Here is a 57359-nt window from a genome sequence, read left to right on the forward strand (position 1 = left end):
CAGCCACGGGGTGACGGCGATGGCGAGGGCCAAGCCGGCCACAGCCGCCACCGCGAAGGCGAGAACCGCGGCCCGCTTCACTGCCGCTGGAGCGGCGAGGCCCGAACCGACCAGGCGCACCGGTCCGACCCGATCGGGGCTGTCCGTGCCCCGCACCCCATCGGCGTAGTCGTTCGCGTAGTTGGTGCCCACCTGTATGGCGACCGCGACCACCATGGCCGTGACGAACCGCCAGGCAACGATGCCCCGACCTGGACCGAGGTCCCCCTGGGCGGCGGCCGCGGTGCCCACCAGCACCGGCACGACGGCCGCCGGCAGTGTCCGCGGGCGCGCACCCGCCACCCAGATGCTCACACCGTCAGCTTGACCGCCACCGGCGGGCCGGGCCAGTTGCGGTCGCTATCCTCGGCGCCGTGCCCGAGCTGGTCGCCGCCGTCCTCGCCGGCCGACCCGGCGTCGACCTGCTCCTCGCCTGCTGGGATCGCGGTGATGCGGTGATGCCCGTCGATCCGAGGATGCCCCCTCCCGCCGTCGAGCGTCTGCTCGGCGCGATGCGCCCGCACCGCTTCATCGACGGCTCGGGAGCCGTGCAGACCTTGCCCGATCCCCTGCCGATCGAAGACGGTGACGCGCTGGTGATGGTGACCAGCGGGAGCACCGGCGACCCGAAAGGGGTGGTCCACACCCACCGCTCGGTCGAAGCCTCCGCCCAGGCGACCACCGAAGCCCTGGGCGTGGACCGCCACCGCGATCGCTGGTTGTGCTGCCTGCCGCTGGCCCACGTGGCCGGGCTCTCGGTGGTGCTGCGGGCCCGCTGGGCTTCGGTGCCCTGCGAGGTGATCCGCACCTTCGACGCTGCGGAGGTCATGGCCGCGGCCCGCGAGCGGGGAGCCACCTTGACCACACTCGTGCCCACCGCACTCGCCCGGATCGACCCGTCCGCCTTCCGCCGCATCGTGGTCGGCGGCGCGGCACCGCCGGCCACCCTGCCCCCGAACGTGGTGGTCAGCTACGGCATGACCGAGACCGGCTCCGCGGTGGCCTACGACGGGTGGCCGCTGCCAGGCGTCGAGATCCGCATCGTCGATGGCGAGATCCAGCTGCGGGGGCCGATGCTGTTGCGCACCTACCGGGACGGTCACAATCCCTGCACCCCCGACGGCTGGTTCCCGACCGACGATGCCGGCGCGTGGGACGACGAAGGCCGGCTCGTGGTGCACGGCAGGCGCGGAGACCTCATCATCTCCGGTGGTGAGAACGTCTGGCCGGCGGAGGTCGAGCGGGTGCTGGGCGAGCACCCCGGGGTGAGGGAGGTGGCGGTCCACGGCCGGCCCGACCCCGAGTGGGGCCAGCGGGTGGTAGCGATCGTGGTGCCTGCCGATCCGTCCGAGCCGCCCCGGCTCGAGCAGCTGCGCGCCGCAGTGAAGGAGCAGCTCCCCGCGTACGCCGCACCACGGGAGCTCCAACTGGTCCCCGCGCTCCCCCGCTCCCCGCTCGGTAAGGTGATTCGCTCCCAGCTCCCCGCCGGGTCGGGGCCGAGCTCGAACTAGCCTGTGCCACCTGTGGAGATGCGGCGGGCAGGCCCGACGAGCGCTGCGTTGGAGCTCTTGGAGCTCCTCGGCCACCTCCCGGGACACCTGCTCACGGTGATCAGCGGGGACGGTCAACCCACCTACGTGACCCCCTCGGTCACCGACAGCCTCGGCTACAGCCCTGAGGAGTTCCTGGAACAGCTCCCGACGCTGGTACACCCCGAGGATCTCGACCAAGCCCGTGTTGCCTGGATGGGCGTGATGGCCGCCCCCGACGCCCGAGTCGCCGTCACCGTCCGCCTCCGGCACGCGGACGGTTCGTGGCGGTGGGTCGAAGCCGTCGGGGTCAACGCCGTCGACCATCCGGCGATCGGCGGGGTGCTGTGGAACTACCGCGACATCTCCGACAACGTCCGCGCCGCGGCCACCCTTGCCGCCAGCGAACGCCGCTTCCGCACCATGCTCGAGCAGAGCTACGACCTGTTCCTCATCGTCGGGGGCGACCTGACGATCCAGTGGGCGAACCCGGGGACCACGACGACCATGGGGTACGAGCCCGACGAGGTCACGGGCCTCAACGTGTTGGACTTCGTGCACCCTGACGACCACGAGCTCGCCGCCCGCAACCTCCTCGCGGCGCTGGCGGGGACACCTCCGGCGGAGCCCACCGTCGTGCGGGCCCGTCGTCGCGACGGGTCGTGGATCTGGGTCGACGTGGTGGGCGCCGATCTGCGCGACCACGAGCTGGTCGGTGGCTTCGCGCTCTGCCTGCGCGAGGTCACCCACCGCCAGGAGGCCGAGCGACGGGTTCGCCGCAGCGAGGAGCGGTTCCGGGCGCTGGTGCAGAACGCCGCCGACTCCATCGTCGTACTCGGCTCCGACGGCACCATCGAGTACGTGGGAGGTGAGCGGCAGCTCTTCGGGCGGGCCGCCCACGAGGTGGTGGGACACGACAGCGTCGAGTGGGTGCACCCCGACGACCTCCCTCGCCTGGCGCGCGAGCTCGGCGAGGTCGCGAGCGTGCCTGGCGCCAGCCGCCAGAGCACGTTCCGGGTGCTCAGCGGGGAGGGGCGCTGGCGGTGGGCCGAGACGACCGTCACGAACATGACCGACAACCCTGCGGTCGGTGGCATCGTGGCCAACGTCCGAGACGTCACCGATCGGATCGAGGCCGAACAGGACGCGCAGCGTCTCATCCAGCTCTTCGAAGCCACCGAGGACCAGGTCGGTATCACCGACCCGAACGGCCGCCTGCTCATGTTGAACGCCGCGGCCCGCAACCACCTGGGCCTCGATCCCCACGAACCACTCCCCGAGGTCGACCTGCACTCGTTCTTCCCCCCATGGGAACGCCATCGCGTCGACCACGAACTCATCCCCACGCTCATCGAGCGGGGATCGTGGAGCGGCGAGCTCGAGATCGCCCGGCCCGGCAGCGACGAGACGCTCCCGGTGCTGGCCCAGCTCCTGGCGCACCGAGACCCTGCGGGACGCATCGAGTACTTCAGCGCCGTGTTGCGGGACATCAGCGAACGCAAGGCCTTCGAGGCCCAACTCGAGCACGCGGCGACCCACGACCCGCTCACCGGCTTGCCGAACCGGGCCTTGCTTCTCGACCGGCTCACCATGGCCCTGGCCCGGGCGCGACGGCATCGCACGCTGGCGGCGGTGCTGTTCCTCGACCTCGATCACTTCAAGGTGATCAACGACAGTCACGGCCATTCGCTCGGGGACCAGCTGCTCGCCGCCATCGCCCAGCGGCTCACCGCCGCCCTACGACCCGATGACACCGTGGCCCGGTTCGGAGGGGATGAGTTCGTGGTGCTCTGCGAGGAGCTGCGCAACGAGACCCAGGCGCTGGTCGTCGCCCGACGGATCCTGAAAGCTCTGGAAGAGGTCTTCGAGATCGGCGGCACCGAGATCTTCGTCGGGGCGAGCATCGGCATCTCCTATTTCCGGGCCGACGGCGGTAGTGAGGCCACCTCCGAGACGCTGCTGCGGGAGGCCGACGCCGCGATGTACCGAGCCAAGGACCGGGGCCGGGCCCAGATCGCGGTGTTCGACGAGACGCTCCGATCGCGCAACCTCCGCCGGTTGGACACCGAGACCGCGCTGCGACGAGCGCTGGAGCGAGACGAGCTGGCGGTGCACTTCCAGCCCATCGTCGACCTGGCCTCCGGACGGGTCCGGGAGCTGGAGGCGCTGGTGCGCTGGAACCACCCCGATCGTGGCCTGCTGCTACCGACGGAGTTCATCCCCATCGCCGAGGAGACCGGGCTGATCATCCCCATCGGTACCCGGGTCCTCGAGGAATCGTGCGTGCAGCTCTCACGCTGGCAGCAGGCGTTCCCCGACCTGCAACCGGTCAGCATCTCGGTGAACCTGTCCGGTCGCCAGCTCGGAGACCCCGACCTGCCGGACCAGCTCGCGAGGATCATGGCCCGCACCGGTGTGCAGCCGGAACAGATCGTGCTGGAGATCACCGAGAGCGTGCTCATGGACGACGTCGAGTTCTCCCACCAGACGCTGGCCCGGCTGAAGACCTTGCGGGTGCGCCTCGCCGTCGACGACTTCGGCACCGGATACTCCTCGCTCAGCTACCTGCGCACCTTCCCGGTCGATGTCCTGAAGGTCGACCGTTCGTTCGTCGCGGGCCTCGGCACCGAGGGTGGCGACGAGGCGATCGTCGCTGCGATCATCCGCCTGACCCACACGCTTGGTCTGGAAGCGGTGGCGGAGGGGGTGGAGACCGCAGCCCAGCTCGAGCGGCTGCAGGTCCTCGGCTGTGATCTGGCCCAGGGCTATCACCTCTCTCGGCCCATCCCCGCCGGTGAGGTGACCTCGGTACTGGGGCGGATCCTGGTCACCGAGCCGCGCCGCTGAGCGGCGCCGGTCGGTCACCGGGTTGCCCGACGGTCCAGCTTCTCAGGCCCGCAGGAGCATGCCCCCGTCGACGACGAGCGTTGCTCCGGTGATCCAGCTGGCGGCGTCGGAGCAGAGGAACAACGCGGCCTGCGCGACGTCGTCGGGCTCCCCGAGGCGGCGCATCGGCACGTGCCGGGCGATGGCGTCCTCGTCGGGCTCCCACAGGGCGCGGGCCATGTCGGTCTTGACCAGGCCGGGGGCGATCGCGTTCACCCGGACCGTCGGTGCCAGCTCCGAGGCCAGGTTGCGTGTCAGGTGCAGCAGCGCGGCCTTCGTCCCGTTGTAGATCCCGATCGAGTGCTCGACGCTCATCCCGCCGATGGAGGCGATGTTGAGGACCACCCCACCGGTTTCGGACATCGCTGCCCGCCAGGCGTGCTGGGTCCACACCAGGGGACCGCGCCAGTTGACCTCGACCGTCTTGTCGAACCGGGCCAGGTCGATGCCGAGCGTGGGGCCGAAGTACGGATTGGTCGCCGCGTTGTTGACGAGGATGTCAAGGCCGCCGAAGCGCTCGATGGTCGAGGTCACGCAGGCCTCGGCCTGCGCGGGATCTCCCGCGTGGGCGGCGTGCACCGCGACGTTGCCCGCCATCTGCGACGCGGCCTGTTCCAGCGCATCTTGCTTCCGCGAGGACAGCATCACGTTGGCCCCCGAAGCCGCCAGCTCCGCGGCGATTGCCCGCCCGATGCCCTTGGACGCGCCGGTCACGAGCGCGGTCTTGCCGTCCAGCCTGATCTCCATCGGGCCAGGCTAACCACCGGTAGCGTGAGCTCATGGCCAACCGCCTCGCTCGGGAGACGAGCCCGTACCTCCGCCAGCACGCCGGCAACCCGGTCGACTGGTATCCCTGGGGCGAGGAGGCCTTCGCCGAGGCGCGACGGCGCGACGTGCCCGTCCTGCTCTCGGTCGGCTACTCGTCGTGCCACTGGTGCCACGTCATGGCGCACGAATCCTTCGAGGATCCCGACACGGCGGCGGTCATGAACGAGCTGTTCGTCAACGTCAAGGTCGACCGCGAGGAACGCCCCGATGTCGACGCGATCTACATGGAGGCGGTGCAGGCCATGACCGGCCACGGCGGCTGGCCGATGACGGTCTTCCTCACCCCCGACGGTCGGCCCTTCTTCGGCGGCACCTACTTCCCGCGCACCGCTCGCGGGGGCATGATCGCCTTCACCGACCTGCTGGCCCGCATCGCGCAGGTATGGCGGGAGCGGCGCGACGACGTCGTGGGCCAAGCCCATGAGCTCACCGAGGCCATCAGCCGGACCAGCCGGCTGCAACCCGGCGAGGACCTGCCCGGTTCCGAGGCCCTCCGGGCAGCCGGCGCGGAGCTGCGGCGCCAGTTCGATCCCGAGTGGGGCGGCTTCGGCCGCGCCCCCAAGTTCCCGCAAGGCATGAGCCTCGACCTGCTGCTGCGGCTCCACGTTCACGACCGGTCGCCGGAGACGCTTGAGATGGTCACCACCTCGTTGGATGCCATGGCCTCCGGCGGGATCTACGACCACCTCGGCGGAGGGTTCGCCCGGTACTCGACCGACGCCAGCTGGCTGGTCCCCCACTTCGAGAAGATGCTCTACGACCAGGCGCTGCTGGCCCGGGTGTACCTCCACGCCTGGCAGCTGACCGGTGAGCCCCGTTACCGCCAGGTGGTCGAGGAGACGGTCGGCTACGTCCTGCGCGACCTGCGGCACCCGGAAGGCGGCTTCTACTCGGCGGAGGATGCGGACTCCGAAGGCGTGGAGGGCAAGTTCTACGTGTGGACCGACGCGCAGATCCGCTCGGTGCTCGGCGACGACGCCGATGCGGCGATCGAGTGGTGGGGGGTCACGCCCCGCGGCAACTGGGAGGGCACGAACATCCTGTGGCGCCCGGTGCGCGGAGACCTGATCCGGCCCGAGGTCATCGAGGCGGCCCGCCAGCGGCTCTTCGAGGCCCGCCGGGTCCGTGTACGGCCCGGTCTCGACGACAAGGTGCTCACCGAGTGGAACGGGCTCATGCTGGCGACCTTGGCGGAGGCCGCAGCAGCCACCGGGAACGCCTCCTGGCTGTCGGCGGCGGACGCGAACGCCGAGTTCCTCCTCGAGCACCTCCGCGGTGACGGCGGTCGGTGGATGCGGTCATGGCAGGCAGAGGGAGGAGCGCGCCACCTCGCAGTGGCGGCGGACTACGGCGCCCTGCTCGACGCGTTCGTCCGCCTGGCGGAGGCGACCGGTCGTGCCCGGTGGATCGACGAGGCCCGGGCGGTGGCGGACGGGTTGCTGGAGCGATTCTGGGACCGCGAGTGCGGTGGGGTGTTCACCACCGGTGACGACGCCGAGCCGCTCGTGACCCGCCCCAAGGACCTCATGGACAACGCCACCCCCAGCGCCAACAGCCTGGTAGCGAACGGCCTCTTGCGCCTCGCGGCCCTCACCGGCGAGGTGCGGTACCACGAGCGGGCGGAGACGATCCTCCGTCTGCTGGGCGATCTCGTGGCTCGCCACCCGACCGCGTTCGGCCACCTGCTGGCCGCGGTCGACCTGCTCGCCACCGGGCCGACCGAGATCGCCGTGGTGGGTGACCGGCCCGATCTCCTCGGGGAGGTCCGCTCGCGTTTCCTGCCGAACGTGGTCCTGGCGTGGGGCGAGCCGTACGACTCGCCCTTGTGGGAAGGCCGCACCGGCCACGACGGGACCGGCCGGGCCTACGTGTGCCGCCACTACACCTGCCTGGCCCCGGTCACGACCGCCGAAGCCCTGGCCGCCCAGCTCGCCTGACCGGGCCCGCTCACCACCGGCCCCGGTGGACCACCTCATCGAGGGGCCGGCGGCGACGCTGGAGCGACCGGCTCGGCCCGTGCGGAGCCGGGAAGCCGATGGCGATGGTGCCGATCGGGTGCAAGCCGGCGGGCACCCCGAACTCCCGCATGACCGCTCCCTCCCGCTCGAACAGCCCGAAGAAGAGCGCGCCCAACCCCTCGTCCACCGCTGCCAGCAGGATCGACATCGCCAGGAACGAGGTGTCGACGAGCCAGTACGGCACCGGCCAGCGGTCGGCCGACTCGCCGAGACGGCTGCGGGCCTTGTCCGGCTCGGCGTAGCGCCGGAGGTAGGCGGCTGGATCCGCCAGCGGGATCACAAGCACCGGGACGTGCAGCAGGCCCGGCCAGGGGAAGGCCTCCCGCCGCTGCGGTGGCAGGCAGACGTCCCAGTAGCGGCCGGTCTGCTCCGGCCCCTCGAGGAGGAGCAGCTCCCAGCCCTGGGTGTTGCCGGCCGAGGGTGCTCGCAGCCCGGCGAGGAGGATCCGATCCAGCACCGCTGCCGGCACCGGCCGGGGGTCGAAGGCGCGCACCATCCGCCGGCGGCGGATCACCTCGTGCAGTTCCACGGCCGCGACCGGGGCGGGGCCCCGGGACCTCAGGCGAGCTTGGCCAGGAACTCGGCCATCGCCCAGCCGAAGGCGATCAGCGAGTCGCCCCGCTTGGTGTCGAGCTGGCCGAAGAGGGCCTCCACCGACGGATCGACCGCCTCGGGCTTGAGGCTCTCGTGGTCCAGGACCAGCGGGAAGGTGTTGTCGCCGATCGTGATGAAGTCCCGATCGTTGTAGCTGCCGTTCTCGATGCCGAACCGCTTGGCGAGCCGGCGCCCCCAGGCCCGCTCCTCCCCCGTGGCCTTGTGGCCGGGACGGGGGATCACGTCGGTGAGGCTCTTGAAGGCCTCGAACCCCCCGGCGTTCGTGAACCGGGTGCCCACGAGCACGTCCTCGTCGGGGAAGGCGAGCACGGCCCGGCGGTACAGGTCCGTCATCACGGCCCGCAGGACCGCGTCACGCTTGGCGGTGCGCTTGATCGACGCGAGGCCGACGAGCACCGCCGGCGTCCCCCCGATGCGCTCGAGGGTGGCGAAGGCGAAGCCCTTGAGCGGGTTGCCGTCACGCACCAGCGTGACGAGCACCCAGGCCTCCGCCTGCTTGGACAGCAGCCCCACCTCGAACCGGCTCGGCCCCTCGGCGCACAAGTCGGCCATCTCGGACAGCTCGGAATCGCTCAGCGCCGTGCAGTCCTTGGTCGTCGCTTGGATTGCCACGGCCATATAGTCCAGCGGCCTCGGCCGCCAGGTGCAACTCGGTCCGTCAGGCCAGGAGCGCGTCCGGGCCGAGCAGCACTCGCAGCTCCCCGAGCAGCCCGTTCGACGCGTCGACGCAGAACTCGTCGGGGAGGCGCAAGACCTGGCGGTCACCGAGGTGCAGGAACACCTGGGACGAGCCCTGGTGCTCGCTCAGCAGCCCCTTGAGGTTCTGCAGAAGCTGCTCGCTCATGGTGTTCGGTGACAGCAGGATCCGCACCGGGGGGGCCCCGTCGATCACCGGCTCGTACGCCTCGATCTCGGATGCCACCAGCTTGGGCTGGTCGTCGCGAGCGTCGACCCGACCCTTGACGATGACCACCGCATCGTCTTCGAGCACGTGGCCGTACTGCTGCATGGTCTTGGGGAAGACCATGCACTCGATGGAGCTCTGGAGATCCTCGAGGGTGAACACGGCCATGAGATCGCCCCGCTTCGTCCACTTCCGCTGGAGCGCCGTGACCAGGCCGCCGACGGCCCGCACCGATCCGTCGGCGAGGTCTTCGAGCTCGGCGAGGGTGCACTCCGTCCGCCGCCGCAGCGATGCCTCCGCTCCCATCAGGGGGTGGTCGCTGACGTAGAGCCCGAGCATCTCCTTCTCGAAGGCCAGCCGGGTGCGCTTGTCGAACTCGATGTCGGGGATCTCGATGCGGGCGTCGTCGAAGCTCGCTGCGGGCACATCGTCGAGAGCGGCGAAGAGCTCGAACTGCCCCTCGGCCTCCTTGCGGCGACGAGCGAGGGTGCGCTCGATGATCTGCTCGAACACCCTGAGCAGTCCCTGCCGGGGGTGCCCGAGTGCGTCGAAGGCACCGGCCTTGATCAACGACTCCACCGCCCGCTTGTTGAGCACGGTGGAGTCCACCCGGTCGCAGAAGTCGTAGAAGTCGGCGAACGGGCCGTTGGCCTCGCGCTCGGCGATGATCAGCGCCACCAGCCCTTCACCGACGTTGCGCACCGCGGAGAGCCCGAACGGGATCGAGCCCTTGCCCGTTTCCGGATCGATGACCGCCACGAAGTCGCTCTCGGACACGTTGATGTCCGGCACCAGCACCGGGATGTTCATCAGCCGGCACTCGTTCAGGTAGACGGCCGCCTTCTCCAGGCTGGTCTTGACGCTGGTGAGCAGGCAGGCGAAGTACTCGACCGGGTAGTTCGCCTTGAGGTAGGCGGTCTGGTAGGCGACGTAGCCGTAGCCGTAGGAGTGCGACTTGTTGAAGGCGTAGTCGGCGAAGGGCTCGATGATGTCGAACCACTCCCTGCCCAGCTCCGCGCCGTAGCCCTGCTCGACACAGCCGGCGATGAACTTCTCCCGTTCGGCGGCGATCAGCTCCCGCACCTTCTTGCCGCACGCCTTGCGGAGGTTGTCGGCATCGGCCAACGAGTAGCCGGCGAAGCGCTGGGCGATCCGCATCACCGATTCCTGGTAGATCATCAGGCCGTAGGTGTCGGCCAGGATCTCCTCCGCGTCGGGGTGCAAGTACTCGATGGGCTTGCGACCGTTCTTGCGGTCCGCGTAGTCGAGGTGCATGTTGGCGGCCATCGGGCCCGGGCGGTACAGGGCCACCAGCGCGGCCACGTCCTCGAAGCAGTCCGGGGCGAGCGATCGCATGAGGGCCCGCATCGGCGCACCCTCGAGCTGGAACACCCCGATCGACTCACCGCGCTTGAGCAGCTCGAAGGTGGCCTCGTCGTCGAGAGGCACCCGGTCGATGTCGACGTCGACGCCCCGGGTGCGCTTGATCATCTCGACGGTGTCGGTGATGACGTCGAGGTTCCGCAAGCCGAGGAAGTCCATCTTCAGCAGGCCCAGCTCTTCGACCCCGTGCATCTCGTACTGGGTGACGACCGGGGCTTGCTCGGGGTCCTGGCCGGATTCGGGCTTGCGCTGGATCGGCAGGTACTCGGTGAGCGGCTCCTTGGTGATCACCACCGCCGCGGCGTGGATGCCGTCCTGACGGCGCAGGCCTTCGAGACCCCGGGCCACGTCGATCACCCGCTTAGCGTCGGGATCGGTGACGTACATCTCGCGCAGCTCGGCCGCCATCTTGTAGCCGTCGGCGTACTTCGGGTGTTCCTCCATGCACGCGTACAGCGGGGTGTCACGCCCCATCACCAGTGGAGGCATCGCCTTGGCCACCTTGTCGCCCACCGCGTACGGGTAGCCCAGGACCCGTGCCGCGTCACGGACCGCGGCCCGAGCCTTGATGGTGGAGAACGTGACGATCTGGGCGACGTGGTCGCGCCCGTAGCGCTCTGCCGCGTAGCGGATCATCTCGTCCCGGTAGCGGGAGTCGAAGTCCATGTCGATGTCGGGCATGGAGATCCGCGACGGGTTCAGGAAGCGCTCGAAGAGCAGGTCGTAGCGGATCGGGTCGAGGTCCGTGATGCGCAAGCAGTAGGCAACCGCGCACCCGGCCGCGCTGCCCCTGCCGGGCCCCACCCGGATGCCTCGCTCCCGCGCGAAGCGGATGAGATCCCAGACGATGAGGAAGTACGAGCTGAAGCCCATGTCCGCGATGACCGCCAGCTCGTAAGCAAGACGCTCGACGATGTGGTCTGGCAACGGGTCACCCCAGCGCTCCCGGGCACCGGCGAAGGTGAGGTGCTCGAGGTACGCCCGGTCGTCAGCGAAGCCCTCGGGCAACGGGAAATCCGGAAGCTGAGGCTTGCCGAACTCGATGCGCACGTCGCAACGCTCTGCGATCCACAGCGTGTTGTCACACGCTTCGGGGAGCTCCGAGAACAGCCGGCGCATCTCGCCAGCGGTCTTCAGGAAGTGCTGGTCTCCGTGGAACTTGAACCGGTCGGGATCACTCATGAGCGAACCGGTCTGGACGCACAACAGTGCGTCGTGGGCCACGGCGTCGTGTTGGTGCGTGTAGTGACTGTCGTTGGTGGCGAGCACCGGCGCCTGCAGCCGGCGGGCGATCTCCAGCAGCTTCGGGTTCGTGTGCTGCTGTTCGGGCATGCCATGGTCTTGCAGCTCGATGAAGAAGTGGTCGCGACCGAAGATGTCCTGCAACCTGGCTGCCTTGGCCAGTGCCTCCTCTTCGTTGCCCTGGAGCAACGCCTGCAGGACCTGCCCACCCAGGCAGCCGCTGGTGACGATCAGGCCCTCGTGGTGCTCCTCCAGTAGCTCCCAGTCGACCTTGGGCTTCATGTAGTAGCCCTCGAGGTACGCGCGGCTGGAGAGCTGGATGAGGTTCTTGTAGCCCCTCTCGTCCTCGGCCAGCGCCGTGAGGTGGTAGTAGGCCTTGCGGCCTCCTTCGGCCTCGCCGCCGGTGTCATCCTGGCGACCGCGGCGGCTCGGCCGCTCCGTGCGGTGCTCGTAGGCCTGGTACAGCTCGGACCCGATGATCGGCTTGATGCCCGCGGCCTGGCACGCCTTGTAGAAATCGAGCACCCCGTACATGTTCCCGTGGTCGGTGATGCCGATCGCGGGCTGCCCGTCGGCCGCGGCCTTGGCCACCACGTCGCTCACCCGGGCGGCACCGTCGAGCATCGAGAACTCGGTGTGGAGGTGCAGGTGGGCGAACGAATCGGTCAACGGCTCTCTCCTCCACAGGCCGTCCACAACTGTCGTCCTCAGGCTGTGGACGAACTACACGGGTGTGATTCGGACCGTACCACGGGCCGGGGTGTTCCGCCGGCGGTCGATGCCCGATCCCGCCGATGGCCACCGTGGGCTGCTCCGCCGGGTCTACAGGCCGGGTCTACAGGTAGGTGCCGGGCCGTTCCGCCGGTGAAGGTCGGGCGCCCGGCTGAGCCGGGTTGAGCTGGGCGCGCATGTTCTCGAGCTGCTGGCGGGCAGCCATCTGCTGGGCGAACAGCGTGGCTTGGATGCCGTGAAAGAGACCCTCGAGCCAGCCCACCAGCTGCGCCTGCGCCACCCGGAGCTCGAGGTCGGAGGGGATGGTCTGGTCACCGAAGGGCAGCGCCAAACGCTCCAGCTCGGCCCGCAGGTCTGGAGAGAGCGCGGAGCCCAGCTCGTCGACCGAGGTCTGGTAGATGGACTTGAGGCGCTCCCGCGAGGGCTCGTCCAGCGTGGTGGAGCGGACCTCGTCCAAGAGCTGCTTGATCATCGAACCGACACGCATGACCTTCGCGGGCTCCGACACGAGCTCCCGCTCGGGAGGCTCATGCTTGCCCGCGTCGTCATCGCTCGGGAGGATCAGCTCGCCGTGCTCGACGGTCGGTCCAGCATCGATCGGGTCATCCGGCATGGCGCGTGCTCCTCAGGGTCGGTCAGGCGCGGCGTGCCAGCAGCGGCACGCGCATCTCTGCAGGGGTGAGGGACCCGTGGCGGGCCACCAGCTCGAACGGACCGGTGTCGTCCGGATCGACGTAGGCCACCGGGTCCCGGGCCACGAGGGCGACGTCGCCGAGCCGGGATCGGGCCGCGTCGACCGTCGTCGGACCGAACCAGTGCTCGTCGAGCATCTGATCCCGGCTGACGACCCACCCGGTCGTGCTGTGGTGGGCACGGGCGGCTTCGAGCAACGCCGGGCTGCGCCCCGGTCGGGCGTGCAGCCACCGGAAGCGACCCTCCCCCGACTGGTGGGAGACGTGGGCCATCACGTCGTCGTGCAGGGTCACGAGGTTCCCACCGACCTCGACCTGGCCGTGGTCGGCGGTGACGACGAGCGATGAGCCCTCCGGCAGGAGCTCCAGCAGGTACCCGACCACCTCTTCGACCGCGATGAGCTCGGCGTCGTACTGCTCGCCCAGCCCGTACTCGTGCGCGACCTTGTCGACCCCGTCGTAGTAGGCGTACACGAACGGCTCACCCGCCCGCAGGAGGCGGGTGGTCTCGGCCACCAGGGTCGATGGCATGCGGTAGCCGCAGAAGCGGGTGCCGTCGAGGTGGGCCTGGGTGAACCCGGTCTGGCGGAACTCGGCCCGGGTGACCACGGCGGGCCGGTGGCCGAGGAAGGGCTCGATGGACTGCACCTTCTCCGGTGGGATGGCCTCGCGGGCGTCACGTCCTGCGACCGACCACCGCAGCACATTGAGGACCTCACCTTCCATGCTCATCCGGTAGCCGATCACGCCGTGCTCACCGGGTGGCAGGCCCGTCACGATCGAGCTGAGCGCGGTCGAGGTGGTCGAGGGCGCGACCGTGAGGATCGGCCCACCCTCCATGCTGCACAGCGTCGGAGCCAGGTGCGCGCGCTCCTGCAGTTGCTCCCAGCCGAGCCCGTCGAGGACGAGCAGGACCACCTGGTCGGCGCGGGCCGCGCTCGGGAGCCACGACGGGGGATCGTCGGGGGGCTCCAGCAGCGCCGGCATGATGTTGGTGATGCAGGCTCCTCCGTAGTCCGGAAGCAGGAGTTCGTCGCCCAACTGGTTCCTTTCCGCTCGCCGATCAACCGTACCGGACCCGGGAGGGCCTCCACACGCCCGCCCACCCTACGATGGAGCGGGTGAAGGTCTCGACGCGTGGCGACTACGCCAGCCGGGCCCTCCTCTCGCTCGCCCTGCACGCGCACGAGGATGGGCCGACGTCGGTGCGCGACATCGCGGAGCGGACCGGGTTGCCCCAGCCCTACCTGGAGCAGATCCTCCTGGCGCTGAAGGGAGCCGGGCTGGTGCGCTCCAAGCGAGGGGTGGGCGGTGGCTACGTGTTGGCCCGCCCCCCCAAGGAGATCGCCCTCTCGGAGATCCTCTCCGCGGTTGACGGCCCGATCGTGGCCGGCGACTTCGGCGAGCCCCACACCAACGGGGCCTGTGACCACGAGGGCCAGTGCGTGCTGCTCGCGATCTGGGCCGACGTCGGTGAGCACATGCGCCGCTACCTCGGATCGCTCACGCTGGCCGACATCGTGGACATGGCTCGCGGCGAGGCTCCCTGGCCGGACGAGAAGCCCGAGGACGCCGAGCCCGTCAGCTGAGTCGGTCGAGCACCCGACGCAGATCGGTCGGCAGGGGGGACTCGACCGCGATGGTGGCCCCCGTCACCGGGTGCTCGAAGCGCAGCTCGCCCGCGTGGAGGAAGATCCTCGGCACTGGCAGCGAAGGGCGGGCACCGCCGTAGCGCTCGTCGCCCACGACCGGATGCCCGATCGCCGCGAGGTGGACGCGGATCTGGTGAGTCCTCCCGGTCTCGAGCTGGCAGCGCAACAAGGTCACCGCCACCGGTTCGTGGAAGGACCTCACCACCTCGTAGCGGGTTCGCGCCTCACGGCCGCCGGTGGCCACGGCCATCCGGGTCGGATCCCGAGCCGAGCGTCCGATGGGAGCATCGACGACCCCCCGGGCACTCTCGAACGCCCCCCAGGCCAGCGCCTGGTAACGCCGCTCGACCCGCCGGGCTGCCAGCGCTTCGACCAGCCCGTCGTAGGCTGCCGCCGTTCGCGCCACCACCATCAGCCCGGACGTGTCCCGATCGAGACGGTGCACGATCCCCGGTCGTTGTGGCTCCGGCCCCACCGTGGCGATCTCCGGGTAGCGGGCCAGCAGCCCGTTGACCAGCGTTCCCACCCGGCACCCCGCCCCGGGATGCACGACCAGGCCGGGAGGCTTGTCGACGATCACCACGTCGGGATCTTCGTGGAGGACCTCGAACGCCACGGCCGGATCCGGCTGGGGTCCCGCTCCGGGGCCCGGCAGGGGACGGTCGACCTCGAGACGATCGCCCTCCTCGACCCGATGCGACTTGGTCTTGACCGCCACGCCGTTGACCAGTACCCGTCCGGCGGTGACCAGCTCGGCGGCCTCGGCCCGGCTGGCACCCGTCATGAGCGACACCGCCCGATCCACCCGCTCACCGGCCAGTGCGGCGGGGACCCTCTCGATCACGGCTCCGCAGCCCGGAAGGAGCTCACCAGGAACAGTGCCACCCCGATCACCACGGCCGCGTCCGCCAGGTTGAAGATGGGCCACCACTGCAGGTCGATGAAATCCACCACGGCCCCGGACAGGAACCCGTCACCCCGGAAGGCCCGGTCGCCGAGGTTGCTGAGCGCACCACCGAGCAGCAACCCGACCGCCATCGCGCCGGCCCGCGACGAGATCGTGCGGCCGTGCCAGACCAGCACGCCGATGACCGCGATCACGACCACCGCGATGAGTGGGCCGAACCCGCCGCCGAGGCTGAAGGCGAAGCCGGTGTTGTACGTGAGGTTGAGACGCAGGGTCCACACGAGGTCGATGACCCGGCCGTCGGCGAGCGCCTCGAGTGCCCACCACTTCGTCAACTGATCAGCCAGGACGACGGTCGCGGCGACGGCCGCCGGGAGCAGCCGATGATGCCGCTCCGAGGCGGCCGGCACCACCGGTCCGCTCAGCGGCGCCCGAACCCCCCGGCCTTGTACTCGACGCGCTCCCGGGCCCAGGGGATGGCCCGGAGCCGCTCCTTGGGGATCGCGAGACCCGAGACCTCGCAGATGCCGTAGGTGCCGTCGACGATCTTCGCCAGGGCCCGGTCGATCTCCTCCACCTGGCTGCGGAACTGCGCGGAGAGCGCCAGGTCGCGCTCACGCTCGACGGCCAGGGTGTCGCCCTCGCCGGACTCCTCGTCGAACTGGACGTCGCCGGGTTCGCGCATCTGGGCCAGCTCGTTGGCCTCGGCGGTCAGCGCCTCGGCGTCGTGAACCAGTCGGGAACGCTCTTTCAGCAGCGCCTCCCGCTGGGCGTCGAGGAACTTCGCGTCGAACGGCGACTTGGGCTTGCCGGGCGGCGCCTGCCTGGCCGGAGCCTTGCTGGCAGCGGCCTTCTTCGCCGGCGCCTTCTTGGCGGCCTTCTTCGCCGGCGCCTTCTTGGCGGCCTTCTTCGCCGGCGCCTTCCTGGCCGCCTTCTTCACCGGCGCCTTCTTCACCGGCGCCTTCTTGGCGGCCTTCTTCGCCGGCGCCTTCCTGGCGGCCGCCTTCTTGGTGGGGGCCTTCTTCGTCGCCATCTGGTCGACAACTCCTCTCACGGCCATGCTTCCGGCCAGTCCGCCGCGAAAGGTCGCGGAGGCTAGGGCCTCGCCCTCCGACGGTCAACCCTCAGCATCAGGTTCGCGACCCGACGCGGCCGACCCGTAGGCTACGAGCCATGCCCTTCGGTCCCGTCGACCCCGATCTCGACCTGGTTGCTCTCGAAGAGCGTGTGCTGGCCCGATGGGCCGAGCGCGACATCGTGGGCGCGGTTCGCCGCCTCCGCAAGGATGGGGAGCCCTGGATCTTCTACGAGGGGCCACCGACCGCCAACGGCCGACCCGGTCTGCACCACGTGTGGGCCCGGGTGTTCAAAGACCTCTACCCGCGCTTTCAGACCATGCGGGGCAAGCGGGTGCCTCGGAAAGGTGGCTGGGACTGTCACGGCCTGCCGGTGGAGCTCGAGGTGGAGAAGGAGCTTGGCCTCAGCAGCAAGCAGGAGATCGAGGCCTTCGGCATCGCGAACTTCAACCAGCGCTGCCGGGAGTCGGTCCATCGCTACGTGGAGCACTGGGGGGCGCTCACCTCCAGGGCCGGGGTGTGGATCGACACCGCGGACGCCTACTGGACGCTCTCCAACGAGTACATCGAGTCCGTCTGGTGGCTGCTCGAGCAGATGTGGGTCAAGGGTCTGCTCTACGAAGGGCACCGGGTCATCCCCTACTGCGCCCGCTGCGGCACCGCGCTGTCGTCGCATGAGCTCGGCCAACCCGATGTCTACCGCGACGTGGTCGACCCCTCGGTGTACGTCCGGTTCCCTCTCGTCGACCGTGACGCCGACCTGCTGGTGTGGACCACCACTCCCTGGACCTTGATCTCCAACGTCGCCGCCGCAGTCGGCCCCGACATCGACTACGTCCGGGTGCGCGACCAGGGCGGCGGGCGGGACCTGGTCATGGCCGCGGCCCGCGCCCCCGAGGATGCCGAGGTGCTCGAGCGCTGGCGGGGCCACGACCTCGTCGGCTGGAGCTACCGGCGACCCTTCGATCTCCTCGAACCGCCGGTGGGGGCCGATGGCTGGCGCGTGGTCGCCGCGGACTTCGTTAGCACCGACGAGGGCACCGGCATCGTCCACCTCGCGCCCGCCTTCGGCGAGGATGACGCCCGGGTGGGGCGGGCCGAGGACCTCCCCGTCCTGAACCCGGTGCAGGCGGACGGCACCTTCGACCAGCGCACGGGCCCGTTCGCCGGCCGTTTCGTCAAGGACGCCGACCCGGCGATCATCGAGGACCTGAGGGCCCGCGGCCTGCTCGTGCGCGAGCAGCCCTACGAGCACGCCTACCCCCACTGCTGGCGCTGCGGCACCCCGCTGATCTACTGGGCGAAGACCTCGTGGTTCATCCGCACCTCCGAACAGCGCGACACCCTCATCCGGGAGAACGAGAAGATCAACTGGCAGCCGCCCAACATCAAGTACGGCCGGTTCGGCAAGTGGCTCGAGGGCAACGTCGACTGGGCGCTGTCGCGCGACCGGTTCTGGGGGACGCCGCTACCGATCTGGCGGTGCCGGAGCTGCGGCTCGGACACCTGCATCGGGTCGGTGGCCGAGCTGTCCCGCCGGGCCGGCCGCGACCTGTCGGAGCTGGACCTGCACCGTCCCTACGTGGACGAGGTGACGTTCCCCTGCGAGCACTGCGGTGGTGACGCCCACCGGCTGCCTCCGGTGCTCGACGCCTGGTTCGACTCCGGCGCCATGCCCTCGTCGCAGTTCCACTACCCCTTCGACAACGACGAGACCTTCCACCGCTCGTTCCCCGCGGACTTCATCTGCGAGGCCATCGACCAGACCCGCGGCTGGTTCTACTCGCTGCTGGCGGTGAACGCCCTGGTCTTCGGCCAAACCCCGTACCGCAACGTGGTCTGCCTCGCGCTGGTGGTCGACGAGCACGGCCAGAAGATGTCCAAGTCCCGTGGCAACGTCATCGAGCCGTGGGACATCTTCAACACCCAGGGGGCCGACGCCCTCCGGTGGTACTTCTTCTCTGGCGGCCAGCCCTGGACCCCTCGCCGGGTCCACGAGGACGGCATCCGGGAGAGCACCCGCCAGACGCTGCTCACACTGTGGAACGTCCATTCGTTCTTCGCCACCTACGCCGACCTCGACGGCTGGCAGCCCGACGGCCAGGCGCCGAGCACCCCGACCCACGTGCTCGACCGCTGGATCCTCTCCGAGCTCGACGACACGATCGAGCAGGTGACGGCGGCGCTCGAGGCCTTCGACGCCCTGGAAGGCGCGAGCCGGCTGGCCCGCTTCGTCGACGATCTGTCGAACTGGTACGTCCGCCGCTCCCGGGCCCGCTTCTGGAAGAGCAGCGATCCAACAGCCCATGCCACCCTCTACCGGTGCCTCACCACCACCGCCCGGCTGTTGGCACCGTTCTGCCCGTTCCTTGCCGAGGAGATCTACACCACCCTCACCGGCGAGGACTCGGTGCACCTGGCGGACTGGCCACAGCCGGGGGGGCACCGTGACGAGGCGCTGGCGGCGCAGATGGAGGGGGCTCGCCGGCTGGTGGGCATCGGTCGGGCTGCCCGCACCGACGCCAAGGTGAAGGTCCGCCAGCCGCTGCGCCGGGCGATGATCCTACATCCCGGCGCGCCGCTCGACCCGGAGGTGCAGCAGGAGGTCATCGCCGAGCTCAACGTCAAGTCGCTGGAGACCATCGACACGCTCTCGGGCCTCATGAGCTGGTCGATCCTCCCCAACTTCCGGGTGCTCGGCCCACGCCTCGGGCCGAAGGTCAACGAGATCAAGCGCGCCCTGACCTCGGCTGATGGGTCGGCCCTTCGCCAGCAACTCGTCGACCAGGGCTTCATCGAGGTCGCCGGCGAGCGCCTCGTGGCAGGCGACGTCGAACTACGGGCTCAGCGACACGAGGCGTTCGCGCTGGCCGAGGACGCCGGTTGGGCGGTGGCGCTCGACCTCGAGCTCGACCCCGAGCTGCGCGCCGAGGGCACCGCCCGCGAGCTGGTACGGGCGTTGAACGAGCTGCGCAAGGAGTCGGGCTTCGAGATCGCGGACCGCATCCGGGTGCGGATCGAGCCCGCACCTGCGGTGGCGGCCGCCCTCGGCGAGCACCGCGACTGGATCGCCGGGGAGATCCTCGCCACCACCTTCGAGGTGAGAGACATCGGGGACGGCACCGGCGTGCAGGTGATCGACGTCGACGGGGAGCCGGTGCGGGTCAGCCTCGAACGAGCCTGACGTCGCTCGTCAGCGTCGCCACCGGCTCCGCTTCTGCTCCGCCTCGGCCTCGAAGTCGGCCTCGAAGAACGCCCGCATGGCCGCGTCGGCCTCCGCGTCGGGCTGGCCCAGCGGGTCCTCCCGCTCCGCATCCTCCGGGAACGGGGTGAACAGCTCGGTGGCCGGCCCAGGGTCGAGCGGTGACCCGTCGGGCTCGGCGGTCTCGAACAGACGCTCGGCACCGAGGTCGCCCGCGTCGGCGCCCCCGCCCGCTGTGGGCCCCGCATCGGCTGCCGTGCTCTCGGGGACCGGCGTCGAGGCATCAGGTGTCGCTGGTCCCGGGTGGGGCCCGCTCGGGGCCTCCCCCTCCGCCGGCCGCTCACCGAGCGGTTCGCTCCGCGCGGGGCCCGGGGCGATCGTGGCCTCCCCCACCGCCTCCTGCGGCGCGTCGCCGGTGTCGGGCACCCCCGGCGCCACCCCCTCCTCGGGGGCGGCTGCGTCGCTGGCCGACTCCTCGGCCGCTGGCGCCGGCGCGTCCTCCACCGAGGATCGCTCGGGCAGGGTGACGGGGTGCAGCGGTGGTGGCTCCGCCACCCGGAGGCCGGTGGGGTCATCGAGCGCCTGCCTGATGGCATCGAGCGCTCGCTGGATGTTCTGGCGCTCGACGTCGAGGTGGCTGCGCAACGCCTCGACGTCGGCCGACAGCTCGTCACGGGCCCGCTCGAGCTCACCGACCTCGGCGAGGATCTCCCCTCGGCGCTGCCGCAGCAGCTCATCGATCTGCCGCTTCGCCTCGGCTCGCAGCTTCTCTGCCTCCGCCTCGGCGTCGGCGAGCATCGACGCCGCCTGCTGGCGGCCCTCCGCGATCGTGGCCTGAGCCGAGCGGTTGGCGTCTTCGATGGTCGCGTCCGCGGTCTTCTGCGCCATGAGCAGGATCTTCGAGGCCCGCTCGGCCTCCTCCTGCTCGTCAAGGGGACGGGGAGCGGCTTCGAGGCGAGCCAGATCGGCCTTGAGCTTGTCGACCTGGGCCTGCGCGACCTCCTTCGCCCGTTGCGCGTCGGCGACCTTCGCCTCTGCCTCGTCGGCCCTCGCCGTCGCCTCCCGCACCATGTCCTGGAGCTGAGCCACCTTCTCGCTCACCTGGGCGAGGAAGTTGTCGACCTCCTCCGGGTCGTAGCCCTTACGGCGCTCCGAGAACTTGACGTCGGTCAGCAGGTGCGGCGTGGCGTCCATGCAGCCGATGGTAGCGAGGGGGCGAACGCACCGCCGCGATGGCCCATCTGCGTCATCGGCACAGGAACGCGAGCAGGATCTGGATGCCGAAGAAGACCACGAGAGGTGACAGGTCGAGCGCCACCGCGCCCAACCTGACCGGTGGCAGCACACCCCGGAGGGGCGCCAGGACAGGCTCGGTGACGGCCTCCAGGACCCGGTACAGCGACCCCAGCGCGCCGCCGTCCGAGATGGGGAACCACGACAGCAGGATGCGCACCAGGAGCACCAACAGGTACACCTGCAGCAGGTAGCAGATGATCCCCACGGCGGCGGATCACGCGTCGTGCAGGCCGCGCTCGTGGAGGCGGCGCCGCTCCTCCGGTGAGACCTCGACGTTGGACGGGGTGAGCAGGTACACCTGGTGGGCGACCTTCTCCATGTGACCCCCGAGCCCGTAGCAGAGCCCGCTGGAGAAGTCGATCAGCCGGCGAGCCAGATCGCGATCGACCCCCTGGAGGTTGAGGATCACCGGTTGGCTGGCCTTGAACTTGTCGGCCACGTCCTGGGCATGGTTGAAGGACGTGGGGGACACGACGTGGGGCTTCGCGGACGCTGCCGCGGGCACGGGCCGGACGACTCCCCGGGGTTTCGCAGCCACCGGCTCGCTGGCGGCCGCAGGGGGCGGGAGGGTCCGCACCGCTGGGGCATCGTCCATCGGTGCGGGCGGTGACGATCGTGGGGCTGCGGGACGGGTGCGGGTGGCGGGCCGGGCCATGGCGGGGGCCTGGTCACGATGGGCAGGTGGGGGCGGGCCGGCGGTCTCGGGCTCGACGTCGTCGTCGTACTCGTCGTCGGGACCCAGCCCGAGGTAGAGCATCGTCTTCTTCCACACGGAAGCCATGGGATCCTCCTGAGCCGCTGCGCACCAGTGTTCCACGCGCGACCCGTCCGACTGCGAACCGGGTCAGGCTAGTGGCCCTGCCGCCCCTCCACGCACCGGTCGCGGCCCGAAGAGCTCCCGACCGACCCGGACCATCGTGCTGCCTTCCTCCAGCGCGACCTCCAGATCGGCGGTCATGCCGATCGACCGCTCGGGGAGGCCGAGCTCGTCCGCCAGCGCCACCAGGCGCCGGAACCCCGGGCGAGCGCGCTCCGGCGGGCCCGCGGGCCCGACACCCATCAGCCCCCGGACCTCCAGGCCGAGCTGCGAGCACCGGGCGACGAGGCGGGGAGCCTCGTCGATCGGGCATCCACCCTTCTGAGGCTCCCCCGAGAGGTTCAGCTGGACCAGCACGGCTGCACCGGGTGCACGCCGGGACAGCTCGGCTGCCAGCTCGTCGCGATCGATCGTCTGCCAGCACGAGACCACGGAGGCCAGGGCGCGGACCTTGTTCCGCTGGAGGCGCCCGATGAACTGCCACCGGACCTCCCGCGCCAGCTCAGCGAGCGCAGCGTGCTTGTCGAGGAGCTCCTGCGCGTAGTTCTCGCCGATGTCGTGGATCCCGGCCGCGAGCGCGGCTCGCACCGCGCCGGCGCCGAACCCCTTGGTCACCGCCACGATGCGCACCTCCAGGTCCGTCACCGCGGCGATGCGGGAACGGAGCGCGCGCACCCGCGCCGACACCACCTCCGGGTCGACCTCGGCGCCGGTCATGACCGCGGCTCCATCCACACCGCCAGCGCGTGCCGGCCCGACTCCGCCCGGGCCCGGTGGGAGAACCACCGTTCCCCGCCGCAGGCGGTGCACACGTCCGCGGCGCCGACCAACACCACGCCGGCCCGGCCGAGGGACGCGGCCACCGCGGTGGGGAGATCGAGCGCCGGGCGGCCGTTCCCGGTCAGACTCCTGATGCCCGGTCCGAGCGTGCGCACCAGACCGGCGAGGTCGTCGGCGCCGAACTCGTAGCACTCCGGGTGGATGCACGGCCCGAGGTAGGCCTCGATCGTGACCGCCCCCCTGGCCCGCATCGCCTCCACCGCGGCCGGGAGTACACCCCGACTCAACCCTCGCCACCCGGCATGGACCGCGGCGACCACGCCCTCGGGGGACACGAGGGCCACCGGCGCGCAGTCGGCCACGGTCACCGAGACCACGATCCCTGTCGCACCGGTGACCAGGGCGTCGGCTTCGGCACCGCACACCTGCCCGGCCGTCGCCGGGTCGTCGATCGCCGCGACCGCGGGGCCGTGCACCTGGCGGGCCCACGCCCAGGGGAGCTCGAGCACCGATCGGCGGCGGGCTTCGAGCTCCGGCGTGGGCCGGGTGATCGCGAAATCACCGTCGGAGCGCACCGTGAACGACGCCCGGGCCACCCTCCGGCCGGGCAGTGGCACACGCCAGAGCTCGATCACACGCTCGTGGTGGTCACGCCTACTTCAGGAAGGCGGGCACGTCGAAGTCGTCGTCGCCGCCCTCCAGCCCCAGGTCCTCGTCGTCGCCGCCCCCGGCGAAGACGTCGGTGACGGGGGCCAGGTCCGCGGCCCGGGCCGGCTTGCCCTCGGCGGGCTTGCGGTCGGCGTCCCAGCGGTCGAAGCCCGCGGCGATGACCGTGACCCGCACTTCGTCGCCCATCTCGTCGTCGATGACGGTGCCGAAGATGATGTTTGCGTCGGGGTGGGCGACCGAGTGGATCACCTCGGCCGCCTCGTTCACCTCGAACAGGCCCAGGTCGCTCCCACCGGCGATGGTGAGCAGGATGCCGCGGGCGCCCTCGATGCTGGCCTCGAGCAGGGGGCTTGAGATCGCCGCCCGGGCCGCGGTGAGGGCCCGCCCCTCGCCTGAGCCGTACCCGATGCCCATCAGCGCGGAGCCGGCGTCACTCATGATCATCTTCACGTCGGCGAAGTCGGTGTTGATGAGGCCCGGGGTGGTGATGAGGTCGGTGATGCCCTGCACACCCTGCAAGAGCACCTCATCGGCCATCTTGAAGGCATTGAGCACCGAGGTCTTGTCGTTGGACACGGTGAGCAGCCGATCGTTCGGGATCACGATCAGGGTGTCGACCTTCTCCTTCAGGCGCTGGATGCCCGACTCGGCCTGCACGGCGCGGCGGCGGCCCTCGAAGCCGAACGGCCTGGTCACCACACCGATGGTCAGCGCCCCCAGGTTCTTCGCCACCTCCGCCAGGACCGGAGCCGCGCCGGTGCCGGTGCCACCACCCTTGCCAGCGGTGATGAACACCATGTCGGCCCCCTTGAGGACCTCCTCGAGCTCCTCCTTGTGCGCCTCGGCCGCCTGGCGACCCACTTCCGGGTCGCTGCCCGCGCCGAGGCCGCGGGTCAGCTCCCGGCCGATGTCGACCTTGACGTCGGCGTCACTCATGAGCAGTGCCTGCGCGTCGGTGTTGACCGCGATGAACTCCACGCCCTTCAAGCCGGCATCGATCATGCGGTTGACGGCGTTGACCCCGCCGCCGCCGACCCCGACGACCTTGATGACCGCGAGGTAGTTCTGCGGAGAACCGGCCATGGCGTTCGTCACCTCCGATTGGGGAGCGCTCGGCTCCACTTTGCTCTTCCTTCGTCGCGACGTGGTGGATGGCGTCCGGTCACTCGGCCCGCTCAGCGGATCCGAGTAGGGCGACACGTCGAAGAGGCGATCAGCCATGGGGACGCCGCCGGGAGCATGCCCTCGACCGGGCGGGCACAACTCTCAACCTGAAGTCGAGGGTTATGTCAACCTCAGATTTCGGTTGACACTGTACGTCCGGCGAGGGCGGGAGGTCAACCACCTCAACCACCGCTGGCCCCCTTCTCGCAGGCGCGGTCGCGGGTGATCACCGGCCGGTCCGGCACCCGGACGTCGAGCGTCGCCAGGCAACGGTCGTCCACCTGCCCGAACACCGTGCGCAGCGCGAGCATCTTGTCCTCCACCTCGGTCGCCGGGCCGAAGAGCACCTCCCCCGAGGGCAGGACCCGCAGCCGGACCTCGCCGTCGGCCCCCACGAGCACCGCCGAGACCCGGGTGCGGACCCCGGGTGTCAGCGACCGGGCGACGGCCAGCGCCTGATCCGCCGGTCCGGCGAGCCGCTCGCCCACCGGGGCGGGGACCACCCCTTCCAGCACCAGCCATCCCGGCTCGGCCAGCGGGCCCAGGACCCGACCCTCGGTGTCGACCAGCAGCCAGCCCCCGGCGGCACGATCCTCGACCGCGGCGAGCGGCTGGCGTTCGGTCACCTGGATGGCGACCGTGCCCGACCACTCGACCTGCACGGTGGCGTCGGCGACCCAGGGCAGCGCCAGCAGCCGGTCGCGGATGGACGCGGCGTCGAGGTCGACCAGCTGATCGCCCGGCGCCACACCGGCGGCGTCGCGGATCTGCTCCTCCGTGACGTGTTCGCCGCTCTCGATACGTACCGCGTCGACGTCGAGCAGGGCGGTGCGCGAGGCGAACCAGGCGCCCGCTCCCAGGCAGCCCACGGCCAGTCCCGGGAGCAGCCATCGGCGGCGCCGCCGGCCGCGGTCGCGCTCGACCTGTTCCCGGCGAGCGGCGATACGGGGGTCGACAGCGACGGGCGAGGGCTGCTCCATCGTTCGTGTGCTCATCAGGCACCGCCCCAGGGCGCGGGGTCGAAGCCGACGAGGCGGGTCTCGGGCCGGAGGCGAATCCCCGAATGCCGCTCGACCCGCGCCCTGACCTCCCGCATCAGCCGCTCGATGTCATCGGCAGAGCCTCCCTCGTCCGCCTGGATGAAGTTGGCGTGCTTCTCCGACACCCGGGCGCTCCCCATCCTCAGGCCGCGGCACCCAGCAGCGTCGATGAGCCGGCCCGCCGAGTCCCCCTCGGGGTTGACGAACACCGAGCCCGCGTTCGCACCCCCCGGCTGGTGCTCCCGGCGCCAGCGGACGACCTCGGCGATCAGTTCCTCGGAGGTCGAGACGTCCCCGGGTGCCAGCTGCAACTCGGCCCAGAGGACCAGCTGCGACGCAGCGATGCCCGAGTGGCGGAACGCGAGACCGAGGCGGTCGGCAGGCACGATCTCATCCTCCCCCGTGGCGAGATCGAACCGGCGGATCCTTGACAGCACCGCCGCCATGTCGGAGCCGTGCCCGCCGGCGTTCATGCGTACCGCACCCCCGATCGAACCAGGCACCCCCACCGCCCACTCGAAGCCGGTCAACCCGCACGCCGCGGTCCGGCGGGCCACCACCGGCAGCAGCGCCCCGCCGCAGGCGCGCACCACGGTCCCGTCGATGTCGATCGTCGAGAACGCCTCACCCAGCACCACCGCGAGGCCCTCGAAACCCCGATCGGCGACGAGGAGGTTGGACCCGTTGCCCACGACCAGGACCTCGACCCCCGTCTCTCGCACCACGGTGGACACGGCCCGGAGGTGCTCGTCGCACTCGACCCGGACCAGCACGGCCGCGGCCCCGCCCACCCGGTAGGTGGTCATCGGCCCCAGCGGCACGTCCCGCTGCCCCAGGGGACCGAGCATCGTCGCCGCCAGTTCCACCGCGGCCGTGCCGCCGGACCTCACCTCGACCAGGCCTCCCGCAGCTCGTCCGGAACCGAGGTGAGATCACCCGCCCCGAGGGTCAGGCACAGGTCGCCGGGCCGCAGCTCCTGCTCGAGAAACGCGACGACATCGGAGCGGCGCGGCAGGTACACGACCCGCGCCCACGGGTGGGCGTCGAGCACCGCGCGGAGGAGCAGCTTGCCCGACACCCCCGGTCGCGGCGCCTCGCCCGCGGCGTAGACGTCGGTCAGCACGATGACGTCGGACTCGACGAACGCGTCGGCGAAGTCCTGCCACAGCGCGGCCGTGCGGCTGTAGCGGTGCGGCTGGAAGACGCAGACGACCCGGCTCCAGCCACCGTCGCGCGCTGCTGCCAGTGCCGCCCGCACCTCCGACGGGAGGTGGGCGTAGTCGTCGATGAACGTCACCCCGCGAGCCTCTCCCCGGTGCTCGAACCGCCGGGCCACACCCGCGAACCGCCCCAGGGCGTCAGCCGCAGGCTCGAACGCGGCTCCGAGCAGGACGCTGGTCACCAGCGCGGCACAGGCATTGCGGGCATTGTGCGCGCCGGGCACGGGCAGTTCCACCTTCCCCACCACCTGCTCGCCCTCACAGAGCACGAACGTCGACCCGGCCCCTGTGGACACGAGATCGACCATCCGCCAGTCGGCGTGCTCGGCGACGCCGTAGGTCGTCGCCCCGCACGACCGGCCCAGCCGGAGCGCCACCGGATCGTCGGCGCAGACGATCCGTGGCCCGCCGGTCTGGGCGAGGAAACGCCCGAAGGCCTCTTCCATCGCCTCCACCGAACCGTAGAACTCCAGGTGATCGGCCTCGACGTTGGTCACCACCGCGGCCTGGCGGGGCAGTTCGAGGAACGTCCCGTCGCTCTCGTCGGCTTCGACGACGAACCAGTCACCCTCGTCCCAGACCGCCCCGCTGCCGATCTCGTTGACGTCCCCGCCAATGATGAACGACGGGCGCAACCCGGCGGCGCGCAGAGCCAGCGCCAGCATGGACGAGGTCGTCGTCTTGCCGTGGGTGCCCGCGACCGCGACGCTACGCCGGGTCGCGGCGATGGCCGCCAGGATCTCCGCCCGCCGCAGCACCGGGATCCCACGCTCCCGGGCCACCCGAACCTCGAGGTTGGAATCGGGCACCGCGCTCGACACCGCCACGTACGCGAGGTTCGGCGCCAGGTTCTCGGGCGCATGCCCGATGTGCACGTCGATGCCCATCGCCCGCAACCGCTCCAGACCGGACGACGCCTTCAGGTCGCTGCCCGACACCCGGTGCCCCATGCCCGCGAGCACGGTGGCGATGGCGCTCATTCCCGCGCCACCGATGCCGACCACGTGGATCGAGGTCGTCACGGTCAGGTCGGGGCGGGGCACGTCAGCCACGGGCGTACTCCTCCACCAGGTCGGCGACCCGCTCGGCGGCATCCGGCCGGGCCAGCGAGCGCGCCGCCCGACCCATCCGAGCGAGTCGCTGCGGATCGGCCAGCACGGCGTCGAGCTCCCGCACCAGCCGCTCCGGGCTGAGCTGGTCGTCGGGAACGAGGACCGCCGCCCCCGCGGAGACCAGTGCGGCCGCGTTGGCCGTCTGGTGATCGCGCGGGGCGATCGGCAGCGGGACCAGGATGGCCGCCCGTCCCACCTCGGCCAGCTCGGCGACCGTGGTGCCTCCGGAACGCGCGATCGCCAGGTCAGCGGCGACGAGCAGCTCGGCCATGCGGTCTTCGTAGCGCACCGGCTGGTACACGAGGCCATCGGCGGGGAGATCCGGAGCCTGGTGGCCCAGCTCCTCCCAGTCCCGGGTGCCGATGACGTGGCGGATCGCCAGATCACCGCGGGTCGCGAGCCAGGGGATCGCTCCACGGACCGCGGTATTGATCGATCGGGCCCCGAGCGAACCACTGAACACCGCCACCACCGTCCGGTCCACCGGCAGCCCCAGGGCTCGGCGGGCGCCGGCGCGGTCGTCCGCGGTTGCGGCCGCCAGCACCTCGGCCCGCACCGGGTTGCCGGTCACCACCCGGCGAGGCAGGTCGGTCTCGGGGAACGGGACGGCGCATGCCGCGGCGAACCGCCCGGCCAGCCGGTTGGCCGCCCCGGCGCGGGCGTTCTGCTCCATCACCACGATCGGCACCCGGTTGAGGATGGCGCCGGCCACGCAGGCGAGGCTCGCATACCCACCCAGCACCACCACCACCCGGGGCTGCAGGCGGCGCACGAGGCGGACACCATGGAGCATCGCCCGCAACAAGCCGGCGATGGAGGCCACGTTCTCGATCGTGAGGCGCCGCTGCAGGCCCCGACCCGGCAAGGCGACGAGGGGGAAGCCTGCCTCGGGCACCAGCCGGGTCTCGATGCCCCGGGTGCTGCCGACGAACTGGATGCTGCCGGGGGGATGACCACGCGCCACCAGCGCCCGCGCCAGCGCGATCCCGGGCAGGACGTGGCCAGCCGTCCCACCTCCCGCGATCACCGCGAAGGTCATCGCGCCTGGCGAGCGATGTTGAGCAAGACCCCGGAGGCGGCCATCAGCACCAGCAGTGACGAGCCGCCGAAGGAGACGAACGGCAGGGGGACCCCGGTGATCGGCAGGGCGCCCACCACCGCGCCGATGTTCACGAAGGCCTGGACGAGGATCCAGGTCGTGACCCCGGTGGCGACCAGCATGCCGAATCGATCGGGGGCTCGCAGGGCGGTGCGGATCCCCAGCACCCCCAGGGATACGAACAGGGAGACGACGGTGAACGCGCCGAGCAGCCCGAGCTCCTCGCTGATGATGGCGAAGATGAAGTCGGTGTGCGGGAACGGCAGAAAGCCCCACTTCGCCCGACCTTCACCCAACCCCACACCGGTGAGGCCGCCACTGGCGATGCTCACCTGCGACTGGATCGTCTGGTAGCCGGTGTTGAACGGGTCCGCCCACGGGTCTCGGAACGCCATGAGCCGCCGGAAGCGGTAGGGCTCGAGCACCGCGGCGATCACGGCCAGCCCGGTACAGGCGGCGACCACCGTGGCGAGCGGCCGGAGCGGGACTCCGGCGACGAAGAGCATCACGAAGACCACGACCCCGAGGATGATCGTGGTGCCCAGGTTGGGCTGCAGCATGAACAGGGCCGCGACCGCGGCGAACACCGCCACCACCGGCCGCAGCGACAGGCGGGTGTCGCCGATGCGGTCGGCGCGCCGAGCGAGGAGGTCGGCCACGAAGAGGATGACCGCCAGCTTGGCGAACTCGGACGGTTGGATGCGCACCGCCCCGTAACCCAACCAGCGCGACGACCCGTTGACGTTCACCCCGAGGCCGGGGACCAGCACCAGCGCCAGGAGCACGATGGCACCGACCAGGATCGGCCGGCTGTGCCGGCGCCACCAGTGGTAGTCCACCCGCATCGCCACCAGGAGGGCCACCGAACCGAGCAGCAGCCACAGGAACTGGCGCTGGAACTGGTACCAGGCCGAGCCGTACTCGTAGTAGGAGCTGACCGCGGAGGCGGAGAGCACCATCAACAGCCCGATCAAGTTCAAGATCACCACGAGCGAGAAGATGGCGAGGAACAGGTTGGAACGCTTCCCCGCCGGCCGGCTCGGTCGCCGGGGGGCCTTGGTGGGCCGCTGAGCTGGCCGCGGTCGCGCGGTGCGGACCACGGTGGTCACCGCTGCACCTCCATCGCCCGGGAGCCGACCATGACCCGGACCGCTTCCTGGAAGGCCGCTCCCCGCTCGTGGTAGGAGCCGAACCAGTCGAACGACGCGCAGCCGGGCGAGAGCAGGACCACGTCGCCGGGACGGGCCAGCTCGGCTGCTCTCGCCACCACGTCCTCGATGCCGGTGTCGACTTCGACCACCGGGCAGGTGGCCGCGAACACCTCGCGCACCTCACCCGCGGCCTCGCCCATCGCCACCACGGCCCGGAGCCGGGGCCCGGCTTCGGCCATGGCGGTGAGGTCGAGGCCCTTGTTCCGTCCACCGGCGATCAGGACGACAGACTCGAACCCCGAGACCGCCGCCACCGTCGCGTGGGGCACGGTGGCCTTCGAGTCGTCGTACCAGCGCACTCCCGACCACTCCCCCACCAGCTCGACCCGGTGGGGCAGGCCGCGGAAGTCGCGGAGCACCTCACGGACGGCGTCGATCGTCGCTCCAGCCGCCAGCGCGGTGGCCGACGCGGCGAGGGCGTTGGTGACGTCGTGCGGGAGCGCCCGCCCGAGCTCGCCCACGGCGAGCAGCACGTCGCCGTCCCCGGTGACGAGCTGGTCTCCGGTCACCCGGAACCCGGCCGGCTGGCGGACACCGAAGGTGACCGCGCCGCCGGGGGGGACGTGGCGCATGACCACTGGATCGTCGGCGTTGGCCACTGCGGTCGCTCCCGGTGGGAGGTACGCCCACAGCCGGGCCTTGGCGGCCTCGTACGCGCCGAGCGACGCGTGCACGTCGAGGTGGTCCGGCGCGAAGTTCAACCACGTCGCCACCTGTGGGACGATCCGCTGCGTGTGGCCCAGCCGGAACGACGATGCTTCCACGACGAACACGTCCGCACCGGCATCGGCGATGGCGGCCACGAGCGGGACGTCGGTGTTGCCCGCGAGCACGGCTCGCTGACCGGACGCGGTGAGCATGGCGGCCACCATGGTGGTGACGGTGGTCTTGCCGTCGGTCCCGGTGACGGCGACGATCGGTCGCGCATCCCATTCCCGCGCCAGGTCGAACTCGCCCATGAGCGGCACGCCCTCCTCGGCGGCGATGCGCATCAGCGGGTGACGGTCCGGGATACCCGGGCTGGGGAAGACCGCTTCGACGCCCGCGACGATGCTGCGCAGGGTGGCGTCATCGGGTGCGTCGAGCAGCTCCACGCCCAGCAATTCTGCTAGCGAGCGACCCTCCGCTGAGGGATGGTCGTCGGCGGCCACCACCCGCACCCCGTGCTCGGCGAGGGCGCGGGCCACGGCGCGACCGGTGACCGCGAGCCCGTAGACGAGGGCGACGCGGGGCACGCTCACTCCAGCACCCCCGGCACGGAGAGGAAGTCGGCGTAGAACAGCCCGATCGCGAGGCCGGTGCACAGCCCGGCGAAGATCCAGAGGCGGATGATCACCGTGGTCTCCGGCCAGCCGGCGAGCTCGAAGTGGTGGTGGATCGGCGCCATCCGGAAGATCCGGCGACCACCGAGCAACCGGAACGTGCCGACCTGCAGGATGACCGACAACGTCTCGATCACGAACAGCCCGGCGATCACGGGCAGCAGCAACACGGTGTTCGTCCCCAGGGCCAGGGTGGCCAGCGCCGCGCCGATGGCGAGCGAACCGGTGTCACCCATGAAGATCTGCGCCGGCGCCGCGTTCCACCACAGGAATCCCACGCAGCCACCGAGCATCGCGGCCGAGATCACGCCCAGGTCGAGGTAGCTGTGGTCGCCGTAGATCTCCTCGTGGCGGAACCCGACGAAGCAGATGACCACGAACGCCGCGAAGCTGAAGATGGCGCTGCCAGCCGCCAGCCCGTCGAGCCCGTCAGTCAGGTTGACCGCGTTGGTGGTGGCGAGGATGAGCAGGATCGCCATGGCGGACCACCCCAGCCGGCCGAGGTCGACACCGGGCGAGTCGTAGCGGGTGAACGACAGCGTGGTCGCCACGTTGGTCTGGTCGAGGACCAGCACGACGAAGACCACGGCCACCACGAGGAGCCCGATCATCTTCGTCCGCTTGTTCAGGCCGAGGTTCCGGGCTCTGAAGACCTTGAGGCCGTCGTCGATCAGGCCCACGAGCGCGGCGAGGCCGATGGTGAGCATGATGATGATCCCGCGACGGGTGAACGTCCCGCCGAAGAGGTCGCTGACCAGCCAGCCGAGCCCGGCTGCGCCGACCACCGCCAGACCGCCCATCGTCGGGGTGCCGGCCTTGGTGACGTGTCCCGACGGCCCGTCCTCACGGATTGGCTGCCCGATGCCACGGGCCCGGAGGAACGAGATCAGCAGCCGGGTGCCGAACAAGGAAAGCGCCATGGCGATGGCAGCCGCCGCGATCAGCCGGACCACGCTTCACCTCGTTCCCTGCCGATCCGCCGCAGCTCCTCCCTGGCGACCTCGCGATCGTCGAAGGGCACGGGCTCGGACCCCAGGGTGATGGTCCGTTCGTGGCCCTTGCCCGCCACCACCACCAAGTCACCGGGCTGCGCCACATCGAGCGACCGGGCGATGGCGGCCCGGCGATCCGGCTCCACCACGAGCTGGACGGCACGGCGCTCGACGGCGCGGTCGAACCCTTCTCTGATCGCGTCGATGATCGCTCCAGTCTGCTCGCCCCGGGAGTTGTCGGCCGTCAGCACTACCCGATCGGCGAGGCGGGCCGCCACCTCACCCATCGCGGGCCGCTTGCCCGCGTCCCGCTGGCCGCCGCACCCGAACACCACCACCAGCGAGCCTCCCGCTCCGATCAGGCCACGCGCCGTGCCGAGCACCTGCTCGAGGCCGTCAGGGGTGTGGGCGAAGTCGACCACGACGCTGAACGGCTGGCCCTCGTCGATGACCTCGAACCGGCCAGGCACCACGAGCGGCTGGCTGAGGCCACGGGCGATGACCGCCTCATCGATCCCCAGCACCGAACCGGCGCCGGCTGCCGCCAAGGCGTTGGAGACGTTGAAGGCACCGGCGAGCGGAAGGCGAACGAGCTGCCCGCGCCAGCGGAAGGTCGAACCCCGGAGACCGAGTTCGAGCTCCTCCACGTCGTCGAGCGAGTAGCCCGTCACGGGGATCTCTGACGCGTCGCGCAGCAGCCTCCCGTGGGGACTGTCGAGGTTCACCACCGCCACCTCGGACAGCTCGGAGCGGAACAGCCGCGCCTTGGCCTCGAAGTAGGCCTCGACCGTGTGGTGGAAGTCGAGGTGGTCACGGCTGAGGTTGGTGAACACCGCGGCCCGGAAGTGCATCCCTGACACCCGCTCCAGCGTGAGGGCGTGCGAGGAGACCTCCATCGCCACGCTGTCGACCCCGCGGTCGCGCCACGCGGCGAGCTGCTCCTGGAGATCGGGCGACTCGGGCGTGGTGCGCTCGCCGGTGAGGGTGCCTAGGACCTCGACGGATCGTCCAGCCTCACGGAGGACGTTGGCGAGCAGCGCGACGGTGCTCGTCTTGCCGTTGGTGCCGGTCACCCCGACGACGTCCATCGAGCGGGATGGGTGCCCCCAGAGCGTCGCGGCGGCCATCCCCATCGCTCGCCGCGAGTCGCGCACCCGCACCACCGGCACCGAGGGGCCGGGCGTCACCGGCCGCTCGACCATCAGCGCCGCCGCTCCCTTCTCCACGGCCTCCGCGGCGAACGCATGCCCGTCGAACGAGGCGCCGGGGATGCAACAGAACAGGCTCCCCGGCTCGACCCGCCGGGAGTCGTAGTCCACGCGACTGATCTCGACCGACAGATCGCCTTCCGTCCCGCTCGGGTCGAGTTCGCCGATGACCTCAGCGAGGCGCACCGACCGCCACCTCGCGCCCGGCGGGAGAGGCCACGGGCAGATCCGCGGTCGGCCCTCGGACCTTGCCCTCGGGGGTGAGGCCCGACCGCTCGCCGACCGGGGTCCCCCCGGCGGGGGCATCCGTGGCGGGGGGCGCGATCGACAGCTCCCGGAGCGCGAAGGAGGCGATCTTCGACCACGCAGGTGCCGCGACCACGCCACCGGTGTAGCCCCCGGCCCGGGGCTCGTCGATGATGACGATGATCGACAGCGCCGGGCGCTCGGCCGGCACGAACCCGACGAAGGTCGACTGGTACTGCGTCACCCCGTTCGAGTCCCGGTAGCCGCCGCCCGGCTGGGGCTTGCGCGAGGTGCCGGTCTTGCCCGCCGGCGTGTAGCCGTGCACCTGCGCCAACTTGCCCGTGCCGTCGGCGACCACCCGTCGCAGCATCACGTTCATCATGTCGGCGACGGGCTGCGAGAGCACCCGGTGCCCCTCCTCGACCGGGAGCGGGTGCTCGTTGCCGTCGGCATCGATGGTCGATCGCACCAGGCTGGGTGGCACGTACACACCCCGGTTGGCGATCGTGTTGTAGGCGAGGAGCATCTGGAGCGGGGTCACCGACACACCCTGGCCGATGGGCACCGTGCCGATCGAGGTCGCCCACCACTGGTCCGGGTCGCTCGGGTCGGGAACCCGCCCGGACTGCTCGTTCGGGAAGCCGAGCGACGTCGGCTGTCCGAAGCCGTACGCCAGCAGCGCCCGGTGGAGCCGGTCCTTGCCGAGTTGCTGCGCGATCTTGATCGTCCCGATGTTGGACGAGTGCGCGAGCACGTCAGCGACGCTCCAGGTCACCGTCCCGTGGGGTTCGGCGTCCTGGAAGGTGGCGTCGCCGACCTTCAAGGTGGGTGGGACCTGCACCATCGTGTCGGGCGACACCAACCCGGCTTCGATCGCCGCGGAGACCGTCACCATCTTCATGACCGAGCCCGGCTCGTAGACCGTCGTCAAGGCGGCGTTGTTGGTGCCGGGCACCACGTCGCCGGTCTCGGGGTCGGCGACCATGTTGGCCATCGCCAGGATCTCGCCGGTCTCGGGGCGGCTGACGATGGCGATCGCGCTCCTGGCCTTGTTGGCCGAGATCTGCTCGGCGAGCACCCGCTCGGTCTCGTACTGCAGGGAGCGGTCGAGGGTCAGCACCAGGTCCCGGCCCTTCACCGCCGGCACCTGGTGGTGCTCGCCGAGGGCGATCGTACGGCCCGCAGGGCTGCGCTCGAACACCACCTTCCCGGGAGTCCCCGTGAGCTGGTCGCCGTAGAGCGCCTCCAGACCGGAGATCCCGACGTTGTCGACATCGGTAGTGCCGAGGATCGATCGGGCCATGTCGCCTGCGGGGTGGAAGCGCTCCGGCTCCTCCACGAGCCCGACACCGGGCAGGCCGAGCGCTTCGACCCGATCGGCCAGCTCAGCGGGCACCTTGCGGGCCACGTACGCGAACCGCCCCTCCGTCGTCATCCGCTTCTCGATCTCGCCCGGGTCCATGCCGAGGGCATCGGCGAGCTGCGCGGCCGAACCTCGCGGATCGTCGATCATCGTCGGATCGACGAAGACCGACCTGGCGGGCCGGGACATGGCCAGCTCGACGCCGTTGCGATCGTAGATCGTGCCCCGGTCCGCCGCGATCGCCTGGACGAACGTCCGCTGCTCGATGCCCACCTCCCGGTAGCGCTCCGGATTGATGACCTGCAGGTCGGTGATCTTGACCAGCAGGAAGGCGAACGCGACCACGAGCGCAGCCAGCAGCCACACGAAGCGCACCCGGTGATCGAGCCGGATGGCGGCGGTCATCGACCGGTGCCGGTCTTCGCCGGTGCCCGGGCAGGAGCGGTCGCCGGGGACGTGGTGGAGGTCGAGCGCGGGCGGGGCGACGTGGTGGTGGTCGTCGTCGGGGCAGGGTCCCGCTGCTGGAACGACGCCGCCGCGTCGTCGCCGGGCGAAGGCTCGAGGTACGTGACTGCGCCAGGGCTGATCATGCCGAGCTCGCGGGCCGCGGCGGTGATCCGCTGAGGGGAGCGGAGCTCGACCAGCGCGAGAGCGAGGTCACGCTGGCGGAGCTGCTCCTCACGGATGCGCCCGTTCAGGTCATCGAGGGTGCCCTGCTCCTTGATGATGACCGTCTGGAAGGCGGCGAGGGCGAACATGGCCACGAAGAGCAACGTGCCGGCGATGGTGCCCACGCGGCCCGGTCGCAGGCGCCGCAGCTCGCCGGGCTCGACGACCCGCAGCGGCGGTCGGGAGCGAGCCTGCTCGCGGGCCGGCGCTCGGCGGGGGGCGGCAGCCGCGGTGCCGGTACGGGGGCTCACGCCGCCACCTCTGCCAGCTTCTCCGCCGCCCGGAGCCGGGCGCTGGCCGACCGCGGGTTGGCCTCGACCTCGCTGGCGGAGGGCTTGCGCGCCCCACGGCGGAGCTGACGCACCCGGGCCCTCGCCCCGCACACGCACGGCAGCACCGGCGGGCAGGTGCAGCCCCCGGTCGAGGCCTCCTCGAAGATTCCCTTGACCAGGCGATCCTCGCCGGAGTGGTAGGAGATCACCGCGCACCGCCCGCCCGGCGCCAGCACGTCGATGGCCTGCCGGAGCGCCCGGCCCAGGACTTCCAGCTCGTCGTTGACCTCGATGCGGATGGCCTGGAAGGTGCGCTTCGCCGGATGACCGCCCCGCCGGCGCGCCGGCGCGGGGATGGCGTCACGCACCACCTCGGCGAGCTGGGTGGTCGTGGACAGCGGACGTGCGGCCACGATCGCCGCGGCGATCCGCCTCGCGTACCGCTCGTCGCCGTACTGCTCGAGGATCTGCACCAACTGCTGCTCGTCGTAGGTGTTCACGACCTCGGCCGCGGTGCGGGTCGCAGTGCGATCCATCCGCATGTCCAGCGACGCGTCGTGGCGGTAGCTGAAACCCCGCTCGGGGCGGTCGAGCTGTGGCGAGCTCACGCCCAGATCGAACAGCACTCCGGTCACCGGCCCGACGGCTTCGTCGGCCACCACGTCCCGCAGCGAATCGAAGCGGGCTTTGCGCAGGCGCACCCGCTCCCCAGCGAAGGCTAGGGTCCGGCCGGCGGCCTCGAGGGCGTCGTCGTCCTGGTCGAGGCCCAGCACCTGGACCCTGCTGTCCCCCTCGAGCAGCACCCTCGCGTGACCCCCTCCCCCGACGGTGCAGTCGACCACCCATCCGGCCGGAACGGACGCGAACAGTGCGGCGACTTCGCGGACCATAACGGGCTCGTGGACGAAGCTGGTGGATTTCCCCGGCATGCGATGTCCTTCCATGCCCGCAGCGTTCGCGTGGGTGAACTTCGGTGCTCGCTCATCCGCAGCCCCCCGGCAGGCGGGCGCACGTCGGGATGTCTCCCCCGATCGAGCTGGATGGGAAGCGGGCGGAGTAGGGGCCTTCCATCTGCCCGCCGGGAGGCTGCGCATGAGCGAGGTGCAAGGTCGGGTGCTGGTCGTTCGGGTCGATCCTTTCCGTGCGGGGTCCTGGTTCGTTTCCTCTTCTCGGTGTCGTCGATGGTGGCTCCGCATCGCCGCCTCACAGGCCGAGGGCACGGACGGCCTGGCTCAGGCTGCCGTCGGCCTGGTTCGCGACCTCGGACCAGCGGGACGCGTCCCAGATCTCGATCCGGTCGATCGCGCCGATGACCACCGCGTCGCGGCTGAGGCCGGCGAAGTCCCGCAACCGCTGAGGGATGGTGATGCGCCCTTGAGCGTCGGGACGCACCTCGTGGGCATTGGCCGCGAAGGCCCGCAGAGCCTCCTGTGGTGCCAGGCCGTCGCGGATCTTGTCCTTGAGGCGGCCGGACACCTCCCGGAAGCCCTCCTCGGTCCACAGGCCGAGACAGGCGTCGAACTGGGACAGGAAGCCCTTGTCGGCGAGGTGGCTGCGGAACGTCGACGGCAGCACGATGCGGCCCTTCTCGTCGAGCGAGTGCTCAAACGTTCCGACGAACACGCTGCCTTCCCCGCTGCCCTCATGTGGATCCGTCCCCCTTCGGGACTCCCCTACACCCCACTGCAGCCCACTTTATGACACTTTGCCCCACCGGTCAACCAGCGCGCGCCACGGTCATTCGCCAGGGGATGGCGCCGGATCGGGACGGCGACGAAGGTCGGGTCAGCGAGGGAGGGCCGCGAGGAGGGCCTCGACGAGCTCGTCCGGCCCGGACCCGACGGTACCCACCTCGATGCGATCGAGCGCGGCCGCGTCGGCCGGATCGCTCAGGGCCGGGGCCAGCAGCTCCCGGTACCAGCTCGCCCGCCAATGCCGGTGGATGAGGCACTGGAACCGCGCCCCGGCGCGGGTCCGCCGCTGGGAGAGACCGACCAGCTTCGCCTCACCGGCCACCACCTCGCCGGGCGCCAGCCCGCCGAAGCACACCGTCCGCCCGAGCCTGGTGCGACAGCGCGGGTCGTCATCCACCACCGCGCCGTGGACCCCGAGGGACGCCAGGGCTCCGACCCACGCCGCGCCGAGCCAGCCGAACGAGGCGCCGACATCGTCGTCCCAGAGCGGGTCTCCAGCGGGCAACAGTACGTCGACCCAGACGTGCTCCGACGGAACGAGCAACACCGCTCCGCCACCGCTGCGCCGCCGGACCACCGCCACCTCCATCTGCCGCGCCGAGCTGCGGTCCACGACACCGTCGTGCTGGGTGCTGCCGAGCACCAGCGCGGGACCGGTGGTCTCGAGCACCCAGACCGCCCGGCCGGAAGACGGGTCGAGGTCCTGCCTGTGGAGCGCGCCAGCGTCGCCGGCGAGGCGCTCGAGCGCCCAACCCGTCATGGGCGCAGTACCGCGTGGTCGACCCTGAACGACGCCAGCCGTTCGGGCAGCGGCGCGACCCCGATCCCCTCACCGCCGGGCACCGGGATGCGCCCGCCGCACACCTCGATGGGTTCGGTGAGGTCCTGCACGAAGTACCGGCTCGAGGGGCCGAGGTCCGTGGGCAGCGAGCACCCTGGCAAGCTGGCCACCGCCAGCGCGGCCGCCCGCCCCACCCCCGTCTCGAGCATGCCCCCCACGAAGGCGTCCACGCCCAGGCCGGCGGCCGCCTCGCACACCTCGCAAGCTGCTCCGATCCCGCCCAGTCGCGCCGGCTTGACGTTGAGGACCCGAGCCGCACCCGTCTGCACCGCTCGGCGGGCCGCCTCGACCGAGCCGATGCTCTCGTCGAGCGCGATCGGCGTGGCGGCGCGTGCCCCAAGCTCGGCCGCCAGGTCGAGGCGGCCGGCAGGAAAGGGTTGTTCCAGGTACGCCAACCCGAGCGAGTCGACCGCTGCGGCCGGGAACGCGGCCCCGCCATCGTCGTAGGACCCGTTGGCATCGGCGGCGAGCGACACCTGTGGGAAGTGCTCACGCACCGCGCGCAGCGGCTCGACGTCCCAGCCAGGCCGGATCTTCAGCTTCAGGTGACGGTACCCGTCGGCCACCCGGGCCGAAGCGGCTGCCAACAGCTCGTCGAGGCTGGGAACCAGACCGATGACGGCGCAGGTCTCGACCCATGAGCGGCTCCCGCCCAGGCGAGCCGCGAGGGACTCGTGCCGGGAGCGGCAGTCGAGGTCTGCCAGCGCGGTGTCCACCGCCGCGCTGGCCATCGGCCGTGACGGGTCACGCCACGATCCCCCGGCGAGCAGCGCCGGGACGATCTCCCCGCGCAGCGCGTCCCAGGAAGCGGTGCCGATCTCGGCGGCATAGCCGGGTGCACCCAGCGACGAGCATTCCCCCCAGCCCGTAACCCCGTCTTCGGCGACCAGCTTCACGATGGTGACCTCACGCACGGTCTCGGTCCCGTGAGCCGAGGTGAACGGGGTGCGCAGCGGGAGGCGGACCAGCATCAGCTCTGCCCGGGCAACCCGACGGTACCCGGGTGCTGGTCCGCCCATGCGCTCAGGCGGGGATGGCCCCGGCGAGGCCGAGGTAGCGGGTCCAGTCAGCCGGCATGCGCGGCACGGCGACCGCCACCCAACTCATCGGCGATGGCACCTGGGGGCGGCGCCGCAGGCGCATCGAGGTCTCCTCGAGGAGTCGATCGCGCTTCGCGCTGTTGCAGCGACCGCACGCGGCCACCACGTTCTCCCAGGCGTGGCTGCCGCCGCGGCTGCGGGGCACGACGTGGTCGATGCTGTCAGCCTTGCGGCCGCAGTACTGGCACACGCCGCCGTCGCGCAGGAAGACCCCGCGCCGGCTGAGGGCCGCGACCCTGCGGTACGGCACCCGGACGTAGCTGCGCAGCCGCACCACGCTCGGGACGGCGACGACCAGCCGCTCGGAGCGCATCACGTCGCCGGACTCGTGGATGACCTCCGCCTTCTCGCTCAACACCAGCACGACCGCGCGCCGTACCGGGACCACCGACAACGGCTCGTAGGAGGCGTTGAGCACGAGCGCCCGGCTCATGCCGGGGCAGGGTACCCAATCAGCAGGCGGCGTGGCGGGCCACTACGGGTCGAGCCGGCGCCAGGACCGGCACCAGTGCAGGTAGGCGACCACGTCGCGTGGTTCGGGCTCCCGGTCGGGATCGCCGTACGCGGTCTGGAGCCGGAAGCGCAGATACGACCGGTCCGGCAACGGCAGGTACGGACGGGCCGCCCACCAGCGGGGGCGGGCCAACACGAACACCTGCCGGAGTGCCGTCGGCCACAGGGACGGGTGACGGGCCACCGCCAGCGTGGCGCGCAGGACCCATCGGGTGCTCGGCCCGTCGCCCATACCGAGGACCCTACCGGTGCTCACGCCTGGACGGGCCAGCTCAGCGGACCACCACACCGATGTCGTGGCCGATGCCCGCCCACCCGACCGCCGCGGCCCCGACGAGCGGGCCGGCGTCCCCGAGGCCCGCGGGCACGATCCGTGCCCCAGCCGCGAAGGCGAGTCGCGCCCGCCGGTCGAGCTCGGCCTGCGCGGCGGCGAAGAACGGGGCGCCGTAGCCGAGGGCCACCGAACCGGCGACCACCGCCAGCCGTAGGTCCAGCAGGTTGGCGACCGAGGCGACGGCGCGGCCCACGTGGGTGCCGGCGCGGGCGATCACCTCGGGGCTCGCCTCGGACGCCGGCCGGCCGGTGATCCTGGCGATGGCGGTGCCCGACGCTTCGGCCTCGAGGCAACCGCGCGCCCCGCACGGGCAGCGGTGACCGTCCGGCTCGACGTTCACGTGACCGATGTGGCCCGCGTTCCCCTGCTCACCACCGAGGAGCCGCCCTTCGAGCACGATGCCACCACCGACCCCCGTGGACACCACCATCCCCACGAAGTTCCCGACCCCCGACGCCACCCCCCGCCATCCTTCGGCGAGCGCCAGCGCCTTCGCGTCGTTGTCGATCCGCACGTCGAGGCCGGTCAGCTCCGACAGGCGCTCCCGCAACGGGAACTCACGCCACACCGGGATGTTCAGCGGCGACACCGTGACGCCCCCGGGGGCCATGGGACCACCACAGCCGACGCCGCAGACGCGCACGTCATAACCGGTGTCCCGCCAGCCGAGACGGTCGAGCAGGCACACCAGCGCCTCGAAGAGCGCCTCCGGGCCGGCATGCCCAGCGGTGGCCATCTGCTCCCGGCAGAGGATCGCTCCGTCACCGTCGACCAGCCCCACGGCGATCTTCGTGCCCCCGATGTCGATCGCCAGCGCCGCCGGTCCCGTCATCGCCGCGACGGTAGCTGCCGCCTAACCTGAGATCTGAGCACACGACCCCCAGGAGCGACGTTGGCGACACAGGAGACCGCCCGCACGGCCACCTTCGCCGAGCTGTTCGAGGCCATCTCGGCGAACATGCAGCAGGCCATCCAGGGCAAGGCGGACGTGGTGGACCTGGTGCTGCTCTGCCTGGTCTCGGAGGGTCACCTGCTCATCGAGGACGTGCCCGGGGTGGGCAAGACCAGCCTGGCCAAGGCGCTGGCCCGCTCCATCGACTGCTCCTTCGGGCGGGTGCAGTTCACGCCGGACCTGCTGCCCTCCGACGTCGTCGGGGTCACCGTCTGGAACCGGTCGGACAGCCGGTTCGAGTTCCGGCCCGGCCCGATCTTCGCCTCCATCGTGCTCGGTGACGAGATCAACCGGGCCTCACCCAAGACCCAGTCCGCGATGCTCGAAGCCATGGCCGAGGGGCAGGTCACGGTGGACAACGTCACCTACCCGCTCGGTCCACCGTTCATGGTCATCGCCACCCAGAACCCGATCGAGCACGAGGGCACCTACCCGCTGCCCGAGAGCCAGCTCGACCGGTTCCTCATGCGGGTATCGGTCGGCTACCCGAGCCGCGAGGCCGAGCTCGAGGTCCTCGACACCCACGGCGACCACAACCCGCTCGACCACGTCGGGCCGGTCGCCACCCGGCACGACGTCGAAGCCATGATCGATGCGGTGCGCACGGTGCACGTGGCACCGAGCATCAAGGCCTACCTGGTCGAGCTGGCCGATGCATCCCGCCGCCACCACCACCTGGCCCTCGGCATGTCACCCCGGGCCACGCTCAGCCTCCAGCGCGTGGCCCGGGCCCGAGCGCTGGCGGGCGGCCGCGCGTACGTCGTCCCCGACGATGTGAAGGCCCTCGCCGAGCCCGTACTGGCCCACCGCCTGCTGGTCACCCCGGAGGCACAGCTGCAAGGCATCAGCTCGGCCGACGCCTTGGCCGAGCTGCTGGCCCACGTCCCCGTCCCGACGAGCGGCTGAGCTCCTACCGATGCTCACCCGCCGCGGCTGGCTCACCCTGCTCGCAGCGGGGCTCAGTGCCGCCGCCGGCCGTTTGTCGGGCGCCGAGGAGCTCTACGTGCTCGCTGCGATGCTGGCCTGCCTGGTCGCGGGCGCCGCCGTCTACGCCAGGCTCACCCCTCTGGCCATCGAGGTCACCCGGGAGCTGCATCCCTCGCGGGTGCACGCCGGCTCGGCCAGCCGGGTCGACCTCGTGGTCACCAACCGAGGTCGGAGGCGCTCGCCGCTGCTCGACCTGCACGACGCCGTATCCGGCACCCGCGGTGCGAACCTCGTCGTGCCGCCACTGCCCCCCACGGGCGCGGCACGCGCCGCCTATCGGCTCCCGACGAAGCGGCGGGGCATCCTCACCATCGGGCCTCTCCAGGCCGTGCTCTCGGACCCATTCGGGCTCACCGCGATCACCACCCAGGCCTCCGAGGTCACCCAGCTCACCGTGTATCCCCACGTGGACCAGATCACGCCGGTCCCTCAGACCACCGGCAACGACCCGATGGCGGGCGCCGAGCACCCGAACGCGCTCGGCCGCGGCGGCGAGGACTTCTACGCGCTGCGGCCCTACGTCGTCGGCGACGACCTGCGGCGGGTGCACTGGCCATCGACCGCTCGCCACGACGAGCTGATGGTCCGCCAGGACGAGCTGCCCTGGCAGGGACGGGCCACGGTGCTGCTCGACGTGCGGAGCGCGACCAACACCGCCGAGTCGCTCGAGCTGGTGGTGTCGGCCGCGGCCAGCATCATCAGCGCCAGCAGCGGGCGCCAGGACCTCGTGCGGCTGCTGTCCACCGACGGTAGCGATTCGGGCTTCGCCGCAGGGCATGCGCACGTGGAGTCGATGCTCGAGTACCTCGCCGGTGTCGAGATGACCAACGAGGCGAACTACCGCCGGGTCCTCGACCGCCTGGCGCGCTCGTCGGGCGGCGGGGCGCTGGTGGTGGTGGTCGCGCTGGCCCCACCCGAGGACCTCGACCGCCTCACCCGCCTCCGGGGTCGCTTCGGCTCCCTCACCATCGTGAGCTTCGAACCGTCATCGTGGGGTGGCACCGGGCCGGACAGCCGCCCGGCGCTGCTCCCTCGATCCGGCACCACCCTGGTCCGGGTCAGCCCGGACCAGTCCTTCGCCGAGACCTGGAACCGCGCCGTGCGCCCCCGGCGTCAGGAGCCGGGTCGGTGGCGTGCCACCGGGCGCGGCCGCGCCGGTGAGGACCCCGACCGGTGGGCCCGGCACGAGCGGGTCCTACGGTGAGTGCCCCGACCAGCCGCCCGGCCCACCTGCCGCTCGCGGAGCTCGCGCTCGCCGGTGTCACCCTGGCAGTGATCTTCGGCTTCGCTCGGCTGTTCCAGGGCTGGTCGTTCTCCTGGCCGCTCGTGGCCGTGGGCGCGTACGCGCACCTCGCCACGATGGCCTTGCGCCGCCGGGGTGCGGGGGTCGCGACCTCGGCTGTCGTCTCGCTCGCCGGGTTCCTCCTCCTCGCCGGAGCGATCTGGTTCACCGAGACCACGACCTTCCTGCTCCCCACCACCCGCACGGTGGACGTGGTGTCAGCGGAGCTGCGCGAGTCCTGGGCGGCGTTCCAGCAGCTCACCGCCCCGGTGCCCGGGCGCAGCGGCTTCCTGCTGGCGTGCGGCCTGGCGATCTTCGTAGCCGTGTTCCTCGCGGACTGGGCCGCGTTCCGGCTGTGGTCCCCCATCGAGGCGATCGTGCCGGCGACCACCCTCTTCGTGTTCGGGACGCTGCTCGGCGCCGATCAGCAGCGGACCACCAGCGCAGTCGCCTTCGGCTTCGCCGTACTGCTGTTCGTGCTGGCCCACCGGGTCGCCCGGCTCGAGCGGCGGGCGGGCTGGGTCACCAGCGACGATGACCGCAGCAGCCGGTGGCTCCTACGCTCCGGCGGGGCCCTGGCCGCGGCCGCGGTCGTGGCCGGGGTGGTGATCGGGCCGCGCCTGCCCGGGGCGACCGCCCCGGCGCTCATCGACTGGCGGGCGGGCGATGGCGGGCCGTCATCCCGCGTCACCGTCAGCCCCCTGGTCGACATCCGCCAGCGGCTGGTCGACCAGCATGACCTCGTCGTGTTCGCCGTCGAAGCGGATCGCAAGGCGTACTGGCGGCTGACGTCCCTCGACACGTTCGACGGCCAGATCTGGCGCTCAGGGGGCCGCTACCGCGAAGCGAGCGGTGACCTGCCGGCACAGCTCCCGGCGGAGGTGACCTCCGCCCCGGTGCGGCAGCGGTTCTCCATCCTCGGGCTGTCGGCGCTCTGGCTGCCCGCCGCCTACCAGCCGGTGGCCGTCGACGCCGAGGCCCGCGTGCGCTACCAACCGGACTCGGCCACCCTCATCGTCGACACCGCCTATCCCAGCTCGGACGATCTCCGCTACGAGGTGGTCTCGGAGATCCCCGAGCCCACACCGGAGCAGCTCGACCGGCCCGCTGAGCCGATCCCGGCGGAGCTCGCGGGGTACCTCGAGCTGCCCAGCGGGTTCAGCCGGAAGGCGCAGCGACTCGCCAGCGAGGCAGTCGCCACGGCCGGTGCCACCACGCCCTACCAGCAGGCGATGGCCCTGCAGGCGTTCTTCCGTGAAGAAGGCGTCTTCGCCACCGACGACCACCGATTCGTCTACGACCTCTCCCCCGCACCGGGCCACGGCGACGACGCGATCGACGCGTTCCTCGACAGCGGCCGGGGCTACTGCGAGCAGTTCGCAGGCACCTACGCCGCCATGGCCCGCTCCGTCGGTCTACCGGCGCGCGTCGCGGTGGGGTTCACCTGGGGCGAGCAGGATCCGTCGAACCCGAACCTCTACCTCGTCCGGGGTCGCTTCGCCCACGCCTGGCCCGAGGTGTGGCTCGGCGAGCAGGTGGGGTGGGTCGCTTTCGAGCCGACCCCGGGCCGGGGAGCGCCGGGGATGGACTATGCCGGGATCCGGCCGGCGCAAGCGGACGGGGAGCGCTCGGAGCCCACCACCTCCACGACCGCGCCGGTCGCCACCACCGACCCCACCACCCCGCAGGTGAGCCAGCCCGGCGATCGGCTCTCACCCGAGGACCTGGCGGCGCTCCAGCAGCCGGGCTCCTCCAAATCGCCGAGCCCCTCCGACCCGTCGCCGTGGACCGAGCCTCTCGCCTACGCCAGGCACCAGCCCGTCCGGGCCGCGCTGGCCCTAGCCGTGCTCACCGGGCTGTACGCCATCGGGATGGCCGGCGCGGCGGCACTGCGACGGCGGTGGCGGCGAGCCGCAGCTCGCGACCCCAATGCGCGGGTGCGGCTGGCGTGGCGGGACCTCACCGTGCACCTGCGCCGCCTCGGCATCGTCCGCCGACCAGCGGAGACCGCGAACGAGTTCGCAACCCGCGCCGCCGCGGCACTCCCCGAACACGCCACCGCGATCGTCGCGCTGGCTGCGGACGCCGATGCCGCCACGTTCTCCACCCTCGCCCTCGACCAGTCGCACCCCGAGCGCGCCGAGCTGCTCGTGGCGGAGCTTGCCCGCACGGTCTCCCGGCGTTTGCCCCGGCACCGGCTCCTGCTCGACCGGCTCGACCCCCGGCTAGCGCTGCGCTCCTGACGCGGCAGGGCTCAGTCGTCGCGGCGGAAGCGATCGCGCATGCGGTGGTTGGCGTTGCCGAACACGTCACGCAGGCCGGTCGCTCGCATCGACTGGGTGATCTGCTGCAAGCCGGCCTTCCCCATGCGCCTGGCGTTGCGTTCGATGGCCAGCGCGGACACCAGCATCACGACGAACCCGGCGAACGCCAGCAGGAAATGGGTGGCGAGGGTGAGCACCAGCATCAACGTCCCAGCGACGAAGCCGAGCACCGCCCACTTCAGGTTCCGAGCGGCGTGGGTGTAGACCGTGGTGTCCGCGATGTCGCGGGCCAGAGCGGGATCGCTCTCGTAGAGCTGCTGCTCGATCTCGCTGAGGATCCGCTGCTCGTCCTCGGAAAGCGGCACCGCTTCCACCCCCCTTCCATGCTCAGACCGGGGCTCCGGTGTCGGGCAATCTTCCCACAGGTTCGGGGGAGCCTCAACGCGGAACCCCCGTGACCTCTCCCTGCCGCAGGCGGCGTTGGCGCTGCTACCGCCCGCTATGGATGTAGTCGTGCAGGGCCCGGGCCTCCGTCTGCAGCTCGTCGACCCGCCGGCTGACCACGTCACCGATGCTCACGATCCCGACCAGCTCGCCGCCCTCCACCACCGGGAGGTGACGGAACCGGCCCTCGGTCATGACGGCCATGAGCGAGTCGACCGTGTCATCGAGCCGGCAGGTGTGGACCCCGCTCGTCATGAGCGACGACACAGGCTGCTCGAGCGAGGCAGGCCCCTCCTCGGCCACCCCCCGGACGATGTCCCGCTCGGAAAGGATGCCCCGGATCGTCCGGCCGTCGTCGGACACCACGAGTGCGCCGATGCCGTGCCGGGACAGCTCCCGGGCTGCCTCCCTGACGGGCGCCCCGCTCGGGATGGTGGCAACCCAGCGACCCTTCCGGTGCAGGATGTTGCGGACCAGCATGCGAGTCACCCCCCGTGCTCGCCGGACCTCTCAGGTCCAGTGTGCCAGCTCTGTCCACTCCCCGCTCAGGTCATCGCCGGGCCGGTGATCACCGTCTCGTGACCACCAGTGAGTGCGGATCGGTGCCGCGCACCTGGTACCCGAAGGTGCGGGTGTCCGGCCAGCGCTCCTCGATCCACGCCCCGAGCGGTTCCACCACCCACCGGTGTCCACCCCGGAGGCGCTCGCCGCAGGCGAGCGGGTCCACGAAGCAGGCATCCACCACGATCCCGTCGGGGTCGTCCACCCGTAGCTCCCCCTCGTACTCGGCGGCGAGCCACGCCTCCACTCGGAGGCGCCAGCCGAGGCCGGGCGCTTCGGCGTCGACCGCGTAGCGAGGCCCCACCCACCGGGTGACCGAGAGGCCGGTCTCCTCCGCAACCTCCCGGGTCAGGCCGGCCAGCAGCTCCTCGCCTTCGTCGATCACCCCGCCGGGGGGTGTCCAGTCGAGCCACCCGTTGCGGCGCCGGTTGCACACCAGCAGCAACCCCCCGGGGCCCTCGATCAGCGCGCCACCGACCAGCCACTCACGCACGGCCTGCATTGTGCCCGCTCGAGCCCGCCGATGCGCCCGAGCGCTGTGCTCAGCCCTTGCCCGGTGGTAGGGCGATCGCCTCCACGTCGACGTCGATCACGAGATCGGTGGCGGGTCGGGCCGGGGCCGTCGCCGCATCGGGCATGTTCGGTTGCGGGGGCGGGGCGACCACGCTCTTGTAGTCGACGCCGGGAGGACCCATCGCCAGCTTGTCGAGGTCGATGTCCGGCAGGTCCTTGCCGCCGGGCGCACCGCAGGGCGCGACCTGCTCGATGTCGGCGGGGAAGCTGGTGAGGAAGTCGTTGTCGGCGAAGCAGTTCCCCTGGACCCCCTGGCCCGAGTCGGCGAGCCAGAGCACCAGGTCACCGATGCCGGTCGCTCCCCGGGCGATGTTCCCGACCACGCGGTTGCCGATGGCCTCGAACGGCGGCAGCCCGGGGTCGCGGAAGGGCCACAGGATCACCGCGATGTTGCCGCGGAGGTTCCCTTCGACCCGGTTCTTGGTGACCAGGTTCTCGACGCCCCCCGTGATGATGATGCCGGTGCCCGACGCCAGCCGGTAGGTGTCGTTGTTGATCGGCACCTCCGGGTTGTTGTTGTCGTGGACGTAGTTGCCGGCGATCACCATGTGGCCCTGTGGGGCGAGCTTCTCGCCGTCCTGGCTGTTCGGCACGATGCCGATCATGTTGTTCCGCCACTCGGAGTCGATCAGGTACAGGTTGGTGCTGGAGTTGGTGCCGGAGTAGCCGAGCATGTTGTTCTCGGCCAGCACGTCACGGATGATCGCGTCGCAGGGGTTGCACTGCCCGATGTAGAAGGCCGAATCCGGGTGCCCGGACCCGTAGGAGTGCTCGATGATCCCGAGCCGGGCGTTGAACGCGTAGATCCCGTAGTCGCCGTTGTTGTACGCGGTCACGTAGCTCGCCCGATACCCCGTGAGCACGTAGTCGCTGTCGTAGTCGCCGGTGAAGAACAAGCCGTTGCCGGTGTTGTTCCGGACGGTGAGGTTCTCGACCGCCACACCGTCGGCGAACACCTTGATCCCGTTGTCACGGGTGAACTCACCGTCGATGATCACCTCGTTGCGGTCCAGGCCCCGGATCACGATGTCCTCGGTCTGCACCACCACCCCTTCGCGGTAGACCCCCGGTGAGATCAGCACCAGGTCGCCCGGCTGCGCGGCGTCCACCGCAGCCTGGATCGTGGGGTAGTCCTGGGGTACCCGCAGCACCGCTCCGCTGGCAGCCGGCTCGGAGGTGCCGGTGCTCCCTCCGGTCGAGCCCGATGAGCAGCCCAGTGCCAGCAGTGCCACGGCCAGCACGGCCGCCAACGCCGACAGATGCGTCCTGTTCCTCATGGTTACCCACCCCCGTGTCGTGCGCGGGACACTACAGGCCGTCGTCCCCCACCACGATGACCCCCCGCTGGCCGCGGGTCGCGGTGCCGTGGATCGAGCAGTAGTAGCGGTACACGCCCGGCGCGGAGAAGGTGCGGCTGGCACTGGCCTTCGGATCGAGCGACCCGGTCGGGACCGGTTCGAAGCGACCCTCCTCCGCGGGCATGACGTTGTGGGTGTTCAGGCCGGTGTTGGTCCAGGTCACGGTGGAGCCAGGATCGATCCGCACGGCGCGAGGTTCGAAGACGTTGTCGGAGACCTCGATGGTCACGTCCGCCTCGCCCCGACGATCGAGGGCGCGGTCCACGGCCAGATCGCCCCCGCCAGGGGCCGCGGTCCCCGCGCTGCGCTCCTCGCCGCCGTCGGCGCCACACCCGGCGAGCACGGCGGCGGCGACGATGACCACGAGCAGGTGACGGGACCGCCGGAGCACGGGCGGATCGTACCGGGGCTAGGGCTGCTGGTCGGTGTTCTCGATGGTCTGCGCCTCGCCGAGGCGCACCTCGCCCGGCTTCAGGTCCCCGACGGGCCCCTCCTGGACCAGCCACGTGGTGGTGGTCGCGGACTCCGGGGCGGTGGGCTCAGGCGAAGCGGCAGTGGCGGGTTGCCGAGGCCCCTGGCGGACCGATCCGTCGGGGTCGCGCTCGGCGACCTGCGGCACGCCGAGGTTGACCGCCCCGGGCGGCAGTTGGTCGACCGGGATGCCTTCCCCGATCACCACCACCGGCGGCTCCTGGGACAGCGGGACCGGCTCTGCGGCCGGGCCGACCTCCACGGTGGGATCGCTCGGAGGGTCGCTGGCGACGGCTCGAACCACGAGCAGTCCGCCGGCGGCAGTAGCGGCTAGTGCCACGCCGATGGCCGGGAGGAGCAAGCGCGAACGGAGACCTCGAACTCGCTCGCGGACCGCGCCGTCGGCGTCGACCATCAGGTCGTGCAGGCGGCGCTCGACCTCGGGTCGAGCCAGCTCGAGCGCCCGTGAGAGCACCGCGATGTCGGCTTCTCGCAGGACGAGTGGGGTTCCGGGCACCGCGTGGCGCAGCGTGTAGACGAGCGAGAGGTAGGTGGCGAGCACCTCGTCGGCGGTCGGCGCCTCCCCGGCCAGGGTTCGCACCTGGCCTCCCGCCGCGAGCTGGTGATCGGACAGATCGACGACGAGTTCGCCTCGCTGCGGGACGAGCGTGGACTCGTCGATGCCGTAGGCCCGCAGCACCTCGCCGACCTCCGCTTCGGTGAGGGACCGCTCCCCTGCTTCCACCCGTGCGAGCTCACCGGGGCTGAACGGGGAGCGCTCCGCCACGTCGGCGAGCGTCACCGCGCGCTGCTGGCGGGTCGCGCGGAGCAGGGCGCCGAGGCGCTCGGGCGGGATGACGGAGAGCGTCGAGGCGGTCACGGCCTCAGTATGTGCCACGGCAGCCGCCCACGGAAGCCTTAAGCCGTGGGGCCTTCGTCAGATTCTCGACCGCAGATCACGCTTCGTGATCTTCAAACCGCTGAGGGTGCGTCTCGCCTTCGGAGGAGCCGGGCCAGCGGCCGGAGCATGCGATCCCGCAACGCCCACCACGTCACAAGCAGCAAGGCCTCGAACACGATCCGCGAGGACATCTTCGAGGTGCCGCGCTGGCGGTCACCGAAGGTGATCGGAACCTCCACGATGCGCCCGCCGTTGCGCATGACCTGGTAGGCCATCTCGATCTGGAAGCCGTACCCGTCGGCCTTGATCGAGTCCAGGTCGATCCGGGCCAGGGCATCGGCCCCGTAGGCCCGGAACCCCGCCGTCGAGTCGCGCACCGGCATCCCGAGCACGATCGAGGCGTACCGGTTGCCCCCCTGGGAGATGAAGCGTCGGGACCACGTCCAGCCCGGCACCTGACCGCCGGGGACGTACCGGGAGCCGATGGCGAGGTCGGCGCCGTCATGGACCGTGTGGATCAGCGCCGGGAGCATCGCCGGGTCGTGCTGCAGGTCGGAGTCCATCTCGACCATCACGCCGTAGCCGTGCTCCAACCCGTAGCGGAACCCGGCCCGGTACGCGGAGCCGAGCCCCTGCTTCCCCGCCCGCCGCATGACCGACACCCCTCCGTGCTCCGAACCCCACCCCTCGGCCAGATCCGCGGTGCCGTCGGGACTGCCGTCGTCGACCACCAGCACGTCCGCGTCGGGGACGGCGGCACGTACGAGGTCCAGCACCTCGACGATGTTCTCGGCTTCGTTGTAGGTCGGCAGGACGACGAGCGACTTCACGCACCAAACCTTACGGCCCACCGTCGCGGGCGGCGGGTCATCCGCCGGCGATTCCCGCGCCGACCGGGCCCGACCCTACGATCGGTACCGTGGACCCGGCACCGGCCGAGCGCGATCCCCTCCCGCCGAGCACCCCGCCGGCTCCCACCGCCCTGCCCTCGGTGGCGGCGCGGGTCGTCGCCTTCGTCGTGATCCTCCTCGCCGGGGCAGCCGGCGGGTTCATCGGCTACGCGTTCACCGACCTGCAGTGCCAGGGCGACTGCACGCTCCAGACCGGCCTCGGCGCGCTGGTCGGCGCGGCGCTGGCCGCGGGCGGGACCGCGGTGGTCACCGTGCTCGCACTGCGAGCCATGGGCGAGTGGCGGACCATCCAGGCACGCGAAGCCGCCGCGGCCGAACAACCCGCACCCCGCCCACCCCGCGTGCGCTGAGGCCGGGCGCCGAGCGCCCGCTGTCAGGGCGCTGCGGCGATGGCCCGGCAGGCGCGCTCGATGCCGCCGTCGTCCACGTCGAGATGGGTCACCAACCGGACCACCCCAGGGATGAGGAGGCCGGCCAGCACCCGCTCCCGGCGAAGGTGCGCCAGCAGCGCCCGGGGGTCGGCATGGCGGAACACCACGACGTTGGTGAGCACCGCCGACGGGTCCAGGTTCATGTGGGGCCACCGGGCCGCCACCGCCTCGGCCAGCCTGCGGGCCCGGCGGTGGTCCTCGGCCAGGCGATCGACACGGTGCTCGAGGGCCATCAGGCCGGCCGCGGCGAGGATCCCGGCCTGCCGCATGGCACCGCCCAACCGCTTGCGCTCGTCGCGCGCTGCGCTCATGGCGTCCTCCTCACCGGCGAGCAACGAGCCGACGGGTGCGCCCAGCCCCTTCGAGAGGCAGCACATCACCGTCGTCGCACAGGCGGCGAAGCTCGCGGCGTCGACGCCGGTGGCGACCTCGGCGTTGAACAGCCGGGCGCCGTCGAGGTGCACGGGCACCCCGAGCGCCGCCACCTCCCGGGCGGCGCCGAGCGACCACGGGCGTCCCCCGGAGGGCATGTGGGTGTTCTCGGTGAAGATGGCGCTGACTGTGAGCCCCACCCCGGAGGCGTCCCGCAGTCGCTCGCGGAGGGCCTCCACCGGGAGCTCGCCGTGCTCGTCGTCGACGAGGTCGAGCTGGGCGGTGCTGTTGATCCCCGCCGCGCCGGCTCGTAGAGCACCACGTGCTGGCGGCGGCCGGCCAACACCCAGGACCCCGCCCGGCCGAGCAGCCGCAGGGCGATCTGGTTCGCCATCGTGCCCGACGGCACGAAGAGCGCCGCGGGCTTCCCGATCCGGGCCGCGAAACGCTCCTCGAGCTCACGGACGGTGGGGTCCTCGCGGTGCCCGTCGTCGCCCACCTCGGCAGCCGCCATCGCTCGGCGCATCCCGCCCGTCGGGCGGGTGACCGTGTCCGACCGGAGGTCGACCACATCCGTGCCCACGCGCGGGAGGTTGCCGGTGGCGGGCATGATGGTCGCCATGACCAGCACCGCCGCACCGGCCGACCTGCTCGAGGTGGCCGTGCGGCACGCGCAACGAGCGGCCGCATCGCTGATCGAGGGCCTGTCCCGGCAGCGGTCGATGGTGGGGCACAAGTCGTCGCCCACCGACATGGTCACCGAGATGGACCGCGAGGTGGAGCGCCAGATCGTGGACGGCATCCTGCGCGAGCGACCCGGCGATGCCGTCCTCGGTGAGGAAGGCGCACGTCGGGACGGCACCTCGGGGGTGCGCTGGATCGTCGACCCCCTCGATGGGACGACGAACTACCTCTACGGGCACCCGGGCTTCGCCGTCTCCATCGCCGCCGAGGTCGGCGGTGGCGTGGTCGCCGGCGTGGTGGTCGACCCGCTGCACGGCGACGTGTTCTCGGCCGTGCGGGGCGAGGGCGCTCGCCGCAACGGGGAGGAGATCCGGGTGTCGGAGGAGACCGAGCTCGGCCGGGCGCTGCTCGCCACCGGGTTCGGCTACGACCGGGACCGGCGGGTGCGCCAGGCCCGGGTGCTGGTCGACGTCCTGGGTCAGGTGCGGGACATCCGCCGCATGGGCGCCGCATCGGTCGACCTGTGCTCCGTGGCGTGTGGTCGGGTCGACGGCTACTGGGAGGCCGGTCTGCAACCGTGGGACTTCGCCGCCGGAGCGCTGATCGCGAGCGAGGCCGGCGCGGTGGTCGGTGACCTCGCCGGTGGGCCACCGTCGACGACCTTCACCCTCGCCGCGCCTCCTGCCCTGTTCGGTGACCTGCGCACCATGCTCGCCCGTGCGGCCGCAGACCAGGTCTGACGAAGAATCCCGCGGGTATCTGCCCGATCCGGCTGCGAATGGCGCACAATGTTCGTCGTGGGTACGCGCATCCTGGCGGTCGAGGACGACGAGCGGATCCGCACTGCGGTCAAGATGGCCCTCGAGGACGAGGGTTGGGTGGTCGAGGAGGCCGAGAGCGGCGAAGAGGCGCTCGATTCCTTCAACCGGCATCCCTCCGACGTGGTGCTGATCGACATCATGCTGCCCGGCGTCGACGGGTTCGAGGTGTGCCGGTCCATCCGGCGCAACAGCGACGTGCCGATCGTGATGGTGACCGCCCGAGCGGACACCCACGACGTGGTGGCCGGCCTCGAGGCCGGTGCCGACGACTACCTGACCAAGCCGTTCGCCCCGAAGGAGCTCTCGGCCCGCATCCGCGCCCTGCTCCGGCGGGTTCGCACCTCCGACCCGGGGGTCGCCCACCTCAAGTTCGGCGACCTCGAGATCATCCCCGAGGAAGGGGTCGTGCTGCGCGACGGCCAGGAGGTCCACCTCACCAAGACCGAGTTCCGCCTCCTGGTCGAACTGGCATCCAGCCCGGGGCGGGTGTTCAGCCGTGAGGTCCTGCTGGAGCGGGTCTGGGGCTACGGTTACTTCGGTGACGGCCGGCTGGTCGACGTCCACGTCCGCCGGCTCCGCACCAAGATCGAGGCCGATCCGGCCAACCCGCGCCACGTGGTCACGGTCCGGGGCCTCGGCTACAAGCTCCAGACCTGAGCCGGGCGCCGCCCGGCGGCGTTGGGGTCCCCCTCGAGAGGCCGAACCGTGCGACTCGCCCGCCCCCGAACCGCTCGACACGTGACCAAGCGAGCGAAGCTGGGGCTTCGCGCCCGGTTGACCCTCACCTACGGGTTGGGTGCTGCCCTGCTCTCCGCCGTGCTGTCGGTGACCACCTTCGGCCTCACCCGGGAGAACATGCTCACCCAGCGCGAGCAGGCCGCCATGTCCCAGGCCCTGCAGAACGCCAGCACGGTGTCCGACGGCCTCGAGCCCGGCGTCACCGACACCACCACGATCGAGAAGACCGTCCTGTCATCGCTGCCGAACCCCGAAGGCGGCCTGCCCGTGTTGCGCTACGACGGCCAGTGGTACTCGGGCAACGCCCTCAAGTTCTCGGACGCCTCGATCCCCCTGGCACTGGTCGAGCGGGTGGATGCCGGCCAGCCCGCCCGGATGCGAACCGAGGTCGGCGGCGCGCCCTACCTGGTGGTGGGCGTCCCGATCCGGCCACTCGGCGCGCAGTACTACGAGGCGGTGCCGCTGCGCGAGATGCAGCGCACGCTCGAAGGCCTGGCCATCAGCCTGGTGGGGGCATCCGCGCTGACCACCGTCGCCGGGGGCCTGCTCGGGCTGTGGGCCGCCCGGCGGGTGTTCCGTCCCCTCCTCGACGTCGGCCGCGCGGCCGACGCCATCGCCGGTGGGCGGCTCGACACCCGGCTCCCCACGGGGAACGATCCCGACCTCGACCGGCTGTCCAAGCCGTTCAACGAGATGGCCCAGGCCCTGCAGGACCGGATCGAGCGCGACGCCCGGTTCGCGTCCGAGGTCAGCCACGAGCTGCGATCGCCGCTCATGACGCTCGCCGCGACCGTCGAGGTGCTCGAGAACACCCGTGACGAGATGCCCGAGCGGGCCCGCACCGCGCTCGACCTGCTCTCGGCCGATGTCGACCGCTTCCAGCAGCTCGTCGAGGACCTGCTGGAGATCAGCCGATTCGACGTGGGTGCGGTCAAGCTGCACCTCGAGGAGGTGCTGATCGCCGAGATGGTCATCCAGGCGGTCAGCGTGCTGGGCAACGGCGGGGTGCCGGTGCGCTACGACGAGGACGTGAGCGACCTCGTCGTCAGGGTCGACAAGCGGCGGTTCGGCCGGGTGCTCGCCAACCTGCTCGACAACGCCGAGAAGTACGCGGGTGGCGCCACCGCGGTGACCATCGACCGGGTGGGGCAGACGGTCCGCATCGGGGTGGAGGACGAGGGCAGCGGCGTCTCGCCGGATGAACGGGAGATCATCTTCGATCGCTTCTCCCGCGGCAGCGAGAGCGGCAACCGCTCCCTCGACAGCGGCGTGGGCCTGGGCCTCGCGCTGGTGGACGAGCACGTCCGGCTCCACGGGGGTCGGGTGTGGGTCGAGGATCGACCCGACGGCCGTCCAGGCGCCCGCTTCGTGGTCGAGCTGCCCATCGTCGACATGGCCGCCGCGGAACCGGCGCCCGGCGCGATGCCGGCTGCTCAGGACGTCGACGACGCCGAGGACGTCGGAGTGTCGCCGTGAGCACCCCGGATCGGTACGGGCGCCGGCGGGGCAGGTCGGTCGCAGCGCTGGTGGCGGTGGGGTCGGTCCTGGCGGCCGCGGCCTGCGGCATACCGGCCGACGAGGAACCTCGGTCCATCCCGGTCGAGGCCCTGCCCGCGAACCTCTCGGAGCAGCAGGCGACCACCACCACCGTCCTCGACGAGGCGAGCGCCCAGCGCGAGACGATCTACCTCGTGCACACCGGGACCGCCCCCGGAGGGGCCGGCGAGAGCCTCGAGCCGGTGAGCATCTCGTTGCGGAACCCCGAACCGGATCAACTTCCCCGCCTGGTCATCGAGCGGCTGATCGCCACCAAGCCCGACCAGATCGGCCTGCCCGGCCTCACCAACCCGGTTCCCGCCGACACGAAGGTGCTCGACGCCCGGGTGAGCGACGGGGTGCTCGACCTGGACCTCAGTGCCAGCCTGGCCAACATCGAGAGCGCGCTCCAGCGGCTGGCGCTGGCCCAGATCGTGTTCACCGCCACCGACATCACCTCGCTGCCCATCAGCAGCGTCCGGTTCCGCATCGACGGCCAGCCCGTCGCGGTCCCCGTGGAGGTCGGCACCGCCCCGGCGGGCCAGCCCGTCTCCCGCAACGACTACCCGCGCTTCAAAGCGCAGGTCGACTCGCTGCAGGAGGCGTCGCGGTAGCCCCGGTGGCGCCTGCCGCGCCGGCGGGTGGTTCGGACTCCAGCCCGAGCGACACCGCGAGGGTGGACCGCCGCAGCTTCCCCGAGGCGGTGTAGGGGAGCTCGTCGACCACCAGGTACTGCTTCGGGCACTTGTAGGCCGCCAACCGAGAACGGGCGAACCGGCTCAGCTCACCGGGGTCGACATCGCCGACCACCGCGGCGCACACCCGTTGCCCCCATCGCTCGTCGGCCACCCCGAACACCGCGATCTGCTCGACACCCGGCGCCTGCGCCAGGACCTGCTCCACCTCGACCGGGTACACGTTGACCCCACCCGAGATGATCAGGTCGTCGCGCCGCCCGTCGAGGTAGAGATACCCGTCACCGTCGAGCCGGCCGAGGTCGCCGACCGTGAACGCACCGCCCTTCCAGGCCAGCGCGGTGCGAGCCGGATCCCGCCAGTACTCCCACCGGGCATGGCGGGGGACCTCGCACCACACGACGCCACCGTCGTCGATCGACAGCCGCCGGCCGGGCCGGGCACGCCCGACCGTACCCCGCCGATCCAGCCACTCCCGGGACGAGCAGGCGCTGAACTGCCCTTCGGTCGACCCGTAGAACTCCCACACCGTGTCGACGCCGAAGGCATCGATGGCGGCGAGCTTGAGCGGCTCGGGGCACGGTGCGCCGGCGTGGGCCAGCAGCCGGAAGCAGGACAGGTCAGGCGATCCACCAGCGGAGAACAGCCGCTGGAGGTGAGCGGGGACCATGAAGGTCGTCGTGGGTCGTAACCGGTCGATCGCTCGCAGCG

General features: G+C 71.3%; 54 protein-coding genes and 1 pseudogene (2 of these 55 cut by a window edge). 13 read left to right on the top strand and 42 right to left on the bottom strand.

What is annotated here, in order from left to right; genetic code table 11:
* Window positions 1-354 carry the beginning of a 1,4-dihydroxy-2-naphthoate polyprenyltransferase gene (locus HZF19_RS06625; RefSeq protein ID WP_208027971.1) on the bottom strand. 534 nt of this gene lie to the left of the window's left edge, so only the first 354 of its 888 coding nucleotides appear in the window; it begins with the start codon at window positions 352-354; the stop codon falls past the left edge of the window.
* 59 nt (window positions 355-413) lie between these two features.
* On the opposite strand from HZF19_RS06625, the gene HZF19_RS06630 reads away from it, so the two are divergent.
* Window positions 414-1550 (top strand): class I adenylate-forming enzyme family protein, encoded by a 1137-nt coding sequence (locus HZF19_RS06630; protein WP_208027972.1) that lies wholly within the window; start codon window positions 414-416, stop codon window positions 1548-1550.
* Between the two features lie 18 nt (window positions 1551-1568).
* Window positions 1569-4415, top strand: coding sequence for a bifunctional diguanylate cyclase/phosphodiesterase (locus HZF19_RS06635; RefSeq protein WP_235979556.1), 2847 nt, complete (start codon window positions 1569-1571; stop codon window positions 4413-4415).
* 42 nt (window positions 4416-4457) lie between these two features.
* On the opposite strand, the gene HZF19_RS06640 is transcribed toward HZF19_RS06635, so the two are convergent.
* Entirely contained in the window at window positions 4458-5201 is a 744-nt protein-coding gene (locus HZF19_RS06640) for an SDR family oxidoreductase (protein ID WP_208027974.1), read from the bottom strand.
* A gap of 32 nt (window positions 5202-5233) precedes the next feature.
* Between HZF19_RS06640 and HZF19_RS16810 the strand changes: the two genes are divergently transcribed.
* Entirely contained in the window at window positions 5234-7219 is a 1986-nt protein-coding gene (locus HZF19_RS16810) for a thioredoxin domain-containing protein (protein WP_208027975.1), read from the top strand.
* 10 nt (window positions 7220-7229) lie between these two features.
* Here HZF19_RS16810 and HZF19_RS06650 read toward each other — a convergent pair whose 3' ends face one another.
* From HZF19_RS06650 to HZF19_RS06670, 5 genes are all read right to left on the bottom strand, one after another.
* Window positions 7230-7829, bottom strand: coding sequence for a nitroreductase family protein (locus tag HZF19_RS06650; RefSeq protein ID WP_208027976.1), 600 nt, complete (start codon window positions 7827-7829; stop codon window positions 7230-7232).
* A 29-nt stretch (window positions 7830-7858) separates the two neighbouring features.
* A complete protein-coding gene (locus HZF19_RS06655) occupies window positions 7859-8527 on the bottom strand; it encodes a hypothetical protein (RefSeq protein ID WP_208027977.1) in 669 nt (222 codons plus the stop codon).
* A 46-nt stretch (window positions 8528-8573) separates the two neighbouring features.
* The gene (gene dnaE, locus HZF19_RS06660) at window positions 8574-12113 is read right to left on the bottom strand and encodes a DNA polymerase III subunit alpha (protein WP_208027978.1); all 3540 of its coding nucleotides are present in this window, start codon (window positions 12111-12113) and stop codon (window positions 8574-8576) included.
* Between the two features lie 166 nt (window positions 12114-12279).
* On the bottom strand, window positions 12280-12789 hold the full coding sequence (locus HZF19_RS06665) for a bacterial proteasome activator family protein (protein WP_208027979.1): 510 nt from the start codon (window positions 12787-12789) through the stop codon (window positions 12280-12282).
* A 22-nt stretch (window positions 12790-12811) separates the two neighbouring features.
* On the bottom strand, window positions 12812-13909 hold the full coding sequence (locus tag HZF19_RS06670; protein ID WP_235979517.1) for an alkaline phosphatase family protein: 1098 nt from the start codon (window positions 13907-13909) through the stop codon (window positions 12812-12814).
* A gap of 80 nt (window positions 13910-13989) precedes the next feature.
* On the opposite strand from HZF19_RS06670, the gene HZF19_RS06675 reads away from it, so the two are divergent.
* On the top strand, window positions 13990-14457 hold the full coding sequence (locus tag HZF19_RS06675; RefSeq protein WP_208027980.1) for an RrF2 family transcriptional regulator: 468 nt from the start codon (window positions 13990-13992) through the stop codon (window positions 14455-14457).
* Here the strand turns inward: HZF19_RS06675 and HZF19_RS06680 are convergent.
* From HZF19_RS06680 to HZF19_RS06690, 3 genes are read right to left on the bottom strand one after another with little or no spacing between them, the layout of a single operon-like run.
* Window positions 14450-15364 (bottom strand): RluA family pseudouridine synthase, encoded by a 915-nt coding sequence (locus HZF19_RS06680; RefSeq protein ID WP_208027981.1) that lies wholly within the window; start codon window positions 15362-15364, stop codon window positions 14450-14452. The two genes, HZF19_RS06675 and HZF19_RS06680, sit on opposite strands and share 8 nt — an antisense overlap.
* A complete protein-coding gene (lspA, locus tag HZF19_RS06685) occupies window positions 15361-15837 on the bottom strand; it encodes a signal peptidase II (RefSeq protein WP_208027982.1) in 477 nt (158 codons plus the stop codon). The genes HZF19_RS06680 and lspA overlap by 4 nt, the downstream gene beginning before the upstream one ends.
* An 11-nt stretch (window positions 15838-15848) precedes the next feature.
* Window positions 15849-16460 carry a TraR/DksA family transcriptional regulator gene (locus HZF19_RS06690; RefSeq protein ID WP_208027983.1) on the bottom strand — a complete coding sequence of 204 codons (612 nt, stop codon included), beginning with the start codon at window positions 16458-16460 and terminating at the stop codon, window positions 15849-15851.
* Window positions 16461-16600: 140 nt separating this feature from the next.
* Here HZF19_RS06690 and ileS point away from each other — a divergent pair, with 140 nt between their 5' ends.
* The gene (gene ileS / locus HZF19_RS06695) at window positions 16601-19687 is read left to right on the top strand and encodes an isoleucine--tRNA ligase (protein ID WP_208027984.1); all 3087 of its coding nucleotides are present in this window, start codon (window positions 16601-16603) and stop codon (window positions 19685-19687) included.
* 9 nt (window positions 19688-19696) lie between these two features.
* Here the strand turns inward: ileS and HZF19_RS06700 are convergent, their stop codons facing one another.
* The 23 genes from HZF19_RS06700 to HZF19_RS06810 all read right to left on the bottom strand — a co-directional run bounded on the left by HZF19_RS06700 (window position 19697) and on the right by HZF19_RS06810 (window position 41499).
* Window positions 19697-20899 carry a DivIVA domain-containing protein gene (locus HZF19_RS06700; RefSeq protein WP_208027985.1) on the bottom strand — a complete coding sequence of 401 codons (1203 nt, stop codon included), beginning with the start codon at window positions 20897-20899 and terminating at the stop codon, window positions 19697-19699.
* Between the two features lie 52 nt (window positions 20900-20951).
* Window positions 20952-21206 (bottom strand): YggT family protein, encoded by a 255-nt coding sequence (locus tag HZF19_RS06705; protein ID WP_208027986.1) that lies wholly within the window; start codon window positions 21204-21206, stop codon window positions 20952-20954.
* Between the two features lie 9 nt (window positions 21207-21215).
* On the bottom strand, window positions 21216-21782 hold the full coding sequence (locus HZF19_RS06710; protein ID WP_208027987.1) for a cell division protein SepF: 567 nt from the start codon (window positions 21780-21782) through the stop codon (window positions 21216-21218).
* 63 nt (window positions 21783-21845) lie between these two features.
* On the bottom strand, window positions 21846-22535 hold the full coding sequence (locus tag HZF19_RS06715; RefSeq protein WP_208027988.1) for a YggS family pyridoxal phosphate-dependent enzyme: 690 nt from the start codon (window positions 22533-22535) through the stop codon (window positions 21846-21848).
* A complete protein-coding gene (locus HZF19_RS06720) occupies window positions 22532-23233 on the bottom strand; it encodes a purine nucleoside phosphorylase YfiH/LACC1 family protein (protein WP_208027989.1) in 702 nt (233 codons plus the stop codon). Before HZF19_RS06720 ends, HZF19_RS06715 begins: the two co-directional genes overlap by 4 nt.
* 19 nt (window positions 23234-23252) lie before the next feature.
* Entirely contained in the window at window positions 23253-24350 is a 1098-nt protein-coding gene (gene ftsZ, locus HZF19_RS06725; protein ID WP_208027990.1) for a cell division protein FtsZ, read from the bottom strand.
* Window positions 24351-24613: 263 nt separating this feature from the next.
* Window positions 24614-25426 carry a cell division protein FtsQ/DivIB gene (locus HZF19_RS06730; RefSeq protein WP_208027991.1) on the bottom strand — a complete coding sequence of 271 codons (813 nt, stop codon included), beginning with the start codon at window positions 25424-25426 and terminating at the stop codon, window positions 24614-24616.
* A complete protein-coding gene (gene murB, locus HZF19_RS06735; RefSeq protein WP_208027992.1) occupies window positions 25426-26361 on the bottom strand; it encodes a UDP-N-acetylmuramate dehydrogenase in 936 nt (311 codons plus the stop codon). Before murB ends, HZF19_RS06730 begins: the two co-directional genes overlap by 1 nt.
* Window positions 26358-27743 (bottom strand): UDP-N-acetylmuramate--L-alanine ligase, encoded by a 1386-nt coding sequence (murC, locus tag HZF19_RS06740; protein WP_208027993.1) that lies wholly within the window; start codon window positions 27741-27743, stop codon window positions 26358-26360. Before murC ends, murB begins: the two co-directional genes overlap by 4 nt.
* Window positions 27736-28842 (bottom strand): undecaprenyldiphospho-muramoylpentapeptide beta-N-acetylglucosaminyltransferase, encoded by a 1107-nt coding sequence (gene murG, locus HZF19_RS06745; RefSeq protein ID WP_208027994.1) that lies wholly within the window; start codon window positions 28840-28842, stop codon window positions 27736-27738. The genes murC and murG overlap by 8 nt, the downstream gene beginning before the upstream one ends.
* Entirely contained in the window at window positions 28839-30011 is a 1173-nt protein-coding gene (gene ftsW / locus HZF19_RS06750; RefSeq protein WP_208027995.1) for a putative lipid II flippase FtsW, read from the bottom strand. The genes murG and ftsW overlap by 4 nt, the downstream gene beginning before the upstream one ends.
* Window positions 30008-31354 carry a UDP-N-acetylmuramoyl-L-alanine--D-glutamate ligase gene (gene murD, locus HZF19_RS06755; RefSeq protein ID WP_208027996.1) on the bottom strand — a complete coding sequence of 449 codons (1347 nt, stop codon included), beginning with the start codon at window positions 31352-31354 and terminating at the stop codon, window positions 30008-30010. Before murD ends, ftsW begins: the two co-directional genes overlap by 4 nt.
* Entirely contained in the window at window positions 31351-32388 is a 1038-nt protein-coding gene (gene mraY / locus HZF19_RS06760) for a phospho-N-acetylmuramoyl-pentapeptide-transferase (protein ID WP_208027997.1), read from the bottom strand. The genes murD and mraY overlap by 4 nt, the downstream gene beginning before the upstream one ends.
* Complete coding sequence (locus tag HZF19_RS06765) at window positions 32376-33821, bottom strand: UDP-N-acetylmuramoyl-L-alanyl-D-glutamate--2,6-diaminopimelate ligase (RefSeq protein ID WP_208027998.1); 1446 nt, start codon at window positions 33819-33821, stop codon at window positions 32376-32378. The genes mraY and HZF19_RS06765 overlap by 13 nt, the downstream gene beginning before the upstream one ends.
* The gene (locus HZF19_RS06770; RefSeq protein WP_208027999.1) at window positions 33808-35649 is read right to left on the bottom strand and encodes a peptidoglycan D,D-transpeptidase FtsI family protein; all 1842 of its coding nucleotides are present in this window, start codon (window positions 35647-35649) and stop codon (window positions 33808-33810) included. The genes HZF19_RS06765 and HZF19_RS06770 overlap by 14 nt, the downstream gene beginning before the upstream one ends.
* Window positions 35646-36164 carry a hypothetical protein gene (locus HZF19_RS06775; protein WP_208028000.1) on the bottom strand — a complete coding sequence of 173 codons (519 nt, stop codon included), beginning with the start codon at window positions 36162-36164 and terminating at the stop codon, window positions 35646-35648. Before HZF19_RS06775 ends, HZF19_RS06770 begins: the two co-directional genes overlap by 4 nt.
* Window positions 36161-37114, bottom strand: coding sequence for a 16S rRNA (cytosine(1402)-N(4))-methyltransferase RsmH (gene rsmH, locus HZF19_RS06780; protein ID WP_208028001.1), 954 nt, complete (start codon window positions 37112-37114; stop codon window positions 36161-36163). Before rsmH ends, HZF19_RS06775 begins: the two co-directional genes overlap by 4 nt.
* Window positions 37115-37388: 274 nt before the next feature.
* Window positions 37389-37808: a division/cell wall cluster transcriptional repressor MraZ gene (locus tag HZF19_RS06785; RefSeq protein ID WP_208028002.1), complete on the bottom strand. Its 420-nt coding sequence runs from the start codon at window positions 37806-37808 to the stop codon at window positions 37389-37391.
* A 162-nt stretch (window positions 37809-37970) separates the two neighbouring features.
* Window positions 37971-38639, bottom strand: a complete 669-nt coding sequence (locus tag HZF19_RS06790; protein WP_208028003.1) for a lipoyl protein ligase domain-containing protein — start codon at window positions 38637-38639, stop codon at window positions 37971-37973.
* Window positions 38636-39691, bottom strand: a complete 1056-nt coding sequence (menC, locus tag HZF19_RS06795; RefSeq protein WP_208028004.1) for an o-succinylbenzoate synthase — start codon at window positions 39689-39691, stop codon at window positions 38636-38638. Before menC ends, HZF19_RS06790 begins: the two co-directional genes overlap by 4 nt.
* Before the next feature lie 52 nt (window positions 39692-39743).
* Window positions 39744-40253 (bottom strand): HNH endonuclease, encoded by a 510-nt coding sequence (locus HZF19_RS06800; protein ID WP_208028005.1) that lies wholly within the window; start codon window positions 40251-40253, stop codon window positions 39744-39746.
* A gap of 42 nt (window positions 40254-40295) precedes the next feature.
* Window positions 40296-40565, bottom strand: coding sequence for a hypothetical protein (locus HZF19_RS06805; RefSeq protein WP_208028006.1), 270 nt, complete (start codon window positions 40563-40565; stop codon window positions 40296-40298).
* A gap of 40 nt (window positions 40566-40605) precedes the next feature.
* Entirely contained in the window at window positions 40606-41499 is an 894-nt protein-coding gene (locus HZF19_RS06810) for an ROK family protein (RefSeq protein WP_208028007.1), read from the bottom strand.
* 126 nt (window positions 41500-41625) lie between these two features.
* On the opposite strand from HZF19_RS06810, the gene HZF19_RS06815 reads away from it, so the two are divergent.
* The 3 genes from HZF19_RS06815 to HZF19_RS06825 are packed head-to-tail and all read left to right on the top strand — an operon-like array spanning window position 41626 to window position 46131.
* The gene (locus HZF19_RS06815; RefSeq protein ID WP_208028046.1) at window positions 41626-42525 is read left to right on the top strand and encodes an AAA family ATPase; all 900 of its coding nucleotides are present in this window, start codon (window positions 41626-41628) and stop codon (window positions 42523-42525) included.
* A gap of 10 nt (window positions 42526-42535) precedes the next feature.
* Window positions 42536-43810, top strand: coding sequence for a DUF58 domain-containing protein (locus HZF19_RS06820; RefSeq protein WP_208028008.1), 1275 nt, complete (start codon window positions 42536-42538; stop codon window positions 43808-43810).
* A complete protein-coding gene (locus HZF19_RS06825) occupies window positions 43807-46131 on the top strand; it encodes a transglutaminase TgpA family protein (RefSeq protein WP_208028009.1) in 2325 nt (774 codons plus the stop codon). Before HZF19_RS06820 ends, HZF19_RS06825 begins: the two co-directional genes overlap by 4 nt.
* 11 nt (window positions 46132-46142) lie before the next feature.
* Here the strand turns inward: HZF19_RS06825 and HZF19_RS06830 are convergent, their stop codons facing one another.
* The 7 genes from HZF19_RS06830 to HZF19_RS06860 all read right to left on the bottom strand — a co-directional run bounded on the left by HZF19_RS06830 (window position 46143) and on the right by HZF19_RS06860 (window position 51290).
* Complete coding sequence (locus HZF19_RS06830; RefSeq protein WP_208028010.1) at window positions 46143-46517, bottom strand: DUF3040 domain-containing protein; 375 nt, start codon at window positions 46515-46517, stop codon at window positions 46143-46145.
* A 124-nt stretch (window positions 46518-46641) separates the two neighbouring features.
* Window positions 46642-47076 carry a CBS domain-containing protein gene (locus tag HZF19_RS06835; protein ID WP_208028011.1) on the bottom strand — a complete coding sequence of 145 codons (435 nt, stop codon included), beginning with the start codon at window positions 47074-47076 and terminating at the stop codon, window positions 46642-46644.
* Window positions 47077-47164: 88 nt separating this feature from the next.
* Window positions 47165-47650 carry an NUDIX hydrolase gene (locus tag HZF19_RS06840; protein ID WP_208028012.1) on the bottom strand — a complete coding sequence of 162 codons (486 nt, stop codon included), beginning with the start codon at window positions 47648-47650 and terminating at the stop codon, window positions 47165-47167.
* 49 nt (window positions 47651-47699) lie between these two features.
* A complete protein-coding gene (locus tag HZF19_RS06845; protein ID WP_208028013.1) occupies window positions 47700-49007 on the bottom strand; it encodes a right-handed parallel beta-helix repeat-containing protein in 1308 nt (435 codons plus the stop codon).
* A 31-nt stretch (window positions 49008-49038) separates the two neighbouring features.
* A complete protein-coding gene (locus tag HZF19_RS06850) occupies window positions 49039-49479 on the bottom strand; it encodes a cupredoxin domain-containing protein (protein ID WP_208028014.1) in 441 nt (146 codons plus the stop codon).
* A gap of 18 nt (window positions 49480-49497) precedes the next feature.
* Window positions 49498-50439, bottom strand: coding sequence for a helix-turn-helix domain-containing protein (locus HZF19_RS06855; RefSeq protein WP_208028015.1), 942 nt, complete (start codon window positions 50437-50439; stop codon window positions 49498-49500).
* Between the two features lie 92 nt (window positions 50440-50531).
* Entirely contained in the window at window positions 50532-51290 is a 759-nt protein-coding gene (locus HZF19_RS06860; protein WP_307781159.1) for a polyprenol monophosphomannose synthase, read from the bottom strand.
* Between the two features lie 89 nt (window positions 51291-51379).
* On the opposite strand from HZF19_RS06860, the gene HZF19_RS06865 reads away from it, so the two are divergent.
* On the top strand, window positions 51380-51721 hold the full coding sequence (locus HZF19_RS06865) for a hypothetical protein (protein ID WP_208028017.1): 342 nt from the start codon (window positions 51380-51382) through the stop codon (window positions 51719-51721).
* A gap of 23 nt (window positions 51722-51744) precedes the next feature.
* Here the strand turns inward: HZF19_RS06865 and HZF19_RS16270 are convergent.
* Window positions 51745-52796 (bottom strand): annotated as a pseudogene (locus HZF19_RS16270) (threonine aldolase family protein).
* Between HZF19_RS16270 and HZF19_RS06880 the strand changes: the two are divergent.
* From HZF19_RS06880 to HZF19_RS17085, 4 genes are all read left to right on the top strand, one after another.
* Window positions 52795-53598, top strand: coding sequence for an inositol monophosphatase family protein (locus HZF19_RS06880; protein ID WP_208028020.1), 804 nt, complete (start codon window positions 52795-52797; stop codon window positions 53596-53598). The pseudogene HZF19_RS16270 and the gene HZF19_RS06880 overlap by 2 nt on opposite strands.
* 48 nt (window positions 53599-53646) lie before the next feature.
* Complete coding sequence (locus tag HZF19_RS06885) at window positions 53647-54336, top strand: response regulator (protein WP_208028021.1); 690 nt, start codon at window positions 53647-53649, stop codon at window positions 54334-54336.
* 81 nt (window positions 54337-54417) lie between these two features.
* Window positions 54418-55893: a HAMP domain-containing sensor histidine kinase gene (locus HZF19_RS06890; RefSeq protein ID WP_208028022.1), complete on the top strand. Its 1476-nt coding sequence runs from the start codon at window positions 54418-54420 to the stop codon at window positions 55891-55893.
* On the top strand, window positions 55890-56567 hold the full coding sequence (locus HZF19_RS17085) for a GerMN domain-containing protein (protein WP_208028023.1): 678 nt from the start codon (window positions 55890-55892) through the stop codon (window positions 56565-56567). The genes HZF19_RS06890 and HZF19_RS17085 overlap by 4 nt, the downstream gene beginning before the upstream one ends.
* Here the strand turns inward: HZF19_RS17085 and HZF19_RS06900 are convergent.
* Window positions 56527-57359, bottom strand: the 3' portion of a protein-coding gene (locus HZF19_RS06900) for a class I adenylate-forming enzyme family protein (RefSeq protein WP_208028024.1). Its footprint extends 547 nt past the window's final position; 833 of the gene's 1380 nt are visible here — the last part of the coding sequence; the start codon falls outside the window, past its right edge; its stop codon occupies window positions 56527-56529. The genes HZF19_RS17085 and HZF19_RS06900 overlap by 41 nt on opposite strands.

The sequence above is a fragment of the Rhabdothermincola sediminis genome, assembly GCF_014805525.1.
Taxonomy (GTDB): domain Bacteria; phylum Actinomycetota; class Acidimicrobiia; order Acidimicrobiales; family Acidimicrobilacustridaceae; genus Rhabdothermincola; species Rhabdothermincola sediminis.

Bases quoted from the DNA above. Each gene is read 5' to 3' on its own strand.
- HZF19_RS06700 (WP_208027985.1), bottom strand. From the start codon at position 20,899: ATGGACGCCACGCCGCACCTGCTGACCGACGTCAAGTTCTCGGAGCGC.
- ftsZ (WP_208027990.1), bottom strand. From the start codon at position 24,350: ATGGCCGGTTCTCCGCAGAACTACCTCGCGGTCATCAAGGTCGTCGGG.
- menC (WP_208028004.1), bottom strand. From the start codon at position 39,691: ATGCTGGTCCGCCTCCCGCTGCGCACCCCGTTCACCTCGGCTCACGGG.
- HZF19_RS06880 (WP_208028020.1), top strand. From the start codon at position 52,795: ATGACCAGCACCGCCGCACCGGCCGACCTGCTCGAGGTGGCCGTGCGG.
- HZF19_RS06820 (WP_208028008.1), top strand. From the start codon at position 42,536: ATGCTCACCCGCCGCGGCTGGCTCACCCTGCTCGCAGCGGGGCTCAGT.
- HZF19_RS06810 (WP_208028007.1), bottom strand. From the start codon at position 41,499: ATGACGGGACCGGCGGCGCTGGCGATCGACATCGGGGGCACGAAGATC.
- HZF19_RS06710 (WP_208027987.1), bottom strand. From the start codon at position 21,782: ATGGCTTCCGTGTGGAAGAAGACGATGCTCTACCTCGGGCTGGGTCCC.
- HZF19_RS06885 (WP_208028021.1), top strand. From the start codon at position 53,647: ATGTTCGTCGTGGGTACGCGCATCCTGGCGGTCGAGGACGACGAGCGG.
- HZF19_RS06715 (WP_208027988.1), bottom strand. From the start codon at position 22,535: ATGACCGGCGCCGAGGTCGACCCGGAGGTGGTGTCGGCGCGGGTGCGC.
- HZF19_RS06815 (WP_208028046.1), top strand. From the start codon at position 41,626: ATGCAGCAGGCCATCCAGGGCAAGGCGGACGTGGTGGACCTGGTGCTG.
- HZF19_RS06835 (WP_208028011.1), bottom strand. From the start codon at position 47,076: ATGCTGGTCCGCAACATCCTGCACCGGAAGGGTCGCTGGGTTGCCACC.
- HZF19_RS16810 (WP_208027975.1), top strand. From the start codon at position 5,234: ATGGCCAACCGCCTCGCTCGGGAGACGAGCCCGTACCTCCGCCAGCAC.
- HZF19_RS06690 (WP_208027983.1), bottom strand. From the start codon at position 16,460: ATGGCGACGAAGAAGGCCCCCACCAAGAAGGCGGCCGCCAGGAAGGCG.
- HZF19_RS06790 (WP_208028003.1), bottom strand. From the start codon at position 38,639: ATGACGGGTTGGGCGCTCGAGCGCCTCGCCGGCGACGCTGGCGCGCTC.
- HZF19_RS06770 (WP_208027999.1), bottom strand. From the start codon at position 35,649: ATGACCGCCGCCATCCGGCTCGATCACCGGGTGCGCTTCGTGTGGCTG.
- HZF19_RS06635 (WP_235979556.1), top strand. From the start codon at position 1,569: ATGCGGCGGGCAGGCCCGACGAGCGCTGCGTTGGAGCTCTTGGAGCTC.
- murG (WP_208027994.1), bottom strand. From the start codon at position 28,842: ATGACCTTCGCGGTGATCGCGGGAGGTGGGACGGCTGGCCACGTCCTG.
- HZF19_RS06845 (WP_208028013.1), bottom strand. From the start codon at position 49,007: ATGAGGAACAGGACGCATCTGTCGGCGTTGGCGGCCGTGCTGGCCGTG.
- HZF19_RS06730 (WP_208027991.1), bottom strand. From the start codon at position 25,426: ATGAGCACACGAACGATGGAGCAGCCCTCGCCCGTCGCTGTCGACCCC.
- ileS (WP_208027984.1), top strand. From the start codon at position 16,601: ATGCCCTTCGGTCCCGTCGACCCCGATCTCGACCTGGTTGCTCTCGAA.
- rsmH (WP_208028001.1), bottom strand. From the start codon at position 37,114: ATGCCGGGGAAATCCACCAGCTTCGTCCACGAGCCCGTTATGGTCCGC.
- HZF19_RS06665 (WP_208027979.1), bottom strand. From the start codon at position 12,789: ATGCCGGATGACCCGATCGATGCTGGACCGACCGTCGAGCACGGCGAG.
- HZF19_RS06640 (WP_208027974.1), bottom strand. From the start codon at position 5,201: ATGGAGATCAGGCTGGACGGCAAGACCGCGCTCGTGACCGGCGCGTCC.
- HZF19_RS06805 (WP_208028006.1), bottom strand. From the start codon at position 40,565: ATGGGCGACGGGCCGAGCACCCGATGGGTCCTGCGCGCCACGCTGGCG.
- HZF19_RS06800 (WP_208028005.1), bottom strand. From the start codon at position 40,253: ATGAGCCGGGCGCTCGTGCTCAACGCCTCCTACGAGCCGTTGTCGGTG.